55 protein-coding genes, 1 tRNA gene and 1 pseudogene (1 of these 57 only partly in view) are annotated in these 55,380 nt (G+C 66.8%); 25 read left to right on the forward strand and 32 right to left on the reverse strand.

Annotated elements, in window-relative coordinates; translation table 11 throughout:
• Positions 1-55 precede the first annotated feature (55 nt).
• Positions 56-161: transfer RNA gene (locus ABUA37_RS03375), tRNA-OTHER, on the forward strand.
• A 101-nt stretch (positions 162-262) separates the two neighbouring features.
• On the opposite strand, the gene ABUA37_RS03380 is transcribed toward ABUA37_RS03375, so the two are convergent.
• Positions 263-574 (reverse strand): DUF7882 family protein, encoded by a 312-nt coding sequence (locus ABUA37_RS03380; RefSeq protein WP_349897701.1) that lies wholly within the window; start codon positions 572-574, stop codon positions 263-265.
• Positions 575-656: 82 nt separating this feature from the next.
• The gene (locus tag ABUA37_RS03385) at positions 657-1,010 is read right to left on the reverse strand and encodes a hypothetical protein (protein ID WP_349897702.1); all 354 of its coding nucleotides are present in this window, start codon (positions 1,008-1,010) and stop codon (positions 657-659) included.
• Between the two features lie 224 nt (positions 1,011-1,234).
• Between ABUA37_RS03385 and ABUA37_RS03390 the strand changes: the two genes are divergently transcribed.
• From ABUA37_RS03390 to ABUA37_RS03405, 4 genes are all read left to right on the forward strand, one after another.
• A complete protein-coding gene (locus ABUA37_RS03390) occupies positions 1,235-1,723 on the forward strand; it encodes a histidine kinase (protein WP_349897703.1) in 489 nt (162 codons plus the stop codon).
• A gap of 82 nt (positions 1,724-1,805) precedes the next feature.
• Positions 1,806-2,651, forward strand: a complete 846-nt coding sequence (locus ABUA37_RS03395) for a DUF4097 family beta strand repeat-containing protein (protein WP_349897704.1) — start codon at positions 1,806-1,808, stop codon at positions 2,649-2,651.
• A 25-nt stretch (positions 2,652-2,676) separates the two neighbouring features.
• Positions 2,677-3,636: an ATP-binding cassette domain-containing protein gene (locus ABUA37_RS03400; protein WP_349897705.1), complete on the forward strand. Its 960-nt coding sequence runs from the start codon at positions 2,677-2,679 to the stop codon at positions 3,634-3,636.
• On the forward strand, positions 3,633-4,445 hold the full coding sequence (locus tag ABUA37_RS03405; protein WP_349897706.1) for an ABC transporter permease: 813 nt from the start codon (positions 3,633-3,635) through the stop codon (positions 4,443-4,445). The genes ABUA37_RS03400 and ABUA37_RS03405 overlap by 4 nt, the downstream gene beginning before the upstream one ends.
• 11 nt (positions 4,446-4,456) lie before the next feature.
• Here the strand turns inward: ABUA37_RS03405 and ABUA37_RS03410 are convergent, their stop codons facing one another.
• Positions 4,457-5,383: a DsbA family protein gene (locus ABUA37_RS03410; RefSeq protein WP_349897707.1), complete on the reverse strand. Its 927-nt coding sequence runs from the start codon at positions 5,381-5,383 to the stop codon at positions 4,457-4,459.
• A gap of 268 nt (positions 5,384-5,651) precedes the next feature.
• Between ABUA37_RS03410 and ABUA37_RS03415 the strand changes: the two genes are divergently transcribed.
• Together ABUA37_RS03415 and ABUA37_RS03420 are read left to right on the forward strand one after the other, a co-directional pair.
• Positions 5,652-6,743, forward strand: coding sequence for an ABC transporter ATP-binding protein (locus ABUA37_RS03415; RefSeq protein WP_349897708.1), 1,092 nt, complete (start codon positions 5,652-5,654; stop codon positions 6,741-6,743).
• Between the two features lie 104 nt (positions 6,744-6,847).
• Positions 6,848-8,125, forward strand: a complete 1,278-nt coding sequence (locus tag ABUA37_RS03420; RefSeq protein WP_349897709.1) for a DUF4032 domain-containing protein — start codon at positions 6,848-6,850, stop codon at positions 8,123-8,125.
• A gap of 3 nt (positions 8,126-8,128) precedes the next feature.
• Here ABUA37_RS03420 and ABUA37_RS03425 read toward each other — a convergent pair whose 3' ends face one another.
• A complete protein-coding gene (locus ABUA37_RS03425) occupies positions 8,129-8,587 on the reverse strand; it encodes an Lrp/AsnC family transcriptional regulator (RefSeq protein WP_349897710.1) in 459 nt (152 codons plus the stop codon).
• A gap of 137 nt (positions 8,588-8,724) precedes the next feature.
• Between ABUA37_RS03425 and ABUA37_RS03430 the strand changes: the two genes are divergently transcribed.
• From ABUA37_RS03430 to ABUA37_RS03445, 4 genes are all read left to right on the forward strand, one after another.
• Positions 8,725-9,897 (forward strand): trans-sulfuration enzyme family protein, encoded by a 1,173-nt coding sequence (locus ABUA37_RS03430; RefSeq protein ID WP_349897711.1) that lies wholly within the window; start codon positions 8,725-8,727, stop codon positions 9,895-9,897.
• Between the two features lie 178 nt (positions 9,898-10,075).
• Positions 10,076-10,510 carry a GntR family transcriptional regulator gene (locus ABUA37_RS03435; protein ID WP_349897712.1) on the forward strand — a complete coding sequence of 145 codons (435 nt, stop codon included), beginning with the start codon at positions 10,076-10,078 and terminating at the stop codon, positions 10,508-10,510.
• Positions 10,507-11,637, forward strand: a complete 1,131-nt coding sequence (locus ABUA37_RS03440) for a DUF1648 domain-containing protein (protein WP_349897713.1) — start codon at positions 10,507-10,509, stop codon at positions 11,635-11,637. The genes ABUA37_RS03435 and ABUA37_RS03440 overlap by 4 nt, the downstream gene beginning before the upstream one ends.
• Positions 11,638-11,835: 198 nt before the next feature.
• On the forward strand, positions 11,836-12,633 hold the full coding sequence (locus tag ABUA37_RS03445) for an alpha/beta hydrolase (protein ID WP_349897714.1): 798 nt from the start codon (positions 11,836-11,838) through the stop codon (positions 12,631-12,633).
• 67 nt (positions 12,634-12,700) lie between these two features.
• On the opposite strand, the gene ABUA37_RS03450 is transcribed toward ABUA37_RS03445, so the two are convergent.
• Positions 12,701-13,999, reverse strand: a complete 1,299-nt coding sequence (locus ABUA37_RS03450; RefSeq protein WP_349897715.1) for a pyruvate dehydrogenase complex dihydrolipoamide acetyltransferase — start codon at positions 13,997-13,999, stop codon at positions 12,701-12,703.
• Complete coding sequence (locus ABUA37_RS03455) at positions 13,999-16,188, reverse strand: alpha-ketoacid dehydrogenase subunit alpha/beta (protein ID WP_349897716.1); 2,190 nt, start codon at positions 16,186-16,188, stop codon at positions 13,999-14,001. Before ABUA37_RS03455 ends, ABUA37_RS03450 begins: the two co-directional genes overlap by 1 nt.
• Positions 16,189-16,325: 137 nt before the next feature.
• Here ABUA37_RS03455 and ABUA37_RS03460 point away from each other — a divergent pair, with 137 nt between their 5' ends.
• The 3 genes from ABUA37_RS03460 to ABUA37_RS03470 are packed head-to-tail and all read left to right on the forward strand — an operon-like array spanning position 16,326 to position 18,956.
• Positions 16,326-16,853: a VOC family protein gene (locus tag ABUA37_RS03460; protein WP_349897717.1), complete on the forward strand. Its 528-nt coding sequence runs from the start codon at positions 16,326-16,328 to the stop codon at positions 16,851-16,853.
• Between the two features lie 28 nt (positions 16,854-16,881).
• Positions 16,882-17,565: a GntR family transcriptional regulator gene (locus ABUA37_RS03465; protein ID WP_349897718.1), complete on the forward strand. Its 684-nt coding sequence runs from the start codon at positions 16,882-16,884 to the stop codon at positions 17,563-17,565.
• A gap of 14 nt (positions 17,566-17,579) precedes the next feature.
• A complete protein-coding gene (locus ABUA37_RS03470; RefSeq protein ID WP_349897719.1) occupies positions 17,580-18,956 on the forward strand; it encodes an NADP-dependent succinic semialdehyde dehydrogenase in 1,377 nt (458 codons plus the stop codon).
• 20 nt (positions 18,957-18,976) lie between these two features.
• Here the strand turns inward: ABUA37_RS03470 and ABUA37_RS03475 are convergent, their stop codons facing one another.
• Both ABUA37_RS03475 and ABUA37_RS03480 read right to left on the reverse strand, forming a co-directional pair.
• Positions 18,977-19,885, reverse strand: coding sequence for an NAD(P)-dependent oxidoreductase (locus tag ABUA37_RS03475; protein WP_349897720.1), 909 nt, complete (start codon positions 19,883-19,885; stop codon positions 18,977-18,979).
• Positions 19,882-21,264: a M24 family metallopeptidase gene (locus ABUA37_RS03480; protein WP_349897721.1), complete on the reverse strand. Its 1,383-nt coding sequence runs from the start codon at positions 21,262-21,264 to the stop codon at positions 19,882-19,884. Before ABUA37_RS03480 ends, ABUA37_RS03475 begins: the two co-directional genes overlap by 4 nt.
• A 165-nt stretch (positions 21,265-21,429) precedes the next feature.
• Between ABUA37_RS03480 and ABUA37_RS03485 the strand changes: the two genes are divergently transcribed.
• The gene (locus tag ABUA37_RS03485) at positions 21,430-22,125 is read left to right on the forward strand and encodes a helix-turn-helix domain-containing protein (RefSeq protein WP_349897722.1); all 696 of its coding nucleotides are present in this window, start codon (positions 21,430-21,432) and stop codon (positions 22,123-22,125) included.
• A 29-nt stretch (positions 22,126-22,154) separates the two neighbouring features.
• Here the strand turns inward: ABUA37_RS03485 and ABUA37_RS03490 are convergent, their stop codons facing one another.
• Entirely contained in the window at positions 22,155-23,219 is a 1,065-nt protein-coding gene (locus ABUA37_RS03490) for a zinc-dependent alcohol dehydrogenase (protein WP_349897723.1), read from the reverse strand.
• The gene (locus tag ABUA37_RS03495; RefSeq protein ID WP_349897724.1) at positions 23,216-23,527 is read right to left on the reverse strand and encodes a Dabb family protein; all 312 of its coding nucleotides are present in this window, start codon (positions 23,525-23,527) and stop codon (positions 23,216-23,218) included. Before ABUA37_RS03495 ends, ABUA37_RS03490 begins: the two co-directional genes overlap by 4 nt.
• 130 nt (positions 23,528-23,657) lie before the next feature.
• Between ABUA37_RS03495 and ABUA37_RS03500 the strand changes: the two genes are divergently transcribed.
• Entirely contained in the window at positions 23,658-24,686 is a 1,029-nt protein-coding gene (locus ABUA37_RS03500) for a ketopantoate reductase family protein (RefSeq protein ID WP_349897725.1), read from the forward strand.
• 88 nt (positions 24,687-24,774) lie between these two features.
• Here the strand turns inward: ABUA37_RS03500 and ABUA37_RS03505 are convergent, their stop codons facing one another.
• Entirely contained in the window at positions 24,775-26,130 is a 1,356-nt protein-coding gene (locus ABUA37_RS03505) for an amidohydrolase family protein (protein ID WP_349897726.1), read from the reverse strand.
• A gap of 245 nt (positions 26,131-26,375) precedes the next feature.
• On the opposite strand from ABUA37_RS03505, the gene ABUA37_RS03510 reads away from it, so the two are divergent.
• Positions 26,376-27,083, forward strand: a complete 708-nt coding sequence (locus tag ABUA37_RS03510) for an SDR family NAD(P)-dependent oxidoreductase (RefSeq protein WP_349897727.1) — start codon at positions 26,376-26,378, stop codon at positions 27,081-27,083.
• Between the two features lie 178 nt (positions 27,084-27,261).
• Complete coding sequence (locus ABUA37_RS03515; RefSeq protein WP_349897728.1) at positions 27,262-27,858, forward strand: TetR/AcrR family transcriptional regulator; 597 nt, start codon at positions 27,262-27,264, stop codon at positions 27,856-27,858.
• Positions 27,859-27,861: 3 nt separating this feature from the next.
• Here ABUA37_RS03515 and ABUA37_RS03520 read toward each other — a convergent pair whose 3' ends face one another.
• The 12 genes from ABUA37_RS03520 to ABUA37_RS03575 form a co-directional block, all read right to left on the reverse strand.
• A complete protein-coding gene (locus ABUA37_RS03520) occupies positions 27,862-28,296 on the reverse strand; it encodes a RidA family protein (protein ID WP_349897729.1) in 435 nt (144 codons plus the stop codon).
• An 18-nt stretch (positions 28,297-28,314) separates the two neighbouring features.
• Entirely contained in the window at positions 28,315-28,743 is a 429-nt protein-coding gene (locus ABUA37_RS03525; protein WP_349897730.1) for a RidA family protein, read from the reverse strand.
• A gap of 35 nt (positions 28,744-28,778) precedes the next feature.
• Complete coding sequence (locus tag ABUA37_RS03530; RefSeq protein ID WP_349897731.1) at positions 28,779-29,210, reverse strand: RidA family protein; 432 nt, start codon at positions 29,208-29,210, stop codon at positions 28,779-28,781.
• A gap of 30 nt (positions 29,211-29,240) precedes the next feature.
• Positions 29,241-29,948 carry an ABC transporter ATP-binding protein gene (locus ABUA37_RS03535; RefSeq protein WP_349897732.1) on the reverse strand — a complete coding sequence of 236 codons (708 nt, stop codon included), beginning with the start codon at positions 29,946-29,948 and terminating at the stop codon, positions 29,241-29,243.
• A 2-nt stretch (positions 29,949-29,950) separates the two neighbouring features.
• Positions 29,951-30,748, reverse strand: coding sequence for an ABC transporter ATP-binding protein (locus ABUA37_RS03540; RefSeq protein WP_349897733.1), 798 nt, complete (start codon positions 30,746-30,748; stop codon positions 29,951-29,953).
• A complete protein-coding gene (locus tag ABUA37_RS03545; protein ID WP_349897734.1) occupies positions 30,745-32,034 on the reverse strand; it encodes an ABC transporter substrate-binding protein in 1,290 nt (429 codons plus the stop codon). The genes ABUA37_RS03540 and ABUA37_RS03545 overlap by 4 nt, the downstream gene beginning before the upstream one ends.
• Positions 32,035-32,045: 11 nt before the next feature.
• Entirely contained in the window at positions 32,046-33,053 is a 1,008-nt protein-coding gene (locus ABUA37_RS03550; protein WP_349897735.1) for a branched-chain amino acid ABC transporter permease, read from the reverse strand.
• Positions 33,050-33,916: a branched-chain amino acid ABC transporter permease gene (locus tag ABUA37_RS03555; RefSeq protein ID WP_349897736.1), complete on the reverse strand. Its 867-nt coding sequence runs from the start codon at positions 33,914-33,916 to the stop codon at positions 33,050-33,052. The genes ABUA37_RS03550 and ABUA37_RS03555 overlap by 4 nt, the downstream gene beginning before the upstream one ends.
• A 249-nt stretch (positions 33,917-34,165) precedes the next feature.
• Positions 34,166-35,179, reverse strand: coding sequence for a 23S rRNA (guanosine(2251)-2'-O)-methyltransferase RlmB (gene rlmB, locus ABUA37_RS03560; RefSeq protein WP_349897737.1), 1,014 nt, complete (start codon positions 35,177-35,179; stop codon positions 34,166-34,168).
• A complete protein-coding gene (gene cysS / locus ABUA37_RS03565; RefSeq protein ID WP_349897738.1) occupies positions 35,176-36,600 on the reverse strand; it encodes a cysteine--tRNA ligase in 1,425 nt (474 codons plus the stop codon). Before cysS ends, rlmB begins: the two co-directional genes overlap by 4 nt.
• A gap of 9 nt (positions 36,601-36,609) precedes the next feature.
• The gene (ispD, locus tag ABUA37_RS03570) at positions 36,610-37,809 is read right to left on the reverse strand and encodes a 2-C-methyl-D-erythritol 4-phosphate cytidylyltransferase (protein WP_349897739.1); all 1,200 of its coding nucleotides are present in this window, start codon (positions 37,807-37,809) and stop codon (positions 36,610-36,612) included.
• Entirely contained in the window at positions 37,799-38,281 is a 483-nt protein-coding gene (locus ABUA37_RS03575; protein WP_325517574.1) for a CarD family transcriptional regulator, read from the reverse strand. Before ABUA37_RS03575 ends, ispD begins: the two co-directional genes overlap by 11 nt.
• A 165-nt stretch (positions 38,282-38,446) precedes the next feature.
• Between ABUA37_RS03575 and ABUA37_RS03580 the strand changes: the two genes are divergently transcribed.
• Positions 38,447-38,935 (forward strand): hypothetical protein, encoded by a 489-nt coding sequence (locus ABUA37_RS03580; protein WP_349897740.1) that lies wholly within the window; start codon positions 38,447-38,449, stop codon positions 38,933-38,935.
• Between the two features lie 3 nt (positions 38,936-38,938).
• Here the strand turns inward: ABUA37_RS03580 and ABUA37_RS03585 are convergent, their stop codons facing one another.
• On the reverse strand, positions 38,939-39,619 hold the full coding sequence (locus ABUA37_RS03585; protein ID WP_349897741.1) for a response regulator transcription factor: 681 nt from the start codon (positions 39,617-39,619) through the stop codon (positions 38,939-38,941).
• The gene (locus ABUA37_RS03590; protein WP_349897742.1) at positions 39,616-40,770 is read right to left on the reverse strand and encodes a sensor histidine kinase; all 1,155 of its coding nucleotides are present in this window, start codon (positions 40,768-40,770) and stop codon (positions 39,616-39,618) included. Before ABUA37_RS03590 ends, ABUA37_RS03585 begins: the two co-directional genes overlap by 4 nt.
• Positions 40,771-40,948: 178 nt before the next feature.
• Between ABUA37_RS03590 and phoU the strand changes: the two genes are divergently transcribed.
• Positions 40,949-41,602 carry a phosphate signaling complex protein PhoU gene (gene phoU / locus ABUA37_RS03595; protein WP_349897743.1) on the forward strand — a complete coding sequence of 218 codons (654 nt, stop codon included), beginning with the start codon at positions 40,949-40,951 and terminating at the stop codon, positions 41,600-41,602.
• Positions 41,603-41,734: 132 nt separating this feature from the next.
• On the opposite strand, the gene ABUA37_RS03600 is transcribed toward phoU, so the two are convergent.
• On the reverse strand, positions 41,735-42,478 hold the full coding sequence (locus ABUA37_RS03600; RefSeq protein WP_349897744.1) for a phosphoglyceromutase: 744 nt from the start codon (positions 42,476-42,478) through the stop codon (positions 41,735-41,737).
• A 173-nt stretch (positions 42,479-42,651) separates the two neighbouring features.
• Positions 42,652-43,584: a LysR substrate-binding domain-containing protein gene (locus tag ABUA37_RS03605; RefSeq protein WP_349897745.1), complete on the reverse strand. Its 933-nt coding sequence runs from the start codon at positions 43,582-43,584 to the stop codon at positions 42,652-42,654.
• A gap of 125 nt (positions 43,585-43,709) precedes the next feature.
• Between ABUA37_RS03605 and ABUA37_RS03610 the strand changes: the two genes are divergently transcribed.
• The gene (locus ABUA37_RS03610) at positions 43,710-47,153 is read left to right on the forward strand and encodes a bifunctional proline dehydrogenase/L-glutamate gamma-semialdehyde dehydrogenase (RefSeq protein ID WP_407075332.1); all 3,444 of its coding nucleotides are present in this window, start codon (positions 43,710-43,712) and stop codon (positions 47,151-47,153) included.
• A 302-nt stretch (positions 47,154-47,455) separates the two neighbouring features.
• Here the strand turns inward: ABUA37_RS03610 and ABUA37_RS03615 are convergent, their stop codons facing one another.
• The 3 genes from ABUA37_RS03615 to ABUA37_RS03625 all read right to left on the reverse strand — a co-directional run bounded on the left by ABUA37_RS03615 (position 47,456) and on the right by ABUA37_RS03625 (position 50,107).
• The gene (locus ABUA37_RS03615; protein WP_349897746.1) at positions 47,456-47,665 is read right to left on the reverse strand and encodes a hypothetical protein; all 210 of its coding nucleotides are present in this window, start codon (positions 47,663-47,665) and stop codon (positions 47,456-47,458) included.
• 36 nt (positions 47,666-47,701) lie between these two features.
• Entirely contained in the window at positions 47,702-48,595 is an 894-nt protein-coding gene (locus tag ABUA37_RS03620; protein WP_349897747.1) for a hypothetical protein, read from the reverse strand.
• Between the two features lie 525 nt (positions 48,596-49,120).
• Positions 49,121-50,107 carry a Gfo/Idh/MocA family protein gene (locus ABUA37_RS03625; protein WP_349897748.1) on the reverse strand — a complete coding sequence of 329 codons (987 nt, stop codon included), beginning with the start codon at positions 50,105-50,107 and terminating at the stop codon, positions 49,121-49,123.
• Between the two features lie 494 nt (positions 50,108-50,601).
• Between ABUA37_RS03625 and ABUA37_RS03630 the strand changes: the two genes are divergently transcribed.
• Positions 50,602-50,883 carry an LEPR-XLL domain-containing protein gene (locus tag ABUA37_RS03630; protein WP_349897886.1) on the forward strand — a complete coding sequence of 94 codons (282 nt, stop codon included), beginning with the start codon at positions 50,602-50,604 and terminating at the stop codon, positions 50,881-50,883.
• Between the two features lie 159 nt (positions 50,884-51,042).
• On the opposite strand, the pseudogene ABUA37_RS03635 reads toward ABUA37_RS03630, so the two are convergent.
• Positions 51,043-52,032: pseudogene (locus ABUA37_RS03635) on the reverse strand (DUF5107 domain-containing protein); the annotation flags it as partial.
• 13 nt (positions 52,033-52,045) lie between these two features.
• Positions 52,046-53,047, reverse strand: a complete 1,002-nt coding sequence (locus tag ABUA37_RS03640) for an N-acetylglucosamine kinase (RefSeq protein WP_349897749.1) — start codon at positions 53,045-53,047, stop codon at positions 52,046-52,048.
• A 93-nt stretch (positions 53,048-53,140) separates the two neighbouring features.
• Between ABUA37_RS03640 and ABUA37_RS03645 the strand changes: the two genes are divergently transcribed.
• The 3 genes from ABUA37_RS03645 to ngcE all read left to right on the forward strand — a co-directional run.
• Positions 53,141-54,100, forward strand: coding sequence for a MurR/RpiR family transcriptional regulator (locus tag ABUA37_RS03645; RefSeq protein ID WP_349897750.1), 960 nt, complete (start codon positions 53,141-53,143; stop codon positions 54,098-54,100).
• 8 nt (positions 54,101-54,108) lie between these two features.
• On the forward strand, positions 54,109-54,882 hold the full coding sequence (locus ABUA37_RS03650) for an SIS domain-containing protein (RefSeq protein ID WP_349897751.1): 774 nt from the start codon (positions 54,109-54,111) through the stop codon (positions 54,880-54,882).
• Positions 54,883-54,959: 77 nt separating this feature from the next.
• A protein-coding gene (gene ngcE / locus ABUA37_RS03655; protein ID WP_349897752.1) for an N-acetylglucosamine/diacetylchitobiose ABC transporter substrate-binding protein crosses the window boundary here: on the forward strand, positions 54,960-55,380 show its 5' portion. 995 nt of this gene lie beyond the right edge of the window; 421 of the gene's 1,416 nt are visible here — the first part of the coding sequence; the start codon lies at positions 54,960-54,962; the stop codon falls past the right edge of the window.

Below are 55,380 nucleotides of genomic sequence, written 5' to 3' on the forward strand. Positions count from 1 at the left end.
AGCGGGGGTCGTCGGTTCGAATCCGACTGGGGGCTCACCGAGATAACCATCGCCCGCCCTTGCAGCGGGGGTCGTCGGTTCGAATCCGACTGGGGGCTCACCGAGATAACCATCGCCCGCCCTTGCAGCGGGGGTCGTCGGTTCGAATCCGACTGGGGGCTCTCTTAAAAGAGCCAACGATTTGGCTCTTTTAGGAGAGCCCGCAATCTCGTGCCTTGCATCTGCGCGCGACAGAGGCACGCCCAACGATGGCGGCGCTTCGCTACTCGCTCGCGGTCGCATCCGGCTCGGGCAGGATCTGCAGGCCGCCCGCGCTGTTCGCCGTGCGCATCAGCTCATCGATCCACTGGCGGTTGATCGAGGGCGGCCGCCCTCCGCTGTACTTGAAGTACATGGGGATCGTGGGGTGCAGCCAGAGCACGCTCCTGCCGTCGCCGAGCGCCGGGTCGTCCTTCCACGAAAAGTAGAAGGACTCGTTGCGCCGAAGCTTCGCACCGATCACCATCTGCAGGTGCACTAACAGCCGATCATCAAAGTCGACGGTCAACGTCGAGTCGTAGGTCAATCTGCCCACGAGCAACTCCTTCCTCCGGGTTCTGCTGAGCAGAACCTGCCGTCGCTACAGTGGTTCCGCGGCTTCGCAAGACCGCCCGGGGTCAGTAGTCGTCGATGGCGGCCGAGAGGTCGTCGGACTCGTCTGGATGGAGCTCGCGGCCTATCCGGTGCTGCTGGTTCTGCTTGAGCTTCAGCATCTCGTCGCTGAAGCGCGCCAGGAGCTCCTCATCGATGATTTCGTCTCCATCGTCGTCTGGCTCGGTGTCGGCCACCAGCTGGCTGGCCGGGCCGATAAGGATGTGTGAGCGGCTCAGCGTGCCATCGTCAAGCCGCACCGGAATGTCGACGGTGGCTGAGGTGCCCGACTTCGCGAGCGCTTCGGCATAGCTCAACAGTGCGCGGGCGATCTCGGTACCGGTGAGGATCGAGTCCCCGGCGTAGTGAATCCTGTCCATGCTCCGCTTTCCGTGTCGTGGGGGTGGACCGCGCCGCCTGCCGAGGCTGGCAGCGCTGCGCGCAGGAATCGGCGTGCGCTTATACCAACATAGAAAAGCTGCGGCGCCGGTGCCAGGGATTGACAACCCGGACGCTATCCGCCAGTAGTGCGACTCAATACCTCTCGTCCCGAATGACACCATCTTCACTTGACGTGACACCATAATGGTGTCACTATGGTGACATGGAACTGGGACAATACGTCAGTGAGCTGCAGCGGCAGCTGCAGGACGCCGCGGCGAACGGCGCCGATGAGACGCGCGCAGCGGCGGAGCGGCTCGCTTCGGCACTGGACGCGGCGACCCGGCTCGTGCTCCTCGACGCGCTCTCCGCCGCCGTCGGTGAGATCACCCGCGACCTCGCACCAGGCTCGGTCGACCTGCGACTGCGTGGCCGCGAGGTGGAATTCGTGGTGTCGCAGCCGAGTGCGGAGGCCGAGACGGACGAGCGACCCGTCGCATCCGTGGATCTCGACGACGTCAGCACCTCGCGCACGACCCTGCGGCTGCCCGACGCGCTCAAGGCGCGCGTCGACGACGCGGCGGCAGCTGACGGACTGTCCGTGAACACCTGGCTCGTGCGCGCCATCGCGGCAGCGCTCCAGCCGAAACAACGGCGCTCTGCACAGCGCACGCTGCGCAGCGGTGACAACTTCGCAGGGTGGGCACGCTAGACCGGCCGCCTACCCACTTCACCATCACCGTCCCGCATGCCGCGGGGTGACCACCTACGCCCACAGAAAGGGATGCCTCGCCATGCCCACTTTTTCCACTCCTACCCCGATTGACCTCGCGATAAACCTGCAGGTCGGCGCCATCGAGGTCGTCGCGAGCGATCGCACCGACACGATCGTCACCGTCACACCCACAAACCCGGATAGGGCCGTCGACCGGCGCGGCGCCGAGCAGACCACTGTCGACTTCGACGGACGCCGGCTCACCGTCACCGGCCCGAAGCCCCGCTTCAGCGTCGTCGGGCCGAGTGAATCCGTCGACCTGTCGATCGCCCTCCCCACCGGATCGCGCCTCACCGCGGAAATCGCCGTGGGCGGCATCCGCTCAATCGGTCGCCTCGGGGCCACCCGCGTCAAGGGCTCGATGGGGCCGGTGGAGCTCGAGCGCACCGGCGAGCTGTGGCTCCGCGCCGGCCGCGGCAATGCGACGGTCGGCACCGCAGAGGGCGACGCCGAGATCACCGCGGACCACGGCCAGGTGCGCATCGGCACGCTCGCCGGCGACACGAGCGTGAAGGCCTCGCACGGCAGCATCACCATCGGGGAGGCCGGCGGCGAGGTCGACGCGAAGCTCTCTTACGGCGACCTCGACATCACGAAGGCTCTCGGCTCCGTGACCGCGAAGACGGCATACGGCAGCATCCAGCTTCACGAGGTCTCGAGCGGGGCCGTCCAACTCGAAAGCGGCTATGGCCAGATCTCGGTGGGCGTGCGGCGGGGTGTTCCGGCCTGGCTCGACCTGTCGTCGAAGGAGGGGCGGGTGCGCAACCAGCTCGGCAGTGATCACGCGCCCGAACCTACGGAGGAGACCGTTGAGGTGCGCGTGCGCACCCAGTACGGCGACATCACCATTCAGCACGCGAGCTAAGCCCGCACGAGAAAGGACACCCGACATGACCACCCCAGCAATCGAACTCCACGGACTTCGCAAGTCCTATGGCGCGAAGATCGTGCTCGATGACGTCGACCTCAGCGTCGCTGCCGGCACCGTGACCGCGCTGCTCGGACCGAACGGTGCGGGCAAGACCACAACTGTGCACATCCTCTCGACCCTGCTTCGGCCCGACAGCGGGACCGCCTCGGTGAACGGGTACGACGTCGTGCGCGACCAGGACGGCGTACGTGCCGCGATCGGTCTCACCGGTCAGTTCTCCGCGGTCGACGGCCTGCTGAGCGGCGAGGAGAATCTGCTGCTGATGGCGCGTCTGCGGCACCTTGGTGCGAAGCGCTCGAAGGAGCGGGTTGCCGAGTTGCTTGAGCAGTTCGACCTCGTCGAGGCCGCTCGCAAGCCGCTCGCCACCTATTCCGGCGGAATGAAGCGTCGACTCGACCTAGCGATGACCCTCATCACCGCGCCGAGCGTGATCTTCCTCGACGAACCCACGACCGGCCTCGACCCGCGCAGCCGCCACACCATGTGGAGCATCGTGCGCGACCTGGTCGCAGAGAGCACCACCGTGCTGCTCACCACCCAGCAGCTCGAGGAGGCCGACGAACTCGCTCACCGGATCGCAGTGCTCGACGGGGGACGCATCGTCGCCGAGGGCACACCAGATGAACTCAAGCGGCTCGTGCCCGGCGGTCACATCCGGCTTCGATTCGCCGATGCCTCAGCCTTCGAGACCGCGACGACACTGCTCGGCGACTCCGGTCGCGACGAGGTCGGGCTCGCTCTCACCGTGCCAAGCGACGGTGGCGTCGGTGCGCTGCGCGGCGTACTCGACCGCCTCGACACCGCTGGCATCGAGGTCGACGACCTCAGCATCCACACCCCGGATCTCGACGACGTGTTCTTCGCGCTCACTGGCGTGACACGGCCGAGCCCGGCCGACACAGAAGGAGCACAACCATGACCACCATCACCGCCCAACGACAGTCGCACGTCGTCACCGACTCGATAACGATGCTGCGCCGCAATCTGCTGCACATGATCCGCTACCCCGGGCTCTCGATGTTCACGATCCTCGGGCCCGTCGTGTTCCTTCTCCTGTTCGTCTTCGTGTTCGGCGGCACGCTGGGCGCGGGGCTCCCCGGCGTCGACCCATCGGGCGGCCGGGCGGCCTATCTCGCCTATGTGGTTCCCGGTATTCTCACCATCACCATCGCCGGAAGCGCGGGCGGCACCGCAACGACTGTCGCGATGGACATGACCGAGGGGATCACGGCACGGTTCCGCACCATGGCGATCTCGCGCGCCGCGGTGCTTGCAGGTCACGTGCTCGGCAACACCATCCAGGCCATCATCGCGGTCGCGCTCGTGCTCGGCGTCGGCCTCGCCGTCGGCTTTCGCCCAAGCGCAGGGCCGATCGAATGGCTCGCCCTGGCAGGCCTTCTCGTGCTCATCTCCTACGCGGTCAGCTGGCTAGCCGTGGCTATGGGGATGCAGTCGAAGTCCGTCGAGACCGCTAGCAACCTGCCCCTGTTGCTCGTCATCCTGCCCATGCTCGGCAGTGGCTTCGTGCCCACCGACTCGATGCCCCAGTGGCTGCAGGGCTTCGCCCAGTACCAGCCGTTCACCCCGTTCATCGAAACCGCGCGCGGACTGCTACTCGGCACTCCCCTGGGCTGGAATCCGGCGCTCGCGATCGGCTGGAGCCTTGCGATCGCGATCGTTGGCTACGCCTGGTCGATGTTGATCTACGAGCGCAAATCAGTGCGCTGAGGCCCGCGGTGCTAAGGCGCGGGTGTGGCGCTCGGGGCCGGGGTCGGCGACGCGGTCGACTCCTCCGTGAAGGCGTTACCCGCCGCGGTGTTCACGAACAAGGCGAAGTCGTTCGCGTTGTCGAGAGCACCCGAGTACTTCACGCCGTCGACGAGCACCGTCGGGGTGTCGGTGACCTTGTCGACCTTGGAACCGGGGATGGGACCCGCAGCCGCTCGCTGCGTCGCCGCGTTCACCCAGGTCTTGAACGACTGGTCGCTGATGCAGTCCGCGACGGACCCCGGATTCTTGACCTTCGCCTGCTTTGTGAGCGCGATGAGTGCGGCATCCGTCAGACCCTCGGTCTGCCTTGGCGGGGCCTTTTGATACAGCAGCGAGTTGAACGCGAAGAACGTGTTGGGCGAGTAATTCGCCACGCAGGCCGCCGCATTCGCGGCTCGCGTCGAGTACTTGGCGCCGACCGAGCTGCTGTCGAAGATCGACAGCGGGTGAATCTCGAGGGTCGCGGCGCCGGTCTTGAGCCAGGTGCTGATCTGCTTCTCATTCGTGGTCTCGAACTTCTTGCAGGTGGGGCACTGATAGTCGAGATACACCCGGATGTTGATGACCTCAGGGTTCGTGGATGCCGAGGAGACCGGTTCATCCCCGGGCTGCAGCGCTCCGGTGGTGACCGCCTTGAAGTTCTGGCCGATCGTGATGCCGTCGCTCGCCATGTTGAGCGGGCCAGGCGTCGGCGGCTTGAGATAGGTGTTCACCAGGACCAGTGACACCACGGCGATGATCGCCAGTACGGCCACCGCGATGCCGCCCTGCAGGAATACCCGAGTACGGCGTTCCTTCTTCTTCTGTTCCGCCCTCAGTGCCTGAGCTTTGCGGCGAGCGACCTCACGCCTGTCGTTCATGCTCAGACGATCGTCGCTCGTATCGCCGTCGGTCATGCACCCTCACTTGATTGTCTGCTCGGTCCGATCTCGGAATGGCAGCACTATCGATAGTAAAGAGCCAGTCTGGGAAACGCCCAAGCGGTAGCTGAACCACTTTACTGTCAGCACCGCTCTTCTTGCAGGTTCAGCCGCGGGCTGTGCCCCGCTCGGGGTACGTGGATTTATCGCCCAGACCGGGTGGGTGCCATAATGAGCGTGCACCATCCATCCATTCACTACGGATCGTCCGGCACGTACCTGCCGGTGAAGGAGTTATACACACATGGCATCTGTAACCTTTGACAAGGCTTCGCGGATCTACCCCGGCTCGACCCGTCCGGCTGTTGACCAGCTCGACCTGCAGGTCGCCGACGGCGAGTTCCTCGTTCTCGTCGGTCCCTCCGGCTGTGGCAAGTCGACGTCACTGCGCATGCTCGCCGGCCTCGAAGAGGTCAACGAGGGCAACATCCTCATCGGTGACCGCAACGTCACGGACGTTCCCCCGAAGGACCGTGACATCGCCATGGTCTTCCAGAACTACGCGCTCTACCCGCACATGACGGTCGCGGAGAACATGGGCTTCGCGCTCAAGATCGCCGGCGTCAACAAGGACGAGCGCGCGAGCCGCGTTCTCGAGGCCGCGAAGCTGCTCGACCTCGAGCCCTACCTGGCCCGCAAGCCGAAGGCACTCTCCGGTGGTCAGCGTCAGCGCGTCGCCATGGGTCGCGCCATCGTGCGTAGCCCCCAGGTGTTCCTCATGGACGAGCCGCTGTCGAACCTCGACGCCAAGCTGCGCGTGCAGACCCGCACCCAGATCGCGTCGCTCACGCGCCGCCTCGGCGTCACGACCGTCTACGTCACCCACGACCAGACCGAAGCGCTCACCATGGGTGACCGCATCGCGGTGCTGAAGGATGGCGTGCTGCAGCAGGTCGGAACGCCGCGCGAGCTCTACGCACAGCCGAAGAACGTCTTCGTCGCCGGCTTCATCGGCTCGCCCGCCATGAACCTGTTCGACGCGGACGTCGTCGACGGTGGCCTCAAGTTCGGCACTGCGGTCGCGAGGGTCGACCGCGACACGCTGGCCGGAGCCGCCACCAAGGTGACCATCGGCATCCGCCCGGAAGACGTCATGGTGTCTCCGACCGGCGAGGGTCTGCCGGTGTCGGTCGACATCGTCGAGGAGCTCGGCGCCGACGGTTACCTCTACGGCCACACCGACATCGACGGCAACCGGGTAGATATCGTCGCCCGCGTCGATGGCCGCGTGCACCCGGATGCTGGCGACAAGGTGTTCATCCTCCCGACGCCTGAGCACATCCACGTGTTCAACACCGAGTCGGGCGAGCGCCTCAGCAAGCCCATCGCGGACTAGTCAACTCGTTGCTCGGCCTGTCGGAATCCACCCCGGTGAGATTCCGGCAGGCCGACCTCGTTAAGCGGGCAGCGCATCCGCTCAACCGTTAGGCAGGTTCTCCCATGTCGGGCTCATTGAACATCACCTCGGCCACGGTCGATCCGGCGCTGCTCGATCTGCCGTGGAATCTGCCCCTCGAGGAATGGCCGGACAGCGTGATCGCTGCCCTGCCCAAGGGCATCTCGCGGCACCTCGTGCGGTTCGTACACCTCAGCGGCTACATCATCGCCATCAAAGAGACCTCGGAAACGATGGCCCGCAGCGAGTACGAGATGCTGCGCACGCTACAACGGCTCGATGTGCCGTGCGTGGAACCCGTGGCCGTGATCAGTAATCGCAGCGATGACGACGGGAATCCGCTCAACTCGGTGCTCGTCACCCGACACCTGAAGTTCTCACTCCCCTACCGCGCGCTGTATTCGCAGATGCTGCGGCCTGACACGGCGACGAGGCTCGTCGACGCCCTGGCGGCGCTGTTGGTGCGTCTGCACATCATCGGATTCTTCTGGGGCGACGTGTCGCTGTCGAACACGCTGTTCCGCCGGGATGCCGGTGCCTTTGCCGCGTATCTCGTGGACGCGGAGACGGGGAAGCTCTACAACGGCCTGTCGAACGGACAGCGCGAGAACGACCTCGAGATCGCACGGGTGAACATCGCGGGCGAGCTTCTCGACCTCGCCGCGGGAGGGCGCCTGGATGAGGAGACCGATCCGCTCAAGGTGAGCGAGGGCATCGTCGCCGCGTATCGCACGCTCTGGGAGGAGCTGACCGGTTCGGAATCGTTCTCCTCCTCGGAACGGTGGCGCATCAATGCGCGCGTCAACCGGCTGAACGACCTCGGCTTCGACATCGACGAACTCGCCATCAAGACCGACGACGCGGGCACAACCGTGCGCATCCAGCCCAAGGTGGTGGATGCCGGCCACCACCAGCGCCGACTGCTGCGGCTCACCGGACTCGATGCCCAGGAGAACCAGGCCCGCCGCCTGCTGAACGACCTCGACTCGTACACCGCGACCTTCGACAAGAACGACCTCGATGAGGAGGTGGCCGCGCACGAGTGGCTCGCGCGCGTGTTCGAGCCGGTGATCAGGGCAATTCCGCGTGACCTGCGCGGAAAGCTCGAGCCCGCCGAGGTGTTCCACCAGTTGCTGGAGCACCGCTGGTACCTCTCGCAGTCCGAGAATCGCGACGTTCCGCTCGCCGAGGCCGTCACGTCGTATATCGACAAGGTGCTGCGGCACCGCCGAGACGAGGCGACGGTGATGGGACCGCCGACCGAGGCGATCTCGCTGCCCGACGACGACGCTGACGGCGGCGATTGGCGCAGCCGGGTCTGAGGATCAGGCGAGCAGGTGCTCCACCCCGCGACCGGCGACATGGTCGAAGATGAGGTTCGTCTCGGTGTGCGCGACCGCCGGATGCCCGGCCAGATTCTCGAGAACGAACTCGCGTAACTCAGACGAGTCGCGCGCCGCCACGTGCAGCAGGAAGTCGTCCACCCCACCCATGTGGAACAGCGCGAGCACCCCGGGCCAGTGGGGTGCCTCGCGGCGGAACCTGGCCACCTCCTCCCGATTGATCGAGACGAGCCGCACCGAGATGAGTGCCTGGACGGTCATGCCGAGGGCGGCGATGTCCACCTCGGCGTGATAGCCGCGCAGGTAGCCCGCGGAGTGGAGCCGCTTGAGGCGCAGCGAGACCGTGGACTCGGCGACGCCGACCGCGGCTGCGAGAGCGGCCCCGGACATCCGCGCGTTCGAGGACAGTGCGCGAAGGAGGGCTCGGTCGATCTGGTCCATGGTTGCCTCTCGTGGTCCCTGCGGTGCAAGCGGCCGACAACTGCCGTGACCAACAGCTTCTGCCGCAAGATCGGCACGATTTCGCAGATACTTCAGCATAGCTTGCACTTGACGGCGGATGCTGCTTCCCTCGACGCATGACTCTGCAGAATGCCCGACTCGAAACCCGCGCCGTTCACGGTGGGATGGAGGGGCTCACCGAGAGCGGCTCGCACGTACCGACCATCGATCTCTCCACGACGAACCCGCTCCCCGGAGTCGAGCTCGGAGGCGAGTCCTACGAGCAGCTCGCGACCGGCGGGGTGCTGCTGCCCGGTCAGTCCGCCGTGTACCAGCGGCTGTGGCAGCCGGGAGTCGCGCGCTTCGAGGAGAGCCTCGCCGGACTCGACAGTGCCGCTTCGGCCGTCGCGTTCGCCACCGGAATGGCCGCCCTCTCGGCGGTGCTGCTCGCGAGCGTCACCGCCGGAAAGCCGCACGTCGTCGCGTTGCGACCGCTCTACGGCGGCACCGACCACGTGCTCGAGAGCGGACTCGTCGGCACGAACGTGACCTGGGCGGATGTCGCGGGTATCGCCGCCGCGATCCGTCCCGACACCGGGCTCGTCGTGATGGAGTCGCCCGCGAATCCGACGCTGGAACTCGTGGACATCGCGGCCGTCGTCGCCGCGGCCGGCGACATCCCGGTGCTCGTCGACAACACCTTCGCCACGCCGATTCTGCAGAGACCGCTCGAGCATGGCGCGACGCTCGTGCTCCACAGCGCCACGAAGTACCTGGGCGGCCACGGCGACGTCATGGGCGGAGTGGTCGCCACAAATGACGAGTGGGCGAGTCGCATCAGGCACATTCGCGCGCTCACCGGAGGGCTGCTGCACCCGCTCGCGGCGTACCTGCTGCACCGCGGCCTGCGCACACTCCCCATCCGCGTGCGCGCTCAGCAGGCCACCGCCGCGGAACTAGCGTCGCGGCTGGTCGGTCATCCCTCGCTGACGCGAGTCATGTATCCCTCGCTGCCGGGCTGTGATCCGGATGGCCTGCTCGGCACCCAGCTCGAGGGTCCAGGGTCGATGCTCGCGCTCGAACTCGCGGGAGGGTACGACGCGGCGGTGCGCTTCATTGAGGCGCTGACGCTCGTGACCAATGCGGTCTCGCTCGGCGGCGTGGATTCGCTGGCGCAGCATCCGGCGTCGCTCACACACCGACCGGTCGCGCCGGAAGCGCGCCCGGGCGGCGGCATCGTGCGACTCTCGATCGGCCTCGAGCACGTCGAGGACCTGGCCGCGGACATCCTCGCCGCCCTGGCGGCCTAACAGTCCTCCCGACCGACCTCAGCCACCCCGCGAGATGCCAGTTGTGGGGGCCATCCGCTCGCGATAGCCCCGCAACTGGCATCTCGCGGGCGGCGCAGCCGAGAACCGGGGATCTGTGCGGGTCAGACCAGCACAGTTTTGTGCTATAAGTAGTAGTACAGATTCGGATGGAGGCGGCATGGAGATCCTGCTGGACCCACGCTCCGAGACCCCGCTCTACCAGCAGCTGCGGGACCGGATGATCGAGGCGATCGCGGCGGGTGACCTCGCACCCGGCGAGCAGCTGGCATCCGTTCGCCAACTCGCCGTCGCCTTCGGCATCAACGTCGCGACCGTCGGCAAGGCCTACGAACTGCTGCGCGAGGAGGGGTTCATCACGACGAGCCACAAGTCGCGGTCGGTCGTGGTTCGCGGACCCGCAAGCGGACCGCCTGCCGATGGCTTCGTCGACGGATGGGCGTCCCGGCTCACAACGCTCCTCGCGGAGGCCGTCGCGCAGGGCTTGCCGCCGTCGGACATCGCCGCGCACACCAGCCGCATCGTCGCCTCCTTCGATCAGAACCGATCCGACTCCTCCCCCGATACCGCCACGGCAAAGGACCCCACGACATGACCTGGTTCGCGATCACCTTCTCCACGCTCATGAGCGTGCTGCTCGCGGCGCTGCTCTACGCAATGCCGTCGATCACCCGCCCCACGCTGCCGCTCGGCGTGAGTGTTCCGCAGGCGCGCGTCGACGATCCGGTCATCTCGGCCTCGGTGCGCAGGTACCGCCGCTGGGTGCTGGCGTCGCTCGTGCTGGGCGTCGTGCTCTCGTTCGTTTTGGGCACCGTCGCGCCGACGGTCGGCACGATCGTGCCGGTGCTGTTGGTGACCGTCCTCGGCATGGGCAGCTACACGGTGACCCGTGATTCCATCGCGCGAGCGAAGCGCGAGGGCGGATGGTACGACGACGTTCCGGTGCGCCTCGCGGCGGACGTCTCGGCGCCGCGGCACTCGGCGCCCATCCCTTTCGGCTGGTACCTCGTCTCGGCCGTTCTTCTCGCCACTGCCGCGGGGGTCGGCGTCGCGGTCTACCCCGGGCTCCCCGACCCGCTCCCCATTCACTGGGGCCTCAACGGGGTCGCGGATGGCTACGCCGCCAAGTCGGTGTGGTCAGTGTTCGGCATCGTGCTCGTCGGGCTCGGTGTCGTCGCGCTGCTCTTCGCTCTGTCGTTCCTCGTGCGCGTCGCCCCGCCCCGCCGGCTAACGTCAGACTCACCCGAGCTGGCCGCACAGCGAGCCGAGGCACAGCAGCACCTGCTCGGTGCGCTGCTGGGTCACATCACCCTCATCGTGAGCATCGTTCTCGCCGCGCTCACGATTGTCGGCTGGCTCGCACCTGGTTCAGGAGAGTTGTTTTTGGCGGCAGGCGTGCTCTTCATCGTGCTCCTCGCCGCCGCCATCGCCACATTCTTCGTGCGATACCGTCGAGCCGTGGTGCTGCAGCCCGTCGGTCTGACCGAACCCGCGCATCCGGCGGCCGCTGCCGTAGATGCCCCGGATGATGACAGCTTCTGGAAGGCGGGCATCTTCTACGTCAACCGCAGGGATCCGGCTCTTCTGGTGCCGAAGCGCTTCGGCGTGGGCTGGACCGTCAACCTCGGACACCCGGCCGGTGCCGCGATCGGCATCGTCATCCTTCTGATCATCGTTGGCGCCGTGCTGCTCGCCATCGTTTCGCCCGGCTTGCGCCACTAGGACTGTGCCCTTTGAGGTAGCCGATGAGGCTGCGCTGCGCTATGTCGGTGGTCTCCACAACCCTGTAAAGGGGGAAGTGACGAAGGAGAAGTGATGGGCAGGGAACAACGGCGCGCACTCGACGCTCGCCTCCGGGAACCCTCGCGGCCGAACGACCCGCGCTCTGTGGAACAGATGCGGGAAGATTTCGCGCGCCTGATGAGCACGTTCCCCGTGCCGCCGGGCGTCACGCGCACCGACGTTGAACTCGGTGCTCGCCCCGCAGTGCGGGTGGAGCCGGTGGAGGCAGCACGGCCAGGCACACTCCTGTACTTCCATGGCGGCGCATTCGCGCTCGGCTCGCCGGAAACGGCGATCGCACTGACAGCGCACCTCGTGGCACGCACGCGGGTTCGGGCGATCTCGCTCGACTACCGACTTGCCCCCGAGCATCCGTTCCCCGCAGCGATCGAAGACTGCCTCGCTGCGTACCGCGACCTTCTCGACCGCGGCGTCGCGCCGCAGTCGATCATCTTTGCCGGCGACTCGGCGGGAGGCGGGCTCGCTGTCACGACGACTCTGGCCGCTCGGGATGCCGGCCTGCCGGTGCCTGCCGGGATCGTCGCCTTCTCCCCCGGCCTCGACCACACTCGGTCCGGCTCATCGATGATCACGAAGGAGGGCATCGACCCCTTCTTCACCGGCGAGGCCCTGAAGCGAACGGGAGACCTCTACCTGAACGGCCAGGATCCAGCCCAACCGCTCCTCGCACCCGCGGTCCTCGCCGACCTGACAGGGTTCCCCCCGATCCTTCTGCAGGTCGGCACCAACGAACTGCTGCTCGACGACTCGGTGCGGTTGGCACAGCGCGCACGGGATGCGGAGGTCGACGTGATCCTCGACGTCGCCGCCGACATGCCGCACGTCTTCCCCGCCTACGCGGGAATGGTTGACGAAGCCGACCAGGCGATCGATCGAGCCGCCCTCTTCATCACCCAGCGGCTCGCTTCGCGATAAGCCACGAGGTACCAGTTTCGGACGTCATCGGTGTGCCCAAGCGGCGAAAACTGGTACCTCGCGAGTCTCAGATCAGGATGGCGACCGGGTTCTCGATGAGGCCGACGAACGCCGCGAGCCACTGGGCGGCGAGCGCCCCGTCGAGCACGCGGTGATCGGCCGAGAGCGTCACGGTCATGACGGTGCCGACGACCAGTTCGTCATCCACAACGATCGGCTTCTTGCGCGCCGCACCGACCGCGAGGATGCCCGCGTGCGGCGGGTTGATGATTGCCGAGAACTCCTGCGTGCCATACATCCCGAGGTTCGAGACCGAGAAGGAACCGCCCTCGATCTCGTGCTGCTTGAGCTTTCCGGCGCGACCGCGTTCGGCCAGTTCCCGGATGCTGGAGCTGATGCTGCTGAGCGACATGCTGTCCACACCGCGCACCACCGGCGTGACGAGCCCGCCCTCGATCGAGACAGCCACCGCGATGTCGACGCTGTCGAAGCGACGGATGGCCGTGTCGGTCCAGATCGCGTTTGCCTCGGGCACCGCGCGAAACGCCGCTGCCGCCGCCTTCACCACGAAGTCGTTCACGGAGATCTTCACCGGCGCCGTCTCGTTGACCCGCTGGCGGAACTCCAGCAGGGCGTCGACTCGGCAGTCGGCCACGAGGTAGAAGTGCGGAATCGTGGTCTTGCTCTCGACCAGCCTCCTGGCGATGGCGCGACGCATGCCCGTGTGGGGAATGTCGGTGTAGCCACCGCTGTCGGGCGCCGCGGTGACGGCGGGCGCCTGAGCCGCGGGCGCGGCGGACTTGGCCGCACTCAGGGACTCGATGTCGCGCCGCACGATGCGACCGCCGGGGCCCGTGCCGGTCACGGTCGACAGATCGAGCCCTCGCTCGTTCGCAAGCCTGCGCACGAGCGGGCTCATGAAGGTGCGCGCGCCTCGGTCGGTCGGTGCGGAGGAGACGGTAGTCGAGGTGGCGGCGGGCGCCGCGGTCGCAGCAGGCGCTGCAGCCGCCACCTCGGGTTCTGGGGCGCCGGTTTCCGGCGCCGTTTCCGGCTCGGGAGCGGCGGGGGTGGCGCTCGGTTCTAGAACCTGCGCCGGGGCCGCTGGTGCGGCATCCTCTGCGGACTCGCCCTCGGCACCGACGACCGCGATCGGGTCACCGACCTTCACCGAGGTGCCCTCCTCGACGAGGAGCTTGAGCACGGTGCCCTCGGTCTCGGAGGCGTATTCGACGTTCGCCTTCTCGGTCTCGACCTCCGCGAGCGGCGTGCCCACGCTGAGCGCCTGGCCCGGCGTGACCAGCCAGGTCTGGATCGCTGCCTCTTCGCTGCCCGCGAGAACCTCGGGCATGCGGATGATGGTGGCCATCAGCGACCGCCCATGCCCTTGCGCATGCGCTCGAGGCCCGCGACGACCTCTTCCGTGCGGGCGATCGCCGCTCGCTCGAGCACCTTGGAGATCGACGGCGAAGCCTCGCCGCCGGTGACCCTGTCGACCGGCTGGTCGAGCCAGTCGAAGTAGCGCCGCTGGATCTCGTCGGCCAGCCAGGCACCATAGGAGGTTCCCCTGGCGCCCTGCTCGACGATGAGCACCGCGTTGGTCTTGCGGATGCTCTCGCCGATGGTGTCCCAGTCGATGGATGCCCGGTCGAGCCAGCGCAGGTCGATCAGGTCCGCGTCGATGCCGGTCTGCTCGATCGCCTCGAGCGAATGGCCGACCATGGACAGGTAGCTGATCACCGTGACGTCGGAACCGGTGCGGCGGAGCGCAGCCTTGCCCGGCGGCAGGATGTAGTCGAGGTCACCCTCGGGCACGCGATCCGCCGTGCCGTAGAGGTCGACGTGCTCGATGACGAGCACCGGATCTTCGAGGGCGAGGGCTGCGTTCATGAGACCGACGTAGTCGGCCGCGGATGACGGGGCGACGATGCGCCAGCCGGGCGCCGTCGCGAAGATGCCGGCCGGGTCCATGAGGTGCTGCGAACCGTAGCCTGAGCCCATCGCGACCTTCGTGCGCAGCACCAGCGGAACCGGGTTGTCTCCGCCGAACATGTGGCGCGCCTTGCCGACCTGGTTGAACACCTGGTCCGCCGCAACCCACATAAAGTCCGGGTACATGAACTCCACGACCGGGTGGAAGCGCCCATCGAGGGCGAGCCCGCCGGCAAGACCGGTGAACGCGTTTTCGCTGATCGGCGTTCCGATCACGCGGTCGGGGCCGTACTTCTTGGCGAGTCCCTTGGTGGCGCCGTTGGTGCCACCGTTCAGGCGGTGCACGTCCTCGCCGAGAACGACGATGCGCTCGTCCTGCTCCATGCGGCGGTCCATGACGCCAGCCACCGCATCCACGAACTTCACGTCGCGCCAGCCGCCCTTGTGGTCGAGCGGGTCCGCGACGGTGAGCGACTCGAGCTCGCTGGCGTCGCCGCGCACACCGACGTTCACGAAGCCCGGGTCCGGCCACAGGTTCGGGCGGATGCGGCGCTTGCCTTCAGACTCCGGGTCGGCTTCAAGCAGCTCGGCCACGGCCGCACGCATGGCGGACTGGGCCTGCTCGCGCACCGCGGCAACTCCGGCCTCGTCGATCAGGCGAAGCTTGATCATTTCCCTGGCGACGCGGTCGAGCGGGTCGCGGGCGCGCCACGCGGCCTCTTCTTCCTTGTCGCGGTAGCCGAAGGCGCTGCCCGGGTACGGTCCGTTCTGGTGGAAGAACCGGTAGACCTCGGCCTCAACGATGGCGGGGCCCTCGCCGGCGCGCATCCGCCCTTCGGCCTGCTGCGTCGCGAGGTAGACGGCGAGCGGATCCATGCCATCGACGCGCCAGGAGGGAATGCCGAAGCCCTGGCCGCGCACCGAGAAGCGGGTGTCTGCGGTGATCTCGTCGGAGCGAGTGGAGACGGCGTAGAGGTTGTTCTCGATGAAGAACATCACCGGGAGCCTCCACGCGGCCGACAGGTTCATCGACTCCAGGACGGAGCCGATCTGGCTCGCGCCGTCGCCGAAGTAGTTGATGGTGACGTTGTCTGTGCCCGAGTGCTTCTGCGCGAAGGCGTTGCCGGTGGCGCCCGGCGCACCGCCGCCCACGATCGCGTTGGTGCCGAGCGCGCCCGCCTCGAACCACTGAAGGTGCATGGAACCGCCTCGACCACGGCAGTAGCCCTGCGCGAGGCCGAGAATCTCGGCCAGGGTGCGTTGCAGCACGGTCTGGATCTCGGGTGAGACGAGATTCGCGGGGTCGATGACCCCGCCCGAGACGTGCGTGAGGGCCTTGGCGAGGAACTGGTGGTGACCGCGATGCGAGCCGTTCACGGCATCCTGCGAACTGAGGCCCACGATCGAACCGACCGCGCCGCCCTCCTGCCCAATGCTGGAGTGGGCCGGGCCGTGCACGAGGCTCTCGCCCGCGAGCTCGAGCACAGTCTCTTCAAAGGCGCGGATGAGGTGCAGCTCCGCGAGCATCGTGCCGAGGAGAGCGGGGTCGGCCGCCTTCCAGTCCGCGGGGGTGGTCGACAGTTCGACCCAGTTCACGCCTGTGGTCAGTTTCGTCACTTTGGGCATCGTTGCTCTCCTTGGCTTGAGCACAGACTAGTCGCCGATTGGATACAATTTCAAGCCATACGGCTCACTTTTATCGCCACACGGCGAAACTATCCGCCATACTGTATACAATTGCGGTAGCACAAGGAGGTGGCACCATGTCAGGAATTCCCGGGCTCAGAGGCGTCGACCATCTGGGCGTCACGGTTCCAGATCTCGACGAAGCCGAACGATTCTTCATCGACGTGCTCGGCGCGGTGCCGGTCTACACGCTCGGTTCCAAGCAGGCAGACGACGACTGGATGCAGCAGCAGCTGGGCGTCCACCCCCGCACCGTGATCAGCGAGATCCGCTTCTTTCGCCTCGGCAACGGCATGAACTTCGAGCTCTTCGACTACCAGGCCGCCGACGGACAGGCGCCGCAGCCGAAGAACAGCGACATCGGCGGCCACCACGTCGCCCTCTACGTCGACGACCTGGATGCCGCGGCCGAGCACCTGCGCAGCCACGGTGTCGAGATCATGGGCGAGCCGGTCGCGAGCAAGCAGGCCGCAGAGGGGCAGCGCTGGCTCTACTTCCGCAGCCCATGGGGCATGCAGTTCGAGCTCGTGAGCTACCCGAACGGCAAGGCATACGAGCAGGATGCTGCGGTTAAACTGTGGCATCCGGCACGACCCGCGGAATGAGCGAGTTGCACCACACGAAGGAGCGGGCATGACAGAGACCACGGTGTCGCTGTCGACGGCCACCCACGGCAACGCGAGTGCGCGCATCGCAGACCTGCTGCGCACCGCGATTCTGCACGGCGACTACGTTCCCGGCGCGCGCATCCGGCAAGAGGATGTCGCCCAGCGCTTCGGCGCGAGCCGTGTGCCCGTACGCGAGGCCTTTCGCACCCTCGAGGCCGACGGACTCGTCACCCTCATCGCCAACACCGGCGCCTGGGTCTCCCGCCTCAGCCTCGCCGAGTGCGACGAGGTCTACCAGACCAGGGAACGCGTCGAACCGCTGCTGCTGCGCTACGCGCTGCCCGGCATCGATGAGGCCCACATGGATCGCCTCGACGAACTCGCCAGCGAGATGGAACGCACGAACGACGTGGGCGAGTTCCTGCGCCTCGACCGCGAGTTCCACCTCGGTTCCTACGAGCCGGTCCAGACGACCGTGCTCGGCGACCTGGTGCGGCGCCTCTGGAACACCACCCAGCACTACCGTCGCGCCTTCACGCTGCTGCTCGACGAGCCGGCGACGCGCCTCGTGCACGACGAGCACCACATGCTTGCCTTCGCCATCCGCGACGGTGATGCGGATGGTGCAGAGCACATTCTTGCCGCGCACATCCGGCGCACCCGCCTCGGGTTGCTGCGGCATCCGGAAGTCTTCGAAACCGAGAGCTAACGAAAGGCACCACCATGGCAATCGCCACTATCAACCCAACGACGGGTGAGACCGAGCAGACCTTCGAGCCGCACGACGCCGCAGAAATCGAGCGCCGCATCGCGCTCGCGGATGCCGCTACCAGGGCCATGCGCGCCACCACCTTCGCCGAGCGCGCGGTCTGGATGAACGCCGCGGCGGACATCCTGGAGTCCGAGGCCGACGAGATCGCCCGGATCATGACCATCGAGATGGGCAAGCCGCTCGCCCAGGCGAAGGCCGAGGCGCTCAAGTGCGTCAAGGGCATGCGCTTCTACGCCAAGCACGCCGAGGAGTTCCTGGCCGAGGAGAAGCTCGCCGATCCCTCGAGCGTGAACGCCTCGAGCGCGTGGACCCGCTACGAGCCCCTCGGCGCGGTGCTCGCGGTCATGCCGTGGAACTACCCGCTCTGGCAGGTCGTGCGCTTCGCGGCCCCCGCGCTCATGGCGGGCAACTCGGGGCTGCTCAAGCACGCCTCGAACGTGCCGCAGTCGGCGCTGTACCTCGACACCCTGTTCGAGCGCGGCGGATTCCCCGAGGGAGCCTTCGCCACGCTCCTCATCGGTTCGAAGGAAGTCGCCGCCGTGCTGCACGACAGCCGCGTCAAGGCCGTGACCCTGACGGGCTCGGAGCCCGCGGGCCGCGAGGTCGCGTCGACCGCGGCCGGCCAGATCAAGAAGGCCGTGCTCGAACTCGGCGGCTCAGACCCGTTCATCGTGATGCCGAGCGCAGACCTCGAGAAGGCCGTGGACACCGCGGTCACCGCGCGCGTGCAGAACAACGGCCAGTCCTGCATCGCGGGCAAGCGTTTCATCGTGCACGCCGACATCTACGACCGCTTCGCCGCGCTCTTCGCCGAGAAGCTCTCCTCGCTCGTCGTCGGTGACCCGCTGGATGCCACCACGCAGGTGGGGCCGCTGGCAACCGAAGCGGGCCGCGACGAACTCGCGGAGCTCGTGGACGACGCTGTCGCACATGGCGCCACCGTGCTCACCGGCGGTCACACCCCGAATCGTCCGGGCTGGTTCTACGAGCCGACCCTCATCGCCGACCTGCACGGTGAGATGCGCCTCGTGCTCGAGGAGGCCTTCGGACCGGTCGCGTCGCTGTATCGCGTCGAGAGCCGCGAGCAGGCCGTGGAGATCGCCAACCAGACGACCTTCGGTCTCAGCTCCGCAGCCTGGACTACCGACCCAGACGACGAGGAGTACTTCGTCAACGCCCTCGACGCCGGTGCCGTCTTCATCAACGGCATGACCATCTCCTACCCCGAGCTGCCGTTCGGCGGCATCAAGCACTCGGGCTACGGCCGCGAGCTGGCGGCCGCAGGCATCCGCGAGTTCTGCAACCTCAAGACGGTCTGGAAGGGCTGATCGCCTCGAGGTGACGCGCTTCAGAGCAGGTCGCGGCGCGTCACCTCGGCGATTGCTCCCCAGTCACCCTTAGAGAGTTCGGCGTCGGCGAGCGCGCGCTCGAATACCTCGATGAGGGCGGGCATGGTGGCGAGCTTCACGCCGCTGGCCGCCGCGACATCCTCGGCGAGCTTGAGGTCCTTGCGACCGAGCTCGATGTGGAAGCCCGGCGGAAAGTAGCCCTGACGAGCGATCTCGTTGCCGTAGCCGGTGTAGACGACGCCGCCGAACAGGCTGCTGGTGAGCAGCTCGACGAAGAGCGAGGGATCCACTCCCTGCCGCTCGACCATGGCGATGGTCTCCCCCAGCGCCTGCATCGCGTGGATGATGTTGTAGTTCACCGAGACCTTGACCGAGTTGGCAACCCCCGGGGTCTCGCCGAAGCGCCAGATCTTCTTGCCGAGCAAATTCAGGTACGGTTCGACCGCTTCGACGACCTCGCTGCGGCCGGCCGCCAGGATGTGCAGCTGGCCCGCCGCCGCGACGTCCGGCCTGCCGAGCACCGGTGCCGCGACGTAGCCGGCGCCCGCACTCTCGAAGATGGCCGCGAGCCTGCCGGTGGCATCCGGGCTGACCGACGCCATGTTCACGTGGATGCGCCCCTCGGCAGAGCGCGCCGCCTCGGCCGTGAGCACGGCCTCGGCCGCGGCATCGTTGGCCAGCATGCTGAACGAAACCTCGGCGGAGAGGGCGTCCTCCGGGCTCGCGGCGGCGACAGCGCCGCGAGCAACGAGTTCGTCGACCGCGCCGGATGAGCGGTTCCACACGCGCACCTCATGACCGGCGCCGATGAGCCGGCCGGCGAGGCCGGAGCCCATCGAGCCGACGCCGAGGAACCCGAGCGTGGTGCCGACCTGAAGCGGCCTGCCCTGAGGCTCTCGAAGGGTCACGCCTCGCCCCGACCCCAGGTCGTGTTCAGGTGCGACTGCGAGTCGCGCTGGAGGTTCAGCGGTCCGTCGATGGTGAAGTAGCGCTTGCCCGCGACCATGAGCTCCTCTGCCGGGAACTTCGTGATGACCTCGCAGCCGGTTGCCGTGACGACGACCTCTTCCTCGATGCGCGCGGCACCCCATCCGTCGGCCGCCGGCCAGTAGGTCTCGAGCGCGAAGACCATGCCCTCCTGCAGCACCTCGGGGTGGTCGAAGGAGGTGAGCCTGGAGAAGATCGGCTTCTCCCAGATCGACAGGCCGACTCCGTGACCGTACTGCAGCGCGAACGCGGCCTCCTCGTCGGCAAAGCCGAACTCCTCGGCCTTCGGCCACACGGCCACGATGTCTGCCGTGGTCGCGCCCGGCTTCACGAGGGCGATCGCGCGGTCCATGTACTCGCGGGCCCGCGTGTAGGCATCGCGCTGCGCCGAGCTCGCCGAGCCCACCGCGAAGGTGCGGTAATAGCAGGTGCGGTAGCCGTTCCAACTGTGCAGGATGTCGAAGAAGGCCGGGTCGCCGGGGCGGATGATGCGGTCGGAGAAGACGTGCGGATGCGGCGAGCAGCGCTCACCGGAGATCGCGTTGACGCCCTCGACGTACTCGGAGCCGAGGTCGTACAGCGTCTTCGCCACGAGTCCGACGGCCTCGTTCTCGCGCACGCCGGGGCGCAGGAACTCGTAGAGGTTCTCGTAGGCGGCGTCGACCATCGAGGCGGCCTGGGTCAGCAACCTGATCTCGTCGCCCGTCTTGATGCGGCGGGCCTCCATGAAGACCTGCTGGCCGTCGAGCACGGTGATGCCCTCCTGCTGCAGGGCGAACAGGATGGGGAGCTCGATCACGTCGACGCCGAGCGGCTGGTCGGCGACACCAAACTTCTGCAGCTCCCGCTTGATCTTGCGCGCGAGTTCCTGCGCAATGCCAGCGTCCGGCGGGAAGGCTCCGCGGAGGGTCGAGATGCCCGCGCGCGATCCGCTCTCGAGCCTCGGCCGCTTCGCGCCCTCGTGCGGAGCGTTGGGGTCGGCATCCAGTTCGGCGGAAGTGGTGTCGAGCCACGGGTTATAGAGGGAGTGGTGCTTGGCCGCCGAACCGAAGTCCCACACGATCGGGTCGGTGTTGCGGGTCAACAGGGCGAAGCGAATGAGCTTGTCCATGGCCCAGGTACCGATGTGGGTCGCGCTCATGTAGCGGATGTTGGAGAAGTCGAAGGCGAGCACGGCGCCCAACTCGGAACGGTCGAGCTCGGCCTTCAGCCGTGCCAGACGCTCGTCGCGCAGACGCTCGAAATTGACACGCTCCTCCCAGTCGACCGCGTTGGTACCCGTTGTGCCAGTATTCTTCATGTGCTTCTCCCGTTGGCGTGCCGACGGCGTCCATGCCGCGGCGAATGGCGTTCAGTACAGCTTAACGCAGAGACCGCTTAATCTCAGCCGGCAATTCCGATTTCGCCGCCATATCCGGCCTTCTCGGTGTTACTGTCAACCCCGACTGAAACTTTTGGAGTGAACATGACCGCGAACAGTGTCGGTGAGCGTTTGCGGGAGGCGAGGACCCAGCGCCGCTTGAGCCTGCGCAGCCTCGCGCAGTCTCTGGGTGTCTCCGCGAGCCTCATCTCGCAGGTCGAGACCGGCAAGACGCAGCCCTCCGTGTCGACGCTGTACGCCATGGCCAACCACCTCGGGCTCTCGCTCGACGAGCTGCTCGGCGGCACGGCCGGCGGACCTCGCGCCGCGGCCCAGCCGAATCGCCCCGAACCGGCCGTGCCCAATGTGCAGCGCGCATCCGACAACGCCGTACTCGAAATGGAGAACGGCGTGCGCTGGGAGCACCTCGCCTCGCAGCCGGGTGGTCCGGCCGACTCGATCCTCGTGACCTACCAGCCGGGCGCCTCGAGCTCGGTCGAGGGCAAGCTCATGCGCCATACCGGCATCGAGTACGCCTACATCCTCGAGGGCAACCTCACGCTGCAGCTAGAGTTCGAGACTCACGTGCTCGGGCCGGGAGACTCGCTCCAGTTCGATTCCATCCGCCCGCACCTGTTCACCAACAACGGAACGTCCGTGGCCAGGGGCGTGTGGTTTGTCATCGGACGACGTCAGACGAACGATGGCCTCCCGGATGCACCCGGGGCAGCCGTGCCAGACGCCTCACAGCTCGGATCGGCGGTCGACGTGCTGCGCGTCATGGACGACTTTCACGCCTAGACCACCCTGGCGCCTCACGGCATGAGGCCTCACACCCTGGCGTGGTCGGCGGGCCTGCGCTCGGCGATCCACGGGTCGACAAGGGTTTTGATCTGACCCGAGGCACCCTGGGTCAGCGGGATCAGCCCCTCCTCAGCGACGAGGTCGAGCGGCAGCACCTCGTGCGCGATGTCCGACCAGTCGGGTCGAGTACCAAGCAACCGCACCGCCTCCGGCATGTCGGTCTTGAACACGTGCGCCACCGTGCCGATGATCGTGTACTCGTTGAGGGTCCAGGATCCGAGCGGCAGTGCCGGTTCGCCGCGCTGGATGCCGACGGGAACGATGGTCGAGCCCTGCTCTGCGACCTCGAGAACGGAGGCGAGTCCCGGGGCCGATCCGCTGACCTCGAAGAAGACGTCCGGATCCATGCCCAGCTCCGTGAGGCGTTCGCGCAGCGTCGCGCTTCCCGCCTTCAGGGTCGCGAAGGCGCCAAGGGATTCCGCGAGCGCGAGCCGCTCCTCGTTCAGGTCGACGACGAGCACGCGCGCGCCGACGGCAGCGGCCGCCACGGTGATGAAGACGCCGATGCCGCCCACTCCGACGATGACTGCATCCTGGCCGGCGCGCAGCCCGCTGCGACGCACCGCGTGCACCGCGATCGACATCGGCTGGCTGAGCCCCAGGGTATCGAGCGAGAGGCCGGTGTCAGAGACATCGAGAAGGATGTTCGCGGGCGCGACGACGTAGCCGGCCAGACCGCCGTCGTGCTGCAGCCCGAGCGTGGAGTACTGGCGGCACAGGTTGGTGCGGCCCTCGAGGCATGGCTTGCACTCTCCGCAGGAGACTCCCGCGCCGCACACCACCGTGGCACCGACGGGCAGCGAGGTAACCCCGTCGCCGAGGGCTTCCACGGTTCCCGCGAATTCGTGTCCGAGCGTGACGGGCATGACGGTGAGCACGGGTCCGCGACTGTACTCCGTCGCGTCACTGCCGCAGACGCCGCAGACCGCGACCCGCACGAGCACCTCGCCCGGCCCGGGAACCGGAATCTCGAGCTCCTCGACCCGCAGGTCGTTCACGGCATGGAGCACCGCCGCGCGCATCGTGCTCATGACAGGGTTCCCGCGTCGAGCGGCAGCTGTGCTGCGGAGCGCTCGGCGATCATGCCGCCCAGGTGCTTGTCGTAGACGGCCTTGTGCAGGGGCGAGTCGAGGTAGGTCTCGAGGTCCGCCTCGTTGTCTACTATTGCGGCAACCGCGTAGTCGGCACCGCCCGGGCGCACGTGAAGGTTGTCGCCACAGACGTAGGAGCGCAGTACGGGGATGCCCGCAGCCATCTCCGTCAGGGCCTCGGTGAGGGAGCCGATGGCCTCCGGCGTGACATCGTCGCGCCAGGTGAACATTGCGAGGTGGAGGATCATTGGCTTCTGCTTTCGTCTGTTCAGTGCAGATTTACGATCTTCGCACCGGAGGTCCGAATTCGCGCAACATGCACCACGATGTGTACATCTCTACTGTAACCTGATGACAGCCTCGCCGAAAGGAGCCGAGATGACCCAGTCGCGGATAGCCGTGCTCGGAGCCGGTGCAAACGGAGCGTCGATCGGCGCAGATCTGACCCAGGCCGGACTCGACGTCGTGCTCATCGAGCAGTGGCCGCAGCACGTCGAGCGGATGCGCGCCGAGGGACTGCGCATCCTCTCCCCCGATGGCGAACTGCACGTGAAGCCGCGCGTGATGCACCTGTGCGAGGTGGCCACGCTGCGCGAGAAGTTCGACCTCGTGCTCATGCTCGTCAAGGCATACGACTCCCCCTGGGCGGCACGCCTGATCGCGCCGTACCTCGCCGAGGACGGACTACTCGCGGGACTGCAGAACGGCATGACCGTCGGGGCGATCACGGATGCCGTGGGCGCCGCCCGCACGATGGGCACCGTCATCGAGGTTTCGTCCACCATGACCGACCCCGGGGTCGTGCACCGGCACACCGACGTCGCGCAGTCCTGGTTCGCAGTAGGTGCTCCACAGGGAGGGCCGACGGATCGCGTCGAGGAGGTCGCCACGGTGCTGCGCCACTCCGGCCGGGTGCAGCTCGCCGACGACATCATCGCGACCAAGTGGATGAAGCTCATCAGCAACAGCACTCTGCTCGTGACCTCGGCGATCCTCGGCCTTCCGATGCTCGACGCGCTCCACGTGCCGGGCATGCGCGAGGTGATGCTCAAGGCCGGCCAGGAGGCTCTCGACGTCGGGCGCGCCCTCGGGCATCCGGTTCTGCCGATCTTTGGGCTCACCCAGGACGAGGTCGCCGACCCCGAGAAGGTCGTGGAGATCATGCTCGACAAGCTCTTCGCCGGCTTCGTGAAGCCTGGGGCCACCACAACGGTGCTGCAGGACTGGCGGAAGTCCAGGCACAGCGAGGTCGACGATCTCAACGGCCACGTCGCCGCCGAGGGCACGAGGCTCGGCATCGCGACGCCGATGAACTCGGCCGTCGTCGAGATCGCGCACCGCATCGAGCGCGGAGAGCTCGCGCCCGACCCGGCGCACTTCGCCATGATGGCGGCCGTCGCGCACTGAGGCGCGACTGCTCGCACTCCGTCAGCACGCCAACGAGCTGCCGCTGCGCCTCTGGCCGACGCAGCGGCAGTCGCCGCCCAACCGCTACTTACTTGGTGTACTGGTACGGGTTGGTAAGGATCTCCTTCTCGGGGATCTCGGGGTTCATGCCCGAGCGCCAGGTGTCGTCACCGAGCGACTGCTGCAGGAACGCGACGGTGTTCTCGAGTTGCTTCCTGACGCCCGGGAGGTTACCGGAGACGAGCTTGCCGTTCGACTTCAGGATCTCGCCGCCGACCATCACCGTGTGAACGTCTCCGCGGCCCGCCTGGTAGACGACGTGGCCGTAGGGGTTCAGGATCGGGGTCATCGTGGGCGAGTCCTCGTTCTTGATGAGCACGATGTCCGCCAGCTTGCCCTTTTCGAGGCTGCCGACCTGGTCGAACTTGCCGAGGGCCTTGGCTCCGCCGCGGGTCGCCCAGTCGACGACCTCCTCCACGCGCAGCGCGACGTGGGTCACAGTGTCGCCCGTCTCGTGTGCGTGCGTGTGCTCCCAGGAGCGATCGGCGCCGATTGTCGCGCGCATGGCCGAGAACATGTCCGCGCTCTGCCACACGCTTGTGTCCATCGACAGCGAGGCCTGGATGCCGTGCTTGCGCAGCACGTGCGACGGCGGGTAGCCCTGCCCACAGGTCTGCTCGCTCTCGGTGGCGAGCGAAACGGTTCCGCCGGTCGCCGCGATCATCTGGTAGGACTCATCGCTCAGGGTGGCCGCGTGCACGTAGACGTAACCGGGCAGCATGACCTTGTTCTCGTACATGTTGCGGATGCCGTCGTCGTTGGTCGCGCCCCACACGCCCGCGTGGGTCGTGACGTTGACACCGAGGTCGCGGGCGAAGGCGAAGGCGGGTGCCTCCGGGAAGCTCGGGTCACCCGGCACGTCGAACGCGACCTGGGCGCCGAACAGCTTCGAATCGTCGCGAGCCCGCTCGATGACCCGGCGCACGGCGGGATCCTGCGACCACTCCCAGGGAGCGCCAGCGAGGTTGCCGTAGGCGAGTACGAAGCGGCCCGGCGACGTGGCGAGCGCCTCGTAGGCGGCCTCACCGTGCTCGGGGGTGCGCAGGCCGTGGGACCAGTCGACACTCGTGGTCACACCGGACTCGACCGCGTCGAGCGCCGAGATCGCATTGCCTGCTGCGACATCCTCGGGGCGGAACTTCATGCCGTGCTCGAGGTAGTACCAGACGAAGTATTGGGTGAGGGTCCAGTCGGCCCCGTACCCGCGCATCGCCGACTGCCACATGTGCCTGTGGGTGTCGATCATCCCCGGCATGAGGATGCCGTTTTCGGCGTCGATCTCGAAGGTGCCGTCCGGCACCGCGAGGGATTCGCCCACCTCGGCGATCTTCCCGTCGATCACGAGAACATCGCCCCGCGGAATGACGGTGTGGGAGTCGTCCATAGTGAGAACAATTCCGTTGCGGAATACGACTGGCTGTCCGGCCTCGGGCATACCGTTACTTGACATACGCGTTCATCCTCCTCGATAAGCGCCCGGCGAGCTCCTTCGCACGCCGTAACCAGACCGGGGACGCAGGGTAACGCGTGCAGTCTTGACAATCCCAGACCAGTCAGCTTGACTCAGATTTAAGCATGACTGAACACAGATGTCCAGTGTCGCTGCTAGCCAGCACCGGAGAGGAACCCATGAGTGGCAAGACCATCGTCGTTGTAGGCGGCACGTCCGGAATCGGACTGGAGATCGTCAAAGACATCGTTGCGCACGGCGATCGCGTCGTCATGACCGGTCGCGACCAGCAGCGCACGGAAGAGATTGCGGCATCCGTCGACGGAGATGTCACGGCGGTTGCGCTCGACATCTCGGAGCCCGACAGCATCGCGGGCCAGCTCGCCAGTGTAGGTCCGGTGAACGGACTCGTGCTCGCCGCCATCGAGCGCGACGCGAACACGGCGCGCGAGTACGACATTGCCAGGGCGATACGCCTCGTCACGCTCAAGCTCGTCGGCTACACGGAGGTTGTGCACACGTTGCTCGACCGGCTCGAGCCGAGCGTCGAGACCGGAATCGTGCTCTTCGGCGGCCGCGCGAAGGATGCCCCGTACCCGGGCTCCACCACGGTCTCGACCATCAACGGCGGCGTCGCGGGCCTCGTGAACACGCTCGCACTCGAGCTCGCTCCCATCCGGGTGAACGCCATCCACCCCGGCATCATCGGCGACAGCCCCTTCTGGGCCGACAAGCCCGCCGGCGTGCTCGAGGGTTACGAGTCTCGCACACCGGGTGGCAAGCTCGCCACGATGGTGGATGTCGTGGAGGCCACGTCCTTCCTGCTCCACAACCGCGGCGTCTCGGCCGTCAACCTCTACGTCGATCGCGGCTGGCGCATCTCCTAGCTCGCCGGTCGCGCAGTCCGGTCAACACTCTCACCTTCGGCAGCCCTAAAATCGAGCGTGGCTCGACCGCGCCGGCTTTACCCCGACGAGTGCCTTTGAGGCTGGTCGCGCCAACTGTTTTTGTCTACAGTTGGAGAAATGTTGATCACTGCGACGCCGACCCGATGGCAAGGCGCACTTGTCTAGGCAGGCGAACCACGATCAGCGGCGCATCCAGATCATCGAGGCCACCTGGCGCATCATCGCGCGCGGCGGATTCGCGGCCGCCACGATGCGCGAGATCGCGGCCGAAGCGGGCTTCGCAAACGGCGGCCTCAAGCACTACTTCACGAACAAAGACGAGCTTCTCGCCGCCGCCTTCCAACGGACCTTCTACCGCATCAATGAGCGCGCGGCCCTGACCGTCGGCGAGCGCAAGGGACTCGCGGCGATCCGCTGCCTCTGCCTCGAGATGCTCCCCCTCGACGAGGAGAGGACGGTGGAGTCGCGGGTGACCGTCGCCTTCTGGGATCGCACCTCTGTCAACAAGCAACTCATGAAGATTCACGCCGATTCTTCCGCGATCTGGCGACACTGGATGCAGCAGCACCTCGACCTCGCGCGCGCCGATTCTCAACTTCCCGCAGACCTCAGCAACGACCAGATCATCGATCAGATCCTCTGCGTGACCGCGGGGCTCAAGGTCATCACGCTGCCCGACCCTAAAACGGCCTACGTGGTCGACCAGGTTGCGGTGCTCGACGGGCTGCTCGCCCGGGTCGCGCTGAAGGCCTAGCGACTAGGGGTTCAGCGGCCCCGCGGCGATCACGTCGTATTGCACGCGAGCGCCGGGCGCGACGAAGTTGTCGACCTGCACCATCGTGTTCGCGGGAAACCACCTCGTGTCCCCGAAGAACTCCCCCATGACCGAATGCACCGCATCCGCCTCACGCATGTCCTTCAGGAACTCGAGCACCTTGACGACGTTCTGCCATCCGAGGCCGTGACTGGCCAGCAGGTCCGAAAGGTTCTGGAAGGTCATTCGCGCCTGCTCGCGGATGTCGTCGGGCAGCACCGCGTCCGCGCGGCTGAGCGGCTGGCGGTGATAGGTGGGGATCGGCCCGATGTCCGAGAGGAAGTAGAGCTTCGTCGGGCCGCTCACCTTCACGAGCGGCGCGTACGGCAGCCAGTGTGCCTTGCTCGGATCGAGCTGGATGGTCTCAATGCTGGTCATGGTTCTTCGCTTTCTCGTTCAGTCGTCGGATCGGGCCGCGATGACGTCGATCTCGAGTCGGGCACCCGGAGCACTCAGGCTGTTGATGGCGACCGCGGAGGACGCGGGCTTCCAGTCGGAACCCGCGAAGAACTCCGTGATCACCTCCTGGATCGCATCGTGTTCGCGGATGTCGGTGAGGAACTGCGTGAACTTGACCACGTTGCGCCAGGCAAGACCGTTGAACTTCAGGATCTCGTCGAAAGTGACGAGAATGCGCCGGGTCTGTTCCCTGATGTCGTCGGGGACGACACACTCCGCGTCGATGTGCGGATGCATGTGGTACAGCGGAATCGCCGTGGCGCCCGACATGAAGAACAGGGTGTCGGTGCTCGACACCGAGATGCCCGGTGGGTACTGCAGTTCGCTCGCGCGAGCGGGATCGGAATGAACGGGTGTAATGGCCATGATTGCCACCTCTCTCTGAAAGTTTGCGCGGCCGGTCAGTCGATTGCGCGTGCGGCGATGACGTCGAGCTCGAACCGTGCGCCAGGCGCACTCAGCGTGTTCACGCCGATCATGGTGTCTGCCGGGTTCCAGTCGGTTCCGGCGAGGAACTCGCCCATGGTGGCGTGGATGAGGTCGGCGTCGCGCATGTCGGTGAGGAACTCGTAGACGTGGATCACGTTCTTCCAGGTGAGGCCGTTGAACTCGAGCACCTCGAGGATCGTGCGCATGACGCGCCTGGTCTGCTCCTGGATGTCGTCGGGCAGCACGCACTCCTCATCGATGTGAGGGTGCATGTGGTACAGCGGGATCGCGGTGGCTCCCGAGAGAAAGTAGTACTCGGAGTTCGCGGGCACCTTGATCGCGGGCGCGTACGGCAGCCAGTGCGCCTTGCTCGGATCGAGCTGGATCTGTTCCAGTTCAGCCATTTTTCTTGGTTCCTCTCGTGGAGATGTGGACTACAGGCCCAGGTGCGAGTGAATCGGGGTCGGGTCGACGGTCAACTGGCTGGATTCGCCGGTCCAGGCGACGCGGCCATCCTCGCCAAGGATGACGACGCGGTCGCTGAGCGAGAGCGCCAGGTCGACGTTCTGTTCCGCGACCAGGACGGACAGTCCCGTCATCCGCAGTTCTTGAAGGCGGTCTTCGATGACGCGAAGCACCGCCGGGGCGAGACCCTCGGATGGTTCGTCCATGATGAGAACCTTGGGGTTCGTCATGAGGGCGCGACCGATCGCGAGCATCTGCTGCTCGCCGCCGGAGAGCGTCTGCGCATACGACTTCACCCGCTCCTCGAGCCGCGGGAAGAACGCAAAGACGCGCTCCACGGTCCACGGGTTCTCTGCGACGCTGTTCTGGCGCACGACCGAGAGGTTCTCGAGCACGGTGAGGCTGCCGAAGACGTGCCGCCCCTGCGGCACGAGGCCGATGCCCGCCCTCGCGACCTCGTGCTTCGAGAGCGCGCGCAGGTTCGCGTCGCCCAGCCGGATGCTGCCGGCCGTCACGGTCGGCGGCGTGAGCCCGCAGATGGCGCGCACCAGTGTCGTCTTGCCCATGCCGTTGCGGCCGAGCAGCGCGACGGACTCTCCGCCCTCGACCGTGATGCTGATGCCGTTGAGCACGTGCGAGGTCTCGTATCCCACGTGCAGGTCGGTGATCGTGAGCATGCTCATTCCCTTCGGCCGAGGTAGCAGGCCTGCACGGCCGGATTCGCGCGAATCTCGTCCGGGGTGCCGTAGGCGAGCGGCGTGCCGTTGTCGAGGCAGAGCACGCGGTCTACGAGCTCGAGCGCGAGGGTCATGTCGTGTTCGATCAGCAGGAAGGTGATGTCCTTCGGCAGGTTCTCGAGCAGCGTGCGCAGCACCTTGCGTTCGGAGGCCGAGAGGCCGGCCGCCGGCTCGTCGAGCAGGATGAGCTTCGGCTTCACGACGATCGCCATCGCGATCTCGAGCTGGCGCTTCTCGCCGTGCGAAAGGTTCGACACGGTGTCGCCGGCACGATCGAACAGGCCTACCTGGTCCAGTGCTTCTTCGGCACGTTCGGCGTAGGCATCCCGTGTGCCGAGCGGTCGCCAGAAGCGATGGCTCGTCGGGGTGTTCACCTGAGCCGCGATGCGCACATTCTCGATCACCGTGAGGGTCGGGAACAGGTTCGAGACCTGGAAGGTGCGCGAGACGCCGCGCATGGCGCGCGACCTCTCGCTCGCCGTCGTCACGTTCTCGTCAAACAGGGTGATGGTGCCTTCCGTCGCGGCGAACTCACCGGCGATGACCCTGAACAGGGTGGTCTTACCCGCCCCGTTCGGGCCGATGACGGCGAGCCGTCCGCCCGTCGGGAGGATGAAGCTCACACCGTCGACAGCGGTCAGTCCACCGAACTTCTTGGTGATGCCGTCGAGTATCAGGGCCGCCCCCTCGTTCCCGAGCTCAGAGCCCGGGAACGAGGCGACGGATGGCAGAGATGTCATTTTCCGGTGAAACTCTGCGAGTAAGACGGCTGCTTGAGGTAGTCCGCGGCGTCGTAGGTCCAGAACTGGCTCACGTCGTCGTAGGTCTCGTCGACCACGTTCCACAGCTTTCCGTCATCACGCTTCTCGACGTGACGCACGACCATCGGCCCGACCATGTTGTTGTACTTGTCGAACTTCACATCGCCGTAGACGCTGCCCGAGAGATCGACCTGCTTGATGGCGTCGACCAGCGCGGTGCCGGTCAGCTTCTTGGAGGCCTTCTCGAGCGCCTTCGCCAGCATGTCCGCCGTCGCATACATGCCCATCGCGTAGCTCGACGGGATGACGTTGTACTTCTTCTCGAAGTTCTTCACGAACTTCTTGGTCGCCGCGAGCTCGGTGCCCTCCGCGTAGTAGTGCACCGACTTCACGCCGACGGCGATGTCACCGACGTCCTGCAGGATCGCCTGGTCGGTGGCGCAGCAGTTGTTGAGTATCGGCATGCTCTTCAGCAGCCCGAAGTCGGATGCCGACCTCAGGAAGTTCGAGCTGTCCGGTCCACCCGCGGTCGCCACGAATGCCATGTCGGCACCCGAGCTCTTCAGCTGGCTGACGTAGGTGCTCATGTCGGTCGCGTCCGCCGGGTACCAGTACTGCTTGGTCACCTTGCCGCCGGCATCCGTGAATGCACTCGCGAAGCCACCGCAGTTCTCCCAGCCGAAAGCGTAGTCGACGCAGAGGGTTGCCGCGGTCTTGTATCCCTCATCGAAGGCCCACTTTCCACCGGGATAGGTGGTCTGGCTGCCCGCGTAGGCTCCGGTGCGAAGCACCAGCGGGTTCTGGCTGCGCTGGGTGAGGTCGTCCGCCGCGGTCTGCGCGAGGTTCGCGACACCCGCCTTGGCGAGGTAGCTCCCCACGGCGAGCGAGACGTTGGCGAGCACGGGGCCGACAACGACGTCGACGTGCTCCTCCGTCACCAGGCGCTGCGCCTTGCTGAGCCCGGTGTCCGCGCTGCTCGCGGTGTCTTCCATCACGGTCTTGACGGTGAACTTGCCCGCCTTGGTGCCGTGCTCCTCCCAGTACAGGTCCCAGCCCTGCTGCATATCCGTACCGACGGCCGCGACGAACCCCGTCATTGGGGTCAGCAGACCGACGGTGAAGGCGTCCTTCGCCGAACCGGAGTCCTTCGATCCGTCCGCTGCTAGGTCACCGGATGGGGCGCATCCGGACATCGCGAGCGCCGTTGCTGCGATGAGCGCGACCGCGCTTGCGCGCAGGCTGCGCGCTGTAGTGCGTGAGTGCATTGCCTTACCTTTCATTGGTGCGTCGTTGGTGCTGTGGATGGTGCATCTTGAGGAGCATGGGCGATGACGGGAGTCTTCTTTCGGGACCGGCGCCGTCGGATCCAGGACGTGAGTTGCCGTATGCCGCCGTCGAGCCCGTGGGGGGCGAAGATCACGACGGCGATGAACAGCGCCCCGAGTACCATCGGCCAGCGATCGAAGTACGTGCTGAGCACCTGCTCGATCGACACGACGAGCGTCGCGCCGAGCAGCGGGCCGAAGAGCGTTCCGATGCCGCCGATGATGACCATGACCATGACCATCGCCGATCGGTCGAAGCCACCAGCCGACGGGCTGATGAATTCGAACTGCCAGACGGTGAGCACACCCGCGATGCCCGCAACGATTCCCGACAGGAACACCGCGACGAACTTGTAGTTCGGAACGTTGTAGCCGAGGCTGCGCATGCGGGTTTCACTGTCCCTGATCCCGCGCATGGCCAACCCGAATGGCGAGCGCGAGGTGATGACCAGGGCGATGGTCACGATCATGAAGATGGCCAGGACGAAGAAGTAGAACTGCCAATAGGAGGTGAGCCCTGGCGGGCGGGAGATGCCGGTGAGGCCGTTGTCGCCGCCGGTCACGGATGACCACCGGAAGGCGATCCCGTAGCAGACCATGCCCGCGGCGAGCGTGACCATGAGGAAGAAGATGCCCTTGGTGCGCATCGAGATGAGGCCGTAGATGACGCTCGTGATCACGGTCATGATGCCCGCGACGAGGAGCTGACCGCCGAGGTCGTATCCCTGCCTCGAGGCCCAGGCGAGACCGTAGCCGGCCGCCGCAGCAATGCCGGCGTGCCCCAGGGAGACGAGGTTGGCATCCCCCGCCAGCATGTTGATGCTCGAGGCGAGAATGGCCGAGATGAAGACGATGCTGATGAGCGAGACGTAGTAGCTGCTGATCGTGTACGGCAGGGCAATCAGGATGGCGAGTGCAACGAGCACCGCGACGATTGTGGTCACTGACGGGCGTTTCATGCTGCCCTCCCGAAGAGGCCGTTGGGACGCAGCACCAGCACGAGGGCCATGGGCGCGAAGATGGTGAAGTAGGAGAAGTCGGGCAGCCACGCCTTGGCAAAGGCGTCGATCAGGCCGATGAGCACGGCGCCAACCGCCGCACCCTTGATGCTGCCGAGGCCGCCAATGATCACGACGACGAGGGCGAAGAGCAGGATGTCGGTGCCCGAGCCGGGAGTGAGGCTCAGCAGTCCGCTGCCGATCGCGCCGGCGAATCCGGCGAGGGCCGCACCGAAGAGGAACACCGCGGTGAAGACCCGGTCGATGTTGATGCCGAGCGCGCTCGCCATCTCCCGGTTGTCGACGCCGGCCCGGATGATGGCACCCACCTTCGAGTGCTTCTGCAGCACGAAGAGTGCCACCGCGATCACGATCGTCAGCACGATGATCGCGAGCCGGTACTGCGGGTACACGAAGTCGCCGATCGTGATCGCGCCGGAGGGTGCGCCGTTGCCCGAGCTGACCGAACGCGGGTGCCCGCCGAAGAGCGCGAGGATGAGGTCGGCGATCACGATCATGACGCCGACCGTGACGAGCACCTCGGGCATCTCGCGACCGCGCACCCTGCGCAGCAGTGCCCGCTCGGTGAGGAGGCCGGTTCCGGCGGCGACCGCGGTGCCGGCGAGCGCGCCGATCCAGAAGTTGTGCGTCGTCGACACCGTGACCGCGGCAACGTAGGCCCCGAGCACGTAGAAGGCGCCGTGGGCCAGGTTGGCGATCTGCATCAGCCCGAAGGTGAGAGTGAACCCGCTGGCGACGAGGAACAACAACGCGCCGAAGCTCAGACCGTTGAGGACCTGCTGGAGCACAAATACAGGATCCACTGAACCTCCTCGTTCGATGTCGTGCTAGCTTCTGCTCATGGGCCCGATGCCCGGCTGGCCGAAGTTGTTTCTACAGTTGTAGACAGTTTGCGGATGGCTGTCAATAGCCCGCGCGGAATACATCCGATTCGTGACTTCCGGGCGCGCCGATCTCCCGCCCCCAGCACAGCGCACGAGATGCCAGTTGTGGGGGTCATCCGCGTGGAATGACCCCCACAACTGGCATCTCGCGAACTGCTACCGGCCGAGTTACTTGGCTGCGCGCTGCTTCGCGATCTCGTAGAGGGTGACGCTCGCGGCGATGCCCGCGTTCAGGGACTCGGTCGACGAGCTGATGGGGATCGACACGACAGCGTCACAGGTCTCGGTCACGAGGCGTGACAGTCCCTTGCCCTCGCTGCCGACCACGACGACGAGCGGTTCCTTGGCCCAGCTGAGGCCGGGAAGCGAGACCTCGCCCTCGCCATCCAGACCCAGCACGAAGACTCCACGCTCCTTGAGCGCCTTGAGCGTCTGCGTGAGGTTCGACGCCATCGCCACAGGCGTGCGCGCAGCCGCCCCCGCCGAGGTCTTCCACGCTGCCGCGGTGAGACCGACCGATCGGCGCTGCGGCACGATCACGCCCTGCCCGCCGAACGCGGCAACCGAGCGGATGATTGCTCCGAGGTTGCGCGGATCTGTCACGCCGTCGAGCGCAACGAGCAGCGGCACCTGGCCGCGCGAGATGACCTTGTCGAGCAGCTCGATCGGATGCGCGTACTCGTACGGCGGCACCTTGAGGGCGAGCCCCTGGTGCACCGAGTCGAAGCCGGCGAGACGGTCGAGTTCGGGCCGCATGACCTCGAGGATGGGCAGGCCGCGCTTCGTCGCGATCGACATGACCTCCTTCACGCGATCGTCGTACTCTATGCGGGTCGCGATGTAGAGCGCGGTGGCCGGGATGTTCGCGCGGAGGGCTTCGAGCACGGAATTGCGCCCGGTCACAACCTCGATGTCATCCGACTGCTTCGGCTTGGAACGCTGCTGGCGCTGCTGCGGAGCACCGGAACCGGAACCCTTGGCGCGCTGCCCACCCGCGGCGACGAACCGCTCCTGCGCCGCCTTGCGCTTACCGGCGGGATGGTACGGACGATCCTCCGCCTTGGGCGTGGGCTTCTTGCCCTCGAGCGCCTGCCTGCCCTGCCCGCCCGAGCCGACCTGCGGGCCCTTGCGGCCCTTGCGTACCGCGCCTGCGCGCGGCTTGTTCGCTCCGGATGACTTCATGATTCCAAGCTCCAATGTGACCCCGTCGGGGTGTCTTCGACGTGGATGCCGGCGGCAGCCAGTTCGTCGCGAATGCGGTCTGCGGATGCGAAGTCGCGGGCCTTGCGGGCGGCCTCGCGGTCTTCGATCAGTTTCTCCACGAGCGTGCCCAGCGCGACGCTCGTCGGATCAGAGACGCTGTGGTGCCACTCCGGCGAGTGCGGGTTGATGCCGAGCACCTCGGTCATCGCGGTCACCTCGCCTCGGATGTGCGCGGCCTCGCCGAGGTCCTCGGAGTCGAGCGCGGCATTGCCCGCGCGAACGCGGTCGTGCAGAACGGCCAGCGCCTGCGGGATGGCGAGGTCGTCATCCATCGCCTCGGCGAACTCCTCGGGCACCTGCTGCACGCCGCTGCCCGAGAAACGGGTGTCGGCGAGACGGCGATCGGCACGGGCCAGGAATACCTCGATGCGTTCGAGCGCGGCCTCGGCCTCGATGAGCGCACCGTCGTGGTAGTCGATCGTCGACCGGTAGTGCGCGGCGCCGAGGTAGTAGCGCACGACGAGAGGGCGGGCCTTCTGCAGAAATTCGGATGCGAAGATCGAGTTGCCGAGGGACTTCGACATCTTCTGCCCGTTGACGTTCACGAGCCCGTTGTGCACCCAGTAGTTCGCGAAGCCGTCGCCCGCAGCGCTCGACTGCGCGAGCTCGTTCTCGTGGTGCGGGAAGCGCAGGTCGAGGCCGCCGCCGTGAATGTCGAAGTGCGGCCCGAGGTACCGCGCGGACATCGCGGAGCACTCGATGTGCCAGCCCGGTCGACCGGCGCCCCACGGCGAGGTCCAGGAAGCCGACTCCGGCTCCCCCGACTTGTGGCCCTTCCAGAGCGCGAAGTCGCGGGGGTCCCGCTTGCCCCGCGGGTCAGCATCCGCGGCCGGCGCCATGTCGTCGAGCTTCTGTCTGGTGAGCTCGCCATAGCTCGGCCAGCTCGTCGTGTCGAAGTACACGTCGCCGGAGTCATCATCCGCCGCGTAGGCGTGGCCGCCGTCGATCAGGCGCTGGATGATCTCCTGCATCTGCCCGACGCTCGCGGTCGCGCGCGGTTCGTAGGTGGGCGGCAGGATGCCGAGCTGCTGGTAGCCCGCAGTGAACTCGAGTTCGTAGCGGTAGGCGAGCGCCCACCACTCCTCGCCGCCGGGCGCGGTGCCCGCGTTGTGCAGGATCTTGTCGTCGATGTCGGTGACGTTGCGCACGAGCGTGACCGTGAACCCGCGGTAGCCGAGCCAGCGGCGCCACTGATCGTAGACGAGCGCCGAACGCAGGTGCCCGATGTGCGGAGACGACTGCACGGTCGGCCCACAGACGTAGATGCCCACCTCGCCGGGCACGATCGGCACGAAGTCGGTCAGCGCCTGGGTCTTGGAGTCGTAAAGCCGTACAGTCACCGGCTAAGCCTACCGATCGCTCTGCAGCAGGACAGTCGCGATTGCCGCGACGCCCTCGCCGTTGCCGGTGAAGCCCAGACCATCGGATGTCGTGGCCGAGACGCTCACGGGCGCCCCGATGATGCCGCCCAGGGTGCGCTCCAGTTCCGCCCGGCGGGGACCAAGCTTCGGACGGTTCGCCACGAGCTGCACCGAGACATTGACGACGCCGAAGCCTGAGGCGGTGACGAGCCGAAGTGTCTCCTCGAGAAAGACCTCGCCGTGGGCGCCAGCGAAGCGCGGATCGTCGGTACCGAATCGTCCACCGAGGTCGCCGAGTCCCGCCGCGGAGAGCAGCGCGTCGCAGATCGCGTGGCTGAGCGCGTCGCCGTCGCTGTGTCCCGCGAGCCCGGGCTCGCCCGGCCAATGCAGGGTGCCCAGCCACAGCGGTGCGGCATCGTCGAAGGCGTGTACATCGACGCCGACGCCGGTGCGGAGGTCTGAGCCACCACCCAGCATGCCCTCGGCACGGCGCAGATCCCACGCCGTCGTGATCTTGAACGCGGCCGCGTCGCCCGCGATCGCGGTGACCGGATGCCCGGCCGAGGCGAACAGCGCGGCGTCGTCCGTGAATTCTTCCGCGGCCTCGGCGTACGCGTCCACGAGCAGCCCGCGCGGAAAGCCCTGCGGCGTCTGCACGGCGACCAGGCTGGAACGGTCGAGGGTTCGTTCGACGCAACCCGCGGCATCCGTCTGCTTGATGGTGTCGGTGACCGCGAGCGTCGGGATGACGCCGCCGCCGGTCGACCGCACGGCGGCGGTCACCGCATCGAAGAGGGCGGCCGGCGCGAGCGGGCGCGCGGCATCGTGCACGAGCACCGTCTCGACGGACGGCCGCAGCACCGCGAGGCCCGCGGCGACGGAGAGCTGCCGCGTCGTTCCGCCCGCGACGACGCTCACGAAGTCGGATGCCGCTCCCGCGCTCTCGCGCGCGATCCGTCCGACCTCATCGAGTCGGTGCGCCGGCGCGACGACAATAACCTGTGCGGCCTCACCCATGCCGAAGAGGGAATGTAGTGCGCGGCCGAGAATGGGCGCGCCGGCCAACGGCACAAGTGCCTTCGGTTCGGCGGCTCCCAGCCGGGTACCGCTTCCGGCCGCGACGAGGATGACCCCGACTGCGGGCTCGACAGCGAGGGGCGAACCCTCGGGGTGCGAGCTAGGAGGCAAGGACCTCGTCGAGAACGCTGGACGCCTTCTCCTCGTCGGTCTTCTCGGCGAGGGCGAGCTCGGAGATCAGGATCTGACGAGCCTTCGCAAGCATGCGCTTCTCGCCGGCAGAGAGTCCGCGGTCCTGGTCACGACGCCACAGGTCGCGCACGACCTCGGAAACCTTGATCACGTCGCCGGAAGCGAGCTTCTCGAGGTTGGCCTTGTAACGGCGAGACCAGTTGGTCGGCTCCTCCGTGAACGGCGCGCGAAGAACCTCGAACACCTTGTCGAGTCCCTCTTTGCCGATCACGTCGCGAACGCCGACGAGATCGACGTTGTCTGCGGGCACCTCAATGGTCAGGTCGCCCTGAGTAACGTTGAGTTTGAGGTAGACCTTTTCCTCGCCCTTAATGGTGCGGGTCTTGACTTCGGTGATTGTTGCTGCGCCGTGGTGGGGGTATACGACGGTTTCGCCGACCTCGAAAAGCATGGATGGGCTCCGTTCAGTGGCCTGCAGTTTACCACAGCACGCTCGGAGTAAGGCTTGCCTTACCTTGGGGCAGGGCGCAAGGGTCGGTAGGCTAAACTCGCAACAGGTTTTCGTGCGCATTCAGCCGCGAGTGTGAAACCGTTTGTCTTTGTTCTGGAGGGTTCTGTGAGAGCACGTCGTGCGGCATCCGTAGTCCTGGCAGCAGCGGTGCTGCTGAGCACGGCGGGATGCACCTTCTTCGCACCCCAAACCACGCTCAAGCCGTACGACCCGAGCGATGGGGTGAACACCCAGATCGGCGACGTCTACATTCGTAACGTGCTGCTGCTCAGCGACCACAGCGGCGATGCCAGCCTGCTCGCGAACGTCGTGAACGAGAGCGACAACGGCGTCAAGGTGAGCTTCCAGTACGAGGGCAAGAAGGGCAAGGTCGACGACTCGGTCTTCGCGAACCCCGGCAAGGTCTCGAGCGTCGGCGGCTTCACGGACGAGCAGCTCGTGCTGCACGGCGTCGATGCCAAGCCGGGAACGCTCTTCCCGATCTTCGTGCAGTACGGCGACCAGACCGGCAAGCAACTGCTGGTCCCCGTGCTCGACGGAACGCTCAAGCCCTACAACGAGCTGCTGCCGAAGAAGAGCGACGCCGAGAAGTAGCCGCTAGGCCTCGAAGCGGTAACCGAGGCCCCGCACGGTCACGAGCATCACCGGCTCGGACGGCTCCCGCTCGATCCGGGAGCGGATGCGCTTGATGTGCACGTCGAGAGTCTTCGTGTCACCGAAGTAGTCGGAGCCCCAGACCCGATCGATCAGCTGGCCGCGAGTGAGCACCCTGCCAGCATTCCGCATCAGGAACTCGAGCAGTTCGAACTCCTTGAGCGGCATGGCGACCTCGCTCCCGCGCACGGCAACAGTGTGCCGCTCGAGGTCCATGCGCACGTCGCCGGCCTCGAGCAGTGGGCCCGCGTCGGCATCCGGATCGGCACGCCGCCGGAGAACCGCCCGCATGCGCGCGAGCAGCTCCCTGGTCGAATACGGCTTCGTCACGTAGTCGTCGGCGCCCAGTTCCAAGCCAACGACGATGTCGACCTCGCTGTCCTTCGCCGTGAGCATGATGATCGGCACCTGCGAGTGAGTGCGGATCTCGCGACACACCTCGGTGCCCGGGATCCCCGGGAGCATGAGGTCGAGCAGCACGAGGTCGGCACCGTGCCGCGCGAATTCGCGAAGAGCCGACGGGCCGTCCTTGCACACCTCCGTCTCGTATCCTTCGCGTTCCAGCAAATATGCGAGTGGCTCGCTCAGCGACTTCTCGTCTTCGACGATGAGCACGCGCGTCATGATGACTCCCCTGATGAGACGTTGCCGGAGCGAGTGGCCTCCGGCAGCCGGATGGTGAAGGTCGAACCGCTGCCGGGCTGTGACCACACGCGCACGTCGCCGCCGTGGTTCTGCACGGTGTGCTTGACGATGCTGAGCCCGAGGCCCGATCCGCCGCTGCGTCTCGAGCGCGCGGGATCGACCCGGTAGAAGCGCTCGAACACGCGTCCCACCTCGTCCTCCGGGATCCCGTCGCCCTGGTCGGTGACCGCGACCTCGATGACCCCGTCGACATTGCTCACACCAATGCCGACTCGGGAATGCTTCGGTGAATACTGCACGGCGTTGGAGATGAGGTTGTGCAGCGCGGAGACGAGCAAAGGTTCATCGCCGTACACCTCTGCACCCGCGTCTCCTCCGCTGACGAGCTGCACATCACGCGACTCCGCGATCACCTGGTTCTGGTCGATCGCCTGCGCGACGACGCGGTCGATCTCCACGAGCTCCGGTTTCGCGAGAGCGTCCGCCGCCTGCAGCCGCGAGAGCTCGATGATCTCCTGCGTGATGCCCGCGAGGCGCTCAGACTCCTTGGTGAGGCGCTTCGCGAACTTTCGCACCTGCTTCGGGTCGTCGGATGCGGCCTCCAGTGCCTCGGCGAGCAGTCCGACCGCGCCGATCGGGGTCTTCAATTCGTGGCTGATGTTGGCGACGAAATCGCGCCGCACGGCATCCAGTCTGTAGGACTCGGTGCGGTCCTCGGCGAGGAGCAGCACGTAGCGGGCTCCGAGTCGCACGACCCGCACAAAGAGGTAGATACTCGCGTCTCCGAACGGGCCACGAGGCAGTTCGAGCTCGCGTGTGATCGAGTCACCGTTGCGGCGCACCGTGTCGACGATGCCAATGAGTTCCTGATGTACGAGCGCGTCGTTTGCCACCAGTCCGAAGGCGAGCGCGCCCGGCGAGGCCTTCACGACATTATTCGAGGGGTCGAGCACGACGCCGGCCGATTCGAGGGCGTCGATGACCTGGTCGATCCCGTCGGGAACGGCCGTGCTCACGACATCCGCTGCCCGCTGACCGCTTCGCGCGGATGCGACGATCACGCCGACGATCGCGGCGCCTGCAGCGACTCCAAGGACGAGCGCGATCGGCACCAGCCAGGTGGGGTCCATAGCGACTAGATTAGTTTCACCCGGGGAGCCGCCAAGCCGATCGCCCCGACTTCCGCGGCATCTGGCACGTTGTTCAGCAGACGATCACCTGCTGTTAACCTTCGCGCGGGAGCATGGCCCGGACCGACCGGCGACTGCGCTGGTCGGCTGTTGTGCAATGCGAGAGGGAAACACAGCCATGCGCGAGGTATTTCAGCAGGAACTGCGCGAGGTGCAGGAACGGCTCGTCGAAATCTCGGGCCTCGTCGCCGTCTCCATCGAGAACGCGACGCGGGCTTTCAATCAGTCGAACGTCTCGCTCGCCGAGACCGTGATCGCCGACGACAACAAGATCGACGAGCTCACGGTCAATCTTGACGAACTCGCCATCAACATCCTCGCCAGGCAGCAGCCGGTCGCCCGCGACCTTCGCATCGTGGTCAGCGCGCTGCGCATCTCCGCCTCGCTCGAGCGAATGGGCGACATGGCCGAGCACATCGCCCAGCTGGCCCGCTACCGGTACCCGGAGAAGGTCGTGCCGAAGGGCCTGCGCGGCACCTTCAAGGAGCTCGGCGAACTGGATGTCGAGATCGCCGGCAAGCTCACCGAGCTGTTGCAGACCGAGGACGTGCGTCTCGCGGAAGAGATCCGCAACGACGACGACCGCATCGACGCGCTGCACCTCAGCGTGTTCGACAAGGTGCTCGGCGAGACGTGGAAGGGCGCGGCCGTCGACACGGTGGATGCCACCCTCGCCTCCCGCTACCACGAACGCTTCGCAGACCACGCGGTCTCCATCGCGAAGAAGGTGCAGTACCTGGCGACCGGCGACTGGATCCCGAACGACGACTAGCCGGTGCGGGCGCACTGACACCCTTCGGGGGACTGGCGCTTTTCGGGGTCAATCCGTCCGGATGGGGCCGACGCGCCGGCCCATGCCGGACGCTTTGGCCCCGTTTCTGAGCGGGCGAGCGTCGTGCGCGGGCTACTTCTTGCCCTGGGCGGCCACCGCGGCGGCACCGGCGGCTGCGGCCTCCGGGTCGAGGTAGCGACCGGGCGCGACCGGCATGAAGTCGTCGCCGAGTTCGTAGACGAGCGGGATGCCGGTGGGGATGTTGAGCTCGGCGATGTCCGCATCCGAGATGCCGTCGAGGTGCTTGACCAGCGCGCGCAGGGAGTTGCCGTGCGCCGTCACGAGCACGGTCTTGCCCGCGGCGAGGTCGACAGTGATGTCCGACTGCCAGTAGGGCAGCATCCGTTCGACCACGTCTTTGAGGCATTCGGTGCGCGGGAGAGCTGAGCCGAGGTCGGCGTAGCGCGGGTCGTGCGCCTGGCTGAACTCGCTGTCGTCGTCGAGTGGGGGCGGCGGCACGTCGTAGGAGCGACGCCAGGTCTGGAACTGCTCGGGCCCGAATTCGGCGAGGGTCTGCGCCTTGTCCTTTCCCTGCAGCGCACCGTAGTGGCGCTCGTTGAGGCGCCAACTGCGCTTCACGTCGATCCAGTCGCGGTCGGCGACATCCAGCGCGATGTTGGCGGTATGGATGGCGCGCTTCAGCACGCTCGTGTACTGGATGTCGGGCAGGATGCCGGACTCGGCGAGCAGCTCGCCCGCGCGCTTGGCCTCGGCCCGGCCCTGGTCGCTGAGATCGACGTCGACCCAGCCGGTGAACAGATTCTTCTGGTTCCAGTCGGAGTTGCCATGGCGGAGCAGCACGAGGGTAAAAGTCATGCCGTCAGTTTATCGAAGGGCGTGCGACGTCAGATCCCGCCGGTGGGCTGCATCCGTCCCGACCGAAAAGGAGGAGAAAGTGACACGTGGCCGCCGAAATCTCCTCCTTTTCGTGTGGATCGGCGAGAAGTTCCGCGGTGACGGCGACGAGTGGAGCGGAATCTCCGCGCTTCTCAGTGGGCGGCGGGCGAACCGGCAACCACGACGCCCGATGCCACCTCTTCCGCGGCCTGCAGCAGCACCTCGCGGCAGGCGATGATCGCGGGCCGGTTGCGCGCGGCCTTGCGCGCCGACGTGAAGACGCTGCGGTGCGGGTCTCCGCTCAGCTCGAGGAGGTCGACCGTGGGCGTGCGCCCCACCCAGACCAGATCGGGCAGGATGGCGACGGCGTGCCCGGACTCGATGAGCTGGATGTGAGTCTGCAGGTCGGGCGTCTCGAAGCACACATCCGGCTCGAAGCCGGCCTGGCGGCAGGCCTGCTCCGACCAGTGGCGGGAGGCCGTACCGTGCGGCTCCATGACCCACGGTATCCGCTCCGCGTCCGCGATCGAACGGATGTCGAGGCCGAAGTGGGCCGGCGGAACCCCGAGCCGCAGGGCATCCGACACCAGCGCCTCTCGATCAAGCTCTGGCAGTCTCGGCGCCGCGTGCCCGGGATACTGCTCGGCAACGACGAGGTCGAAGTCGCGCGTCCAGGTCTCGAACAGGGCGGACTCCGGCTCGCGTTGGGTCACCTCGACCCGCAGCTCGGGGTAGTCGCGGCCGATGATGCTGAGCACGGTGGGTAGCAGTGCCAACACCGCGGACTGGAACACCGCGAGCCGCACGGTCCCCGAGACGAGCGAGAGGGAGGCGGCCATGTCGGCCTCCGCGCGCTCGAGCTGGTTCATCACCGCCGTCGTGTGTTCGACGAGAATCTCCGCCTGCGGGGTGAGCCTCAGGCGTCGACCGGTCTTGCGCAGCAGCTCGACGCCCACCTCCTTCTCGAGCAGGCTCAACTGCTGAGAGACGGATGACGGGCTGTAGCTGAGCGCCGAGGCCACCTCCGCGAGGGTGCCCCTGATCTGCAGTTCGCGCAGCAGTCGCAGGCGGCGTACGTCCAGCATCCGTCCTCCAAAGCATCAGCTATTCCGACGAATATCCGTCGTACATGTTCGATTTATCTAATGGCTAGGGTGGCACATACTGACTGGAGAGGACCACTTAATTCCCCGAAAGGGTGCGAGAACGCATGTCTGCCGACGAAGTCACGATGCTTGCCCAGAGCCGAACCGAACTGGGCGAGGCCGCTGTCGAACTTGCCACCCGCTGGGTGCGCGAGGGCGCCCAGGCGAGCGCCGATCCAGCGGCCGAACGCCTCGCCGGAGTGCTCAAAGACCCGAACGGTCTCGACTTCACGATCGGTTTCGTCGACCGCGTGGTGCGCCCGCACGACCTGCGCGTCGCCGGCAGGAACCTGCGCGCGGTCGCACGCAAGACGCCGCGATTTCTGCCCTGGTACATGCGTGCCACCATCCGGCTCGGCGGACTCTTCGGACCGATGCTGCCGGGCATCGTTGTGCCGATCTCCCGCAGGGTGCTTCGCCGGATGGTGGGTCACCTCATCGTCGATGCCACGCCGGCGAGGCTCGGGCCCGCCATCGCGAAGCTGCGCGCGGGTGGCGCGCGCCTGAACCTCAACCTGCTCGGCGAGGCGGTGCTCGGTGAGGGCGAGGCCGCGCGCCGGCTCGAGGGAACGCGGGCGCTGCTCGCCCGCGACGACGTCGACTACGTCTCGATCAAGGTCTCCTCCGTCGTGAGCCAGCTCTCGATGTGGGCCTTCGACGAGGCGGTCGACGAGATCGTGCACCGCCTCACTCCGCTGTTCGAACTGGCCGCAGCCGGCCCGACCCCCAAGTTCATCAACCTGGACATGGAGGAGTTTAAGGACCTCGACCTGACCATCGCGGTGTTCCGGCGCATCCTCGACCAGCCGCAGTTGCTCACGCTCGAGGCGGGCATCGTGCTGCAGGCCTACCTGCCCGACGCGCTCGGCGCGATGCAGGGACTGAACGAGTGGGCATCCGCTCGACTGGCCCAGGGCGGGGCGCCGATCAAGGTGCGACTCGTCAAGGGCGCGAATCTCGCGATGGAGCATGTGGACGCCGCGATGCACGGCTGGCCGCTCGCGACGTGGGCCTCCAAGCGCGAGACCGACACGAACTACCTGCGCGTGCTCGACTGGGCACTCACGCCGGAGCGCGCCGCGGCGGTCAAGATCGGTGTGGCCGGCCACAACCTCTTCGATGTCGCCTTCGCCTGGCTGCTCGCCGGCGAGCGCGGCGTGCGCGACCGCATCGAGTTCGAGATGCTGCTGGGCATGGCGACCGGGCAGGCGGATGCCGTCAAGCGGGAGGTGGGCGGCCTTCTGCTCTACACACCCGTGGTTCGCCCGAGCGAATTCGATGTGGCGATCGCCTACCTCATCCGTCGTCTGGAGGAGAACGCGAGCGAGGACAACTTCATGTCAGCCGTGTTCGAACTGCACAGCGACCGTTCGCTCTTCGAGCGGGAGCGCGAGCGGTTCATTGCCTCGGTGGAGGGACTCAGCGAACCCGCGCCGACGACGAATCGCACGCAGGACCGCACGGCAACGCCCGTCCCGACCGAGGTGGAGGGCTTCCGCAACGAGCCGGACACCGACCCGGCCATCGCCGCGAACCGGGCGTGGGGTCGCGACATCCTGTCTCGGGCGCAGGAGTCCACCCTCGGCGCCGAGGCCATCGAGAGGGCCACAATCTCGGATGCCGACACCCTCGATCGCACGATCGAGACGGCAGCGAAGGCTGGCGCGGCCTGGGGTGCGCTGCCCGCGAGTGAGCGCGCCCGCATCCTGCACCGCGCGGGACAGGAACTCGCTGCCAGCCGCGCCGACCTCATCGAGGTCATGGCGAGCGAGACGGGCAAGACCATCGCGGAGGGCGACCCCGAGGTGAGCGAGGCGACCGATTTCGCCCACTACTACGCGGAGCAGGCCCTCCTGCTCGAGCGGGTCGAGGGTGCCACCTTCGTGCCGTTCAACCTCACCGTGGTCACGCCGCCGTGGAACTTCCCGGTCGCCATCCCGGCCGGATCGGTGCTCGCCGCGCTGGCCGCGGGCAGCGCCGTCATCATCAAGCCCGCCGCGCTCTCCCAGCGCTCCGGTGCGGTCATGGTCGAGGCACTCTGGCGCGCCGGGGTGCCGAAGGACGTGCTTACCCTCGTGCAGCTGAGCGAACGCGACTTCGGACAGCAGCTCGTCTCGCATCCGCTCGTCGACCAGGTGATTCTCACCGGCGGCTACGAGACAGCGGAACTGTTCCGCTCCTGGCGACACGACCTCCGCCTGCACGCGGAGACCAGCGGCAAGAACACCATCATCGTCACGCCGAGCGCGGACTTCGACCTCGCCGCCGCCGATGTCGTGAAGTCCGCCTTCGGCCACGCCGGGCAGAAGTGCTCCGCAGCGAGCCTCGTGATCCTCGTGGGCTCCGTGGCGCGCTCCGAGCGCTTCCTCGGTCAGCTCGTGGATGCGGCCTCCTCACTGCGGGTCGGGTATCCGCAGAGCGCAACCAGCCAGATGGGCCCGATCATTGAGCCGGCGAGCGGCAAGCTGCTGCGCGCGCTCACCACGCTCGACGGCGGCGAGCAGTGGCTCGTGCAGCCGAAGCAGCTCGACGAGAGCGGCAAGCTCTGGTCACCGGGCATCCGCACGAACGTGCAGCCGGGCTCGGAGTTCCACCTCACCGAGTACTTCGGTCCCGTGCTCGGCATCATGCAGGCCCGCACGCTCGCCGAAGCGATCGAACTGCAGCGCGCGATCGACTACGGCCTCACCTCCGGCCTGCACTCGCTCGACCCGGCCGAGCTCGCGCAGTGGCTCGACGGCGTCGAGGCCGGCAACCTCTACGTGAATCGCGGCATCACCGGTGCGATCGTGCAGCGCCAACCCTTCGGCGGCTGGAAGCGCTCGAGCGTGGGCGCGGGCGCGAAGGCCGGCGGCCCCAACTACCTGTTCGGTCTCGGTCAGTGGGTTCCGGATGCCGCTGCCGCGGCCCCCGCAGAACACCGCATCGCTCCTGAGGTGGGCGCGCTGCTCTCGGCGGCGAAGCCCGATCTCGACGAGGAGCAGTGGCGCTGGCTGCGGGACTCGGCGCTCCGGGATGCCGCGGCCTGGGACGAGGAGTTTGGCCTTGTGCGCGACGCGTCCGGGGTGGGGGTGGAGCGCAACCTGTTCCGGTATCTGCCGATGCCGGTCACTGTGCGGCACAGCCAGGGTGCACGCTTCGCCGAGCTCGTGCGGGTGCTCGCCGCGGCGAGGCTCGCGGGCGCACCTGTGGAGTTGAGTTCCGCGGTCCCGCTCCCGGCGGGGCTCGCGACGGAACTCGACGGGGTCAGCGTCATGGTCGAGAGCGAAGCGGACTGGCTCGCGAGGGCGGACCGCGGAGAATTGGCGACCAGCCGCATCCGGCTCATTGGCGGCGACCGCACGGCCTTCGCCGAGGCGACCGGTGGCGACCCCGACCTCGCCGTCTACGCCGCGCCCGTCACGACAGCGGGGCGCGTGGAGCTGCTGCCGTTCTTGCACGAGCAGGCCATCAGCATCACCGCTCACCGTTTTGGCAACCCCGATGAACTCTCGGCCGGGGTCATCTGATACGCGTCATCGACCATGATCGGTAGCCTATCGCGAGCAAGTCTAAGCGGCGACTGCCACGGCTCGCGGTTCCGTGGGACAAGTTATTCGCACCGATGCCAGTCACTGACGGCGCGTTCCTGCCTGTGCGATCACATGAATATCATCTCGGTCCATGCGCTGAAAATTCGCGATAGTCACAATCTCCTCGTATCGACGATCAAGGCTAGTTCGGTCAGGAGGCGGCAACCGGTATCACAGGTCACTAACTCGAGGGATGCAGCCGAATCGAGGCATGAAGTCGTGCCGGCCTTCCATTGGAGTCACTCCTGCCGACTCCCTTCGTCGTGATCCCGCGCCACTTGCTTGCCACGCGACTCGGACCGACCGAGCAGCGCGGCAAGCAGTGAGCCGGCAATGAACGTGGCGGCGACTACCAGAAATTTGATAGGCGGCCCGACTTCCTCGCTAAGAACGAATCCAATCACCGCAAAAACGCCGAGTCCAAATAGCCCCGCAGCAAGACGAATCATGCCTTCACCTTAGCCAACGTTTCTTCTCTAGCTACTTCACCAGTTATAGGTTGAGATACCGCTGGAACGCTGCAATCTGGCTGGTGAACCACTGTAGGACACCGAAAATCCATTCCAACTCGCGCTAACGCCTGCAACGCTCCCGCCATCCTGATTGTGCTCATAAGTGAACTGGCCGCTAGGCGAATAGGGCCCGCAAAACGCTTGAAGGCCCAGCTCCACTTGGCCGTTATCCGCATTCATGACGAATCCTGACGTTGTGTCTCGGATTCCCCAGACTGGAGCGTGGGTCCCCACCCCGGCGTCATACAGATATCCGGCAGCATCATGATGAGTATACGTATAGTCCAGTACCTGAATCTGCTCGTTCGACATCTCGTAGCACCCCGGAATTTCAAGACGGATGGAGGCCATGTCGTCGGGATCAGATCCATTCACGTAGTCATCCCTGAAATCCCAGCCTCCGATAGCGGCAAGGTACCTTTTTCCGTTGACAATTGGCGAAGGCAGCCACGCAAACGACACCGAGAAAGCGTCCACAGGGACGCTCTGAATGCTATACACAGTTTTCAGCTTGGCCCCAGCAGGTACGACGGCCCGCTGACTCATGATTGATTGAGCCTCAGAGCCGGTCAAAGTGTGATCCACCCCATTTAGCCGCACCGACATCGTTGCACCGTACAGGCGTTGAGCGAGCGCTTCGGTACCCGCCAGATCGCCCGGATGACTGCGTAAGTAGCCCCGGACCTCCTCCCATTGTGTGTCTGCAACTGGATCGCCCAAATCTTCAGTAACCTGCCGGCGCAACTCGGTCGCGGTGGCCGGTCCATGCGCGTCAGGCCTAGCGCTCGCAGATTCAACGCCGCTTGCGCTTAGTGCGAGTAATGCGGCGCAAAATGCGGCGGCAATCGTTACTGAGTGAGACTTCATCGCGGTCCTCCTAGTTGTAGCGCACGAAGTCGCCCTGCGCGGGTCACCGCGCACGCGTGAATTAGTTGATGTCTTTTCAAGCTAATTCGTCTACGTCTCAACGTCAGTCCGTCTTTATGAGGACAAACCTCGTTATATATGGCCGAAGCTGAGCGAGCCGAAGAAGCTCGATGACGATCGCCACTGGCCGCTGCATCACGGGCGCCATCGTGCAGCGGCAACCCTTCGGCAGTTGGAAGCGCTCGAGCGTGGGCGCCGGCACGAAGACGGCAGCTCAGCTTTCTATTCGGCCTCAGACAGTGGGTTCCTGATGCCGCTGCCGGCGCCCGCGGAACACCACATCGCCCAGAGGTGGGTGCGCTGCTCTCCGCGAAGCCCGATCTGGACGACTAGCAGTGGCGCTGGGTGCAGGACTCGGCACTCAGCGGTGCCGCCCACCGCATTGGCAACCCCGACGAGCTGTCGGTCGGCGTCATCTAGCCGCAACACGTCCCGGTCTCGATACGACTGCTCCTTCGTCGCGGTCTACTCGACCAGCGTTACGGGCTCACCCGTCGCGAGCGACTCGCGCGCGGCGAGCGCCACGGCGAGAGCCAACACTGCCGCATCGGTGGGGCAGAACTCGGGCTCGACTCCGTCGCGCACGCAGTCGAGGAAGTATTGCGCCTGGCGCGCGTAGGGATTGCCCGACTCGATCCGATGATTCGCGAGTCCATCCACGATGAGGCGATAGCGGTCGTTGCCGGCCGGCGTGACGGCGCCAGTGGGTGAACCGGTGAAGCGATGGTCGGCGAGACCGCGGCTGCCGAGCACCTCGATCGACGACGCGAACGGGAATTCCGGCGGCAGCCCCATGAACGACACCACCTGGCCCACGCCGCCGCCCTCGTAGTCGACGCGGACCTCGATCGGGCCGTCCGCTCGCACGCGCCGCGCGGATGCCGTGAGGGGCGTGCCGAGAAAGAGGTTCAGCTGATCGAAGTCGTGGATGGCGAAATCGACGACGACGCCGCCGGACTTCGACTCGTCGTGCCACCACGACGACGGACCGGGCGTGGCGCTCAGCCGCTCCGCCCGAGCCGACAGCACCGTACCGAGCGCGCCGGCCTCGACCTGCTCCCGGATCGCCCGGTAGCCGTCGAAGAAGCGCACGACGTGCGCGACCATGAGCATCCCGGAACTTCGCGACGCCGCCTCCCGGATCGCGAGAGCATCCTCCACCGTAAGCGCGATGGGCTTCTCGAGCAGCACGTTCCGTCCCGCCTCGAGGCAGCGAATGGCGAGGTCCGCGTGGGTCGGAGTGGGCGTGCAGATCGACACGATGTCGACGTCGGGGTCCGCCAACACCGTCGCGAGGTCCGTGACGAAGGTCGCGGCAGGGGCATCCGCGACCGGCACCGGAGCGCCCGGGGCGCAGACATAACGGATGCGGTCGCCGAGCCCGATGTCGTTCCAGGCCCGAGCGTGGGCGCGCGCCATGCCGCCCTGTCCGATGATCGCTATGGCTGTCACGGCGGGCCCTCCTCGTTCATGCTGAACTGGTACTCCGGCGGCACGGCGAGCCCGGGGCAGACCCGCAGCCACAGCTCCGCCATGGCGTTCTCGCCCTCCCGCAGGTCGGCGACCTCGATGCCCGCGCGCAGAATCGCGGCAGCCCGATCGTTCTGCCCGTCGAGGGCGAGCGCCTGTGCCTCGAGCAGCAGAATGCGCCCAGGGCGATCGCCCGGAAAGCGTGCGATGAGGCTCAGCGCGAGAACGGCCACTCCCTGGCGGATCGCGGCCGCAGCTGCCTCGATGAGCAACGAGACGCTGCCCGGTTCGAGCTCGCAGGCGAGTCGGTAGTGGTCGAGCCCGGCGTCGCGCTCTCCCGCCGCGAGCGCGAACATGGCGAGGCCGCGGTGAGCGATCGCCGCCGGTGCGGGTTCGACCGGGGGCAGCGCGATCGCCCGCACGTAGAGCTCGCGCGCCTGCGCGACAGCGCCGCGCGCGTGGGCCATCACCGCACGGTGAGTGAGAGCCTGTGCCGTCTCAGGCTGCCGCGCGAGCAGCACCTCCCAATCTTCGCCGCGCACGAAACCCGCCGAACCGCGAAACGGCGCCCCTTCGAGCAGGTCGAGCCACGGTTGTTGCTCGCCGCCGATCGTGGCGCGGCCGAACGGTGTGCCGCGCTCATCAATCCAGCCGAGGTCGGCGCGGGCACGACGGGCTGCCTCGAGCGCTCCCCAGCCGCTGCCCTCGACGATGCCGACGCTCGGTTCGAGGTTGGCGAACGTCGCCGCCGTGGCTAGTGCGGCATCCAGCTCGCGTTCGCCGATGAGAGCCGCGACCCGTTCCTCGCCATGCTCGACCGCCGCCGCCCAATCGCCGTGAGCGAGTGCCGGATCGACGGCGGCGTTGCCATAGGCCTCGACCCAGCTCCACTCGGCGCCGGCGGGCAACTCGAGGTGCTGGAACTGGGTCTGCGCGAGCCCCGCCTGAATCTCCGCATAGTTCCCGCCATCCGGAGTGAGCCAGCGTTGCCAGCGTTCGCCGCCCTCGCCCGTGCCCCAGACGAAGAGCTTGCGCCCGCGAAGCGCGCTCGTGGAGACGATGGCGAGGCCGTCACCGCGCTCGTCGGCGGCGAGCACCCAGCGCCGCTGGGTCGCGGGGAGATCGAAGAAGAAGTCCCGCGCCCTGGCATTCCGCGTTGGCCAGGTGCAGTCGATGCCGTCGTCGTCGGTTGCTGTGACGCGCGAGATGCCGCCGTCGTAGTTGCTGGCGAAGGCGGAGTCGGCGGGCACGATGACCCTGCTGTGCGGCGACTGCGGCACAGCGGCATTCGTCCACCAGTACATGGGAACGGCAGACGCGTTCGGGTTGCGCAGGCGCACGGCGGCGAGCAGCGCGGCCGAGCCCTCGGGCAGCCAGGCGTCGATCTGGTAGACGACCTCGCGCAGGCGATCGAACTCCCACATCCTGAGCACCTCCGTGCCCTCCGGGGTACGAACGATCGCCGCATGAAGTGGGCTGCAGGTGCCGGGCGAGTGGCCGCGCGTGCCGATGTTCCACTCGATGCCGCCGGCGAACCACGCGTTGCGCAGACCCAGGTTCGCGAACTGGATGGTGCCCGGCGAGTGCAGCAATTGCTTGCCGCTCGCCTTGTCGACAAGCTCCCAGAGCCTGCCGCCGAGCTCCGGCAGAAACACGGCCCGCACGCGCTCGTTCTCGAGCACGACCGTCGTGAGCTCGCGTTCGGCGCGATCACGCCGATAGCCCGCCTGTTCCCTATAGGGGTACTGGTTGGCCGGATTGCCGAAGCGGGATCCCTCGATGATCTCCAGCGGGATGTCGCTCGCGATCTGGTAGGGACTCTCCAGCGGTGCCCCGACCATCGGCAGCGGATTCTCCTCGCCCAGCTCCGCCACCGAGAAGGCCCGGCTTTCCACTCGCAGACTCATGCCGCGCGCTCCCTCATGCCGCTTCGGTGATCGCGCGAAGCTCTGTGACGCCGTCGTTCACGCGCGAGAACAGGGCGTCGTCGATCTCGATTCCGGCCTCGCGGAGTCCCAGCATCGCGGCGCCGACCACCCCGTCAACGACCGGAACCAGGACGGCGCCGCAGGCGGCATCCGCGAGGCTACCCTCGAAGATCTCCGGCGCCACTCGCATGCCCGCGGCCAGGATGCTGCCGCCGAGCACGATCGGGCCGCCGTCGTCTGGACCGCGAGTGGCGGCGAGCAGCTGCGCGAGGGCGTCGGCCGCGGCGGCGAGGATGTCGCGGGCCACCGGATCCTCCGCCGCGCCGAAGGCGAGGGGTGCGAGCCGCGCGAGGTCGACCGGGCGCAGCGCGTAGAGCTCCTCCATGAGTCGGATGAGAGCAAACGGCCGCCCGCGCAGGACGCTGACCGCGGGTTCGATCGCGAAGGAGGCGAGCACGCGCGCCGTGAGCACGGTCGCGGGGCCGAGCCCGTCGAGGTCGGCGACGACCGCTCGCGCCACGCGCTGCCCGATCCAGAATCCGGAGCCGTCGTCGCCCAGCAGCCAGCCGGTGCCGCCCCGGGTGAAGTCGAGCCTTCCCTCGGCGATCCGACCAGCGACCGCACCGGTGCCCGCGATCAGCGCCGAGCCCTCGCTCGCGATCGTTCCGGAGAAATAGGTGCCGAGGAGGTCGGGCTGCAGGATGGGCGCAGCCGCGAAGCCGAGCGCCGAGAGCCGCTCGCTCAGGCGCTCGGTGAAGGGTGCGGAGGTGGAGCCGGCGAGGGAGATGACGGCGAAGGAGCCCGGACCGGGCGCGGGTTGCCCACCGAGAGCGCCCTCCGCGGCGAGCGCGAGTTGGTCCACGGCGTGATCGATTCCGGCGGCCGTGGGGTTGCCCGTGCCCGCCCGCCCGTAGCCCAGGCAGCGCCCCGTGGCGTCGAGCGTGACCGCCCGCGTCGACGTGCCACCGGCATCCATCGCAAGAATCGTGGGCATCGTTACCTGTTCGAAATAGCTGGCGCTTGAAGCACGCTGTAGTGTAAGAATGATTTTCACGGAACTCCAAAGGCGGAGAAAGGGATTCTCACAATGACGTCAATCCAGGACACGGTGACGGAAGGTAACGCTGCCGGCGTTTCCAACCGCATCCAGTCTCGGCTACCCGAGATGTCGGGCGTCATGTCGAAAATCGCGCACTACCTGCTGGAGCATCCGCAGGCCCCGCTCAAGCTCTCGATCGGCCAACTCGCCGAGGGCGCCGGCACCTCCGCGGCCACGGTCACGCGCTTCTGCCGCATGCTCGGCTATGCCGGTTACGCCCCGTTCCGCGTGAGCATCGCCACCGAGTTCGGCCGCAGCACGGCCCGCGACTCCTGGAAAACCGACATCGGTCGAGCCTTCGGTCCGGATGACCCTCCCGCAGACGTTCTCAGCACTCTCGTCAACGCGCACTCGCGAACGCTGCGCGAAACGGCCGCGGCCCTCGACCTGCCGATGCTGAAGACCCTGTCCAAACGCATCGCGGCGAGTCACCACGTCGACATCTACGGCGTCGGTGGCAGCGCAATGCTCGCCGACGAGATGCAGGCGCGCCTCTACCGCATCGGCATCAACACCCACGTCTGGTCCGAGGTACACGCCGGGCTCACGAGCGCGGCGATCCAGAACCGGCACGGTGTCGCGATCGGCATCTCGAACACCGGCCGCACCGAAGAGACCATCCAGATGCTCACCGAGGCCGGTCGCGCGGGCGCACTCACCGTCGCCGTCACCAACAACCCCACCTCGCCCATGGCCGAGGCCGCAGACATGAGCATCGTCACCTCGGTGTACGAGCGCTTCCTGCAGCCCGACGACCTCTCGGCCAAGCACGCGCAACTGCTCGTGCTCGACCTCCTCTACCTGCTCGTCGCGCAGGAGAACTTCGCGCGATCGACCGACAACCTCGCCGCGTCAGCACTCGCCGTCTCCACGCACCGGCGGCCCAGTCGCTCCTCGGGGGCGACCAGGCACGACAGGGATTCTCATCAGTCAACGGAAAGCATTTAGGAGCACCAGTGTCAGAACCATCGGCCCAGTCGGCCTTGATCCGCGACTACACCGAGGGCGTGTTGTCGCGGCTGAACGAACTGGCAGCCCAGGCCGAGGCGGGCGCATTCGATGCCGCCATCGACATCCTCGTCACCTCGATCGAACGCGGGGGCGTCATCCAGGCTTTCGGCACCGGGCACAGCGAGGCCTTCGCGATGGAGATCGCCGGTCGCGCGGGCGGCCTCATTCCCACCAACAAGATCGCGCTGCGCGACGTGGTGCTGCGCGGCAGCCTCGAACTCGATGCGCTGAGCGGCGGCTCGCTCGAGCGCAACCCCGACATCGCCGACGAGCTCTACGAACTCACCACGGTCGGTGCGGATGACGCCTTCATCATCGCCTCGAATTCGGGCGTCAACGGGTCGATCGTGGGTCTCGCGCTGGCCGCCAAGCAGCACGGACATCCGGTGATCGCCGTCACGAGCCTCGACCACACCATGAAGGTCGAGCCGAAGCACGCGAGCGGCAAACGGCTGAGGGATGTCGCGGATGTCGTGCTCGACAACCTTGCGCCCTTCGGCGACGCGACTCAGGAGCTCTCGAGCGGCGTGCCGGTCGGGGCGGTGTCCTCGATCACGGCCGCGTACATCGCGCAGGTGCTCACGATCGGCACCGCGCACCGCATCGCGGCGACGGGCAAGACTCCCCCGCTCTACATCTCGGCCAACATCCCCGGCGGTGACGAACACAACCGCGCTCTCGAGGCTCAGTACGAGGGCAAGATCAGCCGCAGCGCCTAGGCCCACGACTCAACAAACGCACCACAACACAACAATGCAGTTCAGGTATCCAAGAGAAATGGAAGGCAGCACAACTCATGTCCATTAAAGAAACCTCTCTTCAGCGGCGCGACTTCCTTCGCGGCGCTCTCGTCACGGCACTGGTCATTCCCGCCGGCGGAATCCTCGCGTCGTGTGCGGGATCGGGTTCCGGAGGCACCACCACGACGGGCGGCAAGGTCACGGCCAAGAACCCCTTCGGCGTTGCAGCGGACTCCACGATCGACGCGGTCATCTTCAAGGGTGGCTACGGCATCGACTACGCGGACTTCGCGGGCAAGCAGGTCGAGTCCGAGCTGAAGGACCTGAAGGTCAAGGCCAAGGTCACGGCGCAGACCAACATCGCCCAGACGCTGCAGCCGCGATTCGTCGCAGGCAACCCGCCGGACGTGATCGACAACAGCGGTGCGAACCTCATCGGCATCAACACCATCCGCGAGCAGCTCGAAGACCTCACCT

Origin of the sequence: Parafrigoribacterium soli, assembly GCF_040227235.1 — a bacterium.
GTDB lineage: Bacteria > Actinomycetota > Actinomycetes > Actinomycetales > Microbacteriaceae > Parafrigoribacterium_A > Parafrigoribacterium_A soli.

Excerpts from the sequence above, each read along its gene's own strand:
- ABUA37_RS03575 (WP_325517574.1), bottom strand. The coding sequence starts at position 38,281 with ATGCTTTTCGAGGTCGGCGAAACCGTCGTATACCCCCACCACGGCGCA.
- ABUA37_RS03405 (WP_349897706.1), top strand. The coding sequence starts at position 3,633 with ATGACCACCATCACCGCCCAACGACAGTCGCACGTCGTCACCGACTCG.
- ABUA37_RS03510 (WP_349897727.1), top strand. The coding sequence starts at position 26,376 with ATGAGTGGCAAGACCATCGTCGTTGTAGGCGGCACGTCCGGAATCGGA.
- ABUA37_RS03610 (WP_407075332.1), top strand. The coding sequence starts at position 43,710 with ATGTCTGCCGACGAAGTCACGATGCTTGCCCAGAGCCGAACCGAACTG.
- ABUA37_RS03440 (WP_349897713.1), top strand. The coding sequence starts at position 10,507 with ATGACCTGGTTCGCGATCACCTTCTCCACGCTCATGAGCGTGCTGCTC.
- ABUA37_RS03530 (WP_349897731.1), bottom strand. The coding sequence starts at position 29,210 with ATGGCTGAACTGGAACAGATCCAGCTCGATCCGAGCAAGGCGCACTGG.
- ABUA37_RS03480 (WP_349897721.1), bottom strand. The coding sequence starts at position 21,264 with ATGAAGAATACTGGCACAACGGGTACCAACGCGGTCGACTGGGAGGAG.
- ABUA37_RS03455 (WP_349897716.1), bottom strand. The coding sequence starts at position 16,188 with ATGCCCAAAGTGACGAAACTGACCACAGGCGTGAACTGGGTCGAACTG.
- ABUA37_RS03400 (WP_349897705.1), top strand. The coding sequence starts at position 2,677 with ATGACCACCCCAGCAATCGAACTCCACGGACTTCGCAAGTCCTATGGC.
- rlmB (WP_349897737.1), bottom strand. The coding sequence starts at position 35,179 with ATGAAGTCATCCGGAGCGAACAAGCCGCGCGCAGGCGCGGTACGCAAG.
- ABUA37_RS03385 (WP_349897702.1), bottom strand. The coding sequence starts at position 1,010 with ATGGACAGGATTCACTACGCCGGGGACTCGATCCTCACCGGTACCGAG.
- ABUA37_RS03465 (WP_349897718.1), top strand. The coding sequence starts at position 16,882 with ATGACAGAGACCACGGTGTCGCTGTCGACGGCCACCCACGGCAACGCG.
- ABUA37_RS03490 (WP_349897723.1), bottom strand. The coding sequence starts at position 23,219 with ATGAGCACGATGCGCGCGGCGGTGCTCCATGCCGTGAACGACCTGCGG.
- ABUA37_RS03620 (WP_349897747.1), bottom strand. The coding sequence starts at position 48,595 with ATGAAGTCTCACTCAGTAACGATTGCCGCCGCATTTTGCGCCGCATTA.
- ABUA37_RS03495 (WP_349897724.1), bottom strand. The coding sequence starts at position 23,527 with ATGATCCTCCACCTCGCAATGTTCACCTGGCGCGACGATGTCACGCCG.
- ABUA37_RS03485 (WP_349897722.1), top strand. The coding sequence starts at position 21,430 with ATGACCGCGAACAGTGTCGGTGAGCGTTTGCGGGAGGCGAGGACCCAG.
- ABUA37_RS03535 (WP_349897732.1), bottom strand. The coding sequence starts at position 29,948 with ATGCTCACGATCACCGACCTGCACGTGGGATACGAGACCTCGCACGTG.
- ABUA37_RS03550 (WP_349897735.1), bottom strand. The coding sequence starts at position 33,053 with ATGAAACGCCCGTCAGTGACCACAATCGTCGCGGTGCTCGTTGCACTC.
- ABUA37_RS03395 (WP_349897704.1), top strand. The coding sequence starts at position 1,806 with ATGCCCACTTTTTCCACTCCTACCCCGATTGACCTCGCGATAAACCTG.
- ABUA37_RS03450 (WP_349897715.1), bottom strand. The coding sequence starts at position 13,999 with ATGGCCACCATCATCCGCATGCCCGAGGTTCTCGCGGGCAGCGAAGAG.
- ABUA37_RS03430 (WP_349897711.1), top strand. The coding sequence starts at position 8,725 with ATGACTCTGCAGAATGCCCGACTCGAAACCCGCGCCGTTCACGGTGGG.
- ABUA37_RS03470 (WP_349897719.1), top strand. The coding sequence starts at position 17,580 with ATGGCAATCGCCACTATCAACCCAACGACGGGTGAGACCGAGCAGACC.
- ABUA37_RS03600 (WP_349897744.1), bottom strand. The coding sequence starts at position 42,478 with ATGACTTTTACCCTCGTGCTGCTCCGCCATGGCAACTCCGACTGGAAC.
- ABUA37_RS03615 (WP_349897746.1), bottom strand. The coding sequence starts at position 47,665 with ATGATTCGTCTTGCTGCGGGGCTATTTGGACTCGGCGTTTTTGCGGTG.
- ABUA37_RS03590 (WP_349897742.1), bottom strand. The coding sequence starts at position 40,770 with ATGGACCCCACCTGGCTGGTGCCGATCGCGCTCGTCCTTGGAGTCGCT.
- ABUA37_RS03640 (WP_349897749.1), bottom strand. The coding sequence starts at position 53,047 with ATGCCCACGATTCTTGCGATGGATGCCGGTGGCACGTCGACGCGGGCG.
- ABUA37_RS03605 (WP_349897745.1), bottom strand. The coding sequence starts at position 43,584 with ATGCTGGACGTACGCCGCCTGCGACTGCTGCGCGAACTGCAGATCAGG.
- ABUA37_RS03645 (WP_349897750.1), top strand. The coding sequence starts at position 53,141 with ATGACGTCAATCCAGGACACGGTGACGGAAGGTAACGCTGCCGGCGTT.
- ABUA37_RS03540 (WP_349897733.1), bottom strand. The coding sequence starts at position 30,748 with ATGACATCTCTGCCATCCGTCGCCTCGTTCCCGGGCTCTGAGCTCGGG.
- ABUA37_RS03410 (WP_349897707.1), bottom strand. The coding sequence starts at position 5,383 with ATGACCGACGGCGATACGAGCGACGATCGTCTGAGCATGAACGACAGG.
- ABUA37_RS03505 (WP_349897726.1), bottom strand. The coding sequence starts at position 26,130 with ATGGACGACTCCCACACCGTCATTCCGCGGGGCGATGTTCTCGTGATC.
- ABUA37_RS03390 (WP_349897703.1), top strand. The coding sequence starts at position 1,235 with ATGGAACTGGGACAATACGTCAGTGAGCTGCAGCGGCAGCTGCAGGAC.
- ABUA37_RS03500 (WP_349897725.1), top strand. The coding sequence starts at position 23,658 with ATGACCCAGTCGCGGATAGCCGTGCTCGGAGCCGGTGCAAACGGAGCG.
- ABUA37_RS03525 (WP_349897730.1), bottom strand. The coding sequence starts at position 28,743 with ATGGCCATTACACCCGTTCATTCCGATCCCGCTCGCGCGAGCGAACTG.
- ABUA37_RS03415 (WP_349897708.1), top strand. The coding sequence starts at position 5,652 with ATGGCATCTGTAACCTTTGACAAGGCTTCGCGGATCTACCCCGGCTCG.
- ABUA37_RS03585 (WP_349897741.1), bottom strand. The coding sequence starts at position 39,619 with ATGACGCGCGTGCTCATCGTCGAAGACGAGAAGTCGCTGAGCGAGCCA.
- ABUA37_RS03420 (WP_349897709.1), top strand. The coding sequence starts at position 6,848 with ATGTCGGGCTCATTGAACATCACCTCGGCCACGGTCGATCCGGCGCTG.
- ABUA37_RS03520 (WP_349897729.1), bottom strand. The coding sequence starts at position 28,296 with ATGACCAGCATTGAGACCATCCAGCTCGATCCGAGCAAGGCACACTGG.
- ABUA37_RS03425 (WP_349897710.1), bottom strand. The coding sequence starts at position 8,587 with ATGGACCAGATCGACCGAGCCCTCCTTCGCGCACTGTCCTCGAACGCG.
- ABUA37_RS03460 (WP_349897717.1), top strand. The coding sequence starts at position 16,326 with ATGTCAGGAATTCCCGGGCTCAGAGGCGTCGACCATCTGGGCGTCACG.
- phoU (WP_349897743.1), top strand. The coding sequence starts at position 40,949 with ATGCGCGAGGTATTTCAGCAGGAACTGCGCGAGGTGCAGGAACGGCTC.
- ABUA37_RS03445 (WP_349897714.1), top strand. The coding sequence starts at position 11,836 with ATGAGCACGTTCCCCGTGCCGCCGGGCGTCACGCGCACCGACGTTGAA.
- ABUA37_RS03545 (WP_349897734.1), bottom strand. The coding sequence starts at position 32,034 with ATGCACTCACGCACTACAGCGCGCAGCCTGCGCGCAAGCGCGGTCGCG.
- ABUA37_RS03435 (WP_349897712.1), top strand. The coding sequence starts at position 10,076 with ATGGAGATCCTGCTGGACCCACGCTCCGAGACCCCGCTCTACCAGCAG.